This is a genomic window from Sphingomonas yabuuchiae (genome assembly GCF_014199595.1).
In the GTDB taxonomy this organism is placed as follows: domain Bacteria; phylum Pseudomonadota; class Alphaproteobacteria; order Sphingomonadales; family Sphingomonadaceae; genus Sphingomonas; species Sphingomonas yabuuchiae.
The window spans coordinates 56,798-113,419 of sequence record NZ_JACHNX010000005.1; the positions used below are offsets into that span (position 1 = coordinate 56,798).

At 66.9% G+C, this 56,622-nt stretch carries 50 protein-coding genes (2 of these 50 only partly in view); 37 read left to right on the forward strand and 13 right to left on the reverse strand.

What is annotated here, in order from left to right; all coding sequences use genetic code 11:
* Positions 1 to 105 carry the end of a phasin family protein gene (locus GGQ89_RS08130; RefSeq protein WP_056434363.1) on the forward strand. The gene continues 264 nt to the left of window position 1, outside the view, so only the last 105 of its 369 coding nucleotides appear in the window; its start codon lies off the left edge, out of view; its stop codon occupies positions 103 to 105.
* Positions 106 to 160: 55 nt separating this feature from the next.
* On the opposite strand, the gene GGQ89_RS08135 is transcribed toward GGQ89_RS08130, so the two are convergent.
* From GGQ89_RS08135 to GGQ89_RS08145, 3 genes are read right to left on the reverse strand one after another with little or no spacing between them, the layout of a single operon-like run.
* Positions 161 to 1,762 (reverse strand): efflux transporter outer membrane subunit, encoded by a 1,602-nt coding sequence (locus GGQ89_RS08135; RefSeq protein ID WP_184105397.1) that lies wholly within the window; start codon positions 1,760 to 1,762, stop codon positions 161 to 163.
* Positions 1,762 to 4,989, reverse strand: a complete 3,228-nt coding sequence (locus tag GGQ89_RS08140) for a multidrug efflux RND transporter permease subunit (RefSeq protein ID WP_184105398.1) — start codon at positions 4,987 to 4,989, stop codon at positions 1,762 to 1,764. The genes GGQ89_RS08135 and GGQ89_RS08140 overlap by 1 nt, the downstream gene beginning before the upstream one ends.
* A 7-nt stretch (positions 4,990 to 4,996) precedes the next feature.
* Positions 4,997 to 6,181 (reverse strand): efflux RND transporter periplasmic adaptor subunit, encoded by a 1,185-nt coding sequence (locus tag GGQ89_RS08145; protein ID WP_184105399.1) that lies wholly within the window; start codon positions 6,179 to 6,181, stop codon positions 4,997 to 4,999.
* 264 nt (positions 6,182 to 6,445) lie between these two features.
* Here GGQ89_RS08145 and rpiA point away from each other — a divergent pair, with 264 nt between their 5' ends.
* The 7 genes from rpiA to GGQ89_RS08180 all read left to right on the forward strand — a co-directional run bounded on the left by rpiA (position 6,446) and on the right by GGQ89_RS08180 (position 13,533).
* Positions 6,446 to 7,117 carry a ribose-5-phosphate isomerase RpiA gene (gene rpiA, locus GGQ89_RS08150; protein ID WP_184105400.1) on the forward strand — a complete coding sequence of 224 codons (672 nt, stop codon included), beginning with the start codon at positions 6,446 to 6,448 and terminating at the stop codon, positions 7,115 to 7,117.
* A 72-nt stretch (positions 7,118 to 7,189) separates the two neighbouring features.
* Entirely contained in the window at positions 7,190 to 9,277 is a 2,088-nt protein-coding gene (gene tkt / locus GGQ89_RS08155) for a transketolase (protein WP_184105401.1), read from the forward strand.
* Positions 9,277 to 10,398, forward strand: coding sequence for a transaldolase (gene tal / locus GGQ89_RS08160; protein ID WP_184105402.1), 1,122 nt, complete (start codon positions 9,277 to 9,279; stop codon positions 10,396 to 10,398). The genes tkt and tal overlap by 1 nt, the downstream gene beginning before the upstream one ends.
* A 72-nt stretch (positions 10,399 to 10,470) precedes the next feature.
* The gene (gene gnd / locus GGQ89_RS08165) at positions 10,471 to 11,454 is read left to right on the forward strand and encodes a phosphogluconate dehydrogenase (NAD(+)-dependent, decarboxylating) (RefSeq protein WP_184105403.1); all 984 of its coding nucleotides are present in this window, start codon (positions 10,471 to 10,473) and stop codon (positions 11,452 to 11,454) included.
* Entirely contained in the window at positions 11,451 to 12,284 is an 834-nt protein-coding gene (locus tag GGQ89_RS08170) for a Cof-type HAD-IIB family hydrolase (RefSeq protein WP_184105404.1), read from the forward strand. Before gnd ends, GGQ89_RS08170 begins: the two co-directional genes overlap by 4 nt.
* Positions 12,281 to 13,027 carry an HAD-IIB family hydrolase gene (locus tag GGQ89_RS08175; RefSeq protein ID WP_184105405.1) on the forward strand — a complete coding sequence of 249 codons (747 nt, stop codon included), beginning with the start codon at positions 12,281 to 12,283 and terminating at the stop codon, positions 13,025 to 13,027. Before GGQ89_RS08170 ends, GGQ89_RS08175 begins: the two co-directional genes overlap by 4 nt.
* Positions 13,028 to 13,080: 53 nt before the next feature.
* Entirely contained in the window at positions 13,081 to 13,533 is a 453-nt protein-coding gene (locus GGQ89_RS08180; RefSeq protein ID WP_338112418.1) for a biliverdin-producing heme oxygenase, read from the forward strand.
* A gap of 62 nt (positions 13,534 to 13,595) precedes the next feature.
* Here the strand turns inward: GGQ89_RS08180 and GGQ89_RS08185 are convergent, their stop codons facing one another.
* Positions 13,596 to 15,752 carry a histidine kinase dimerization/phosphoacceptor domain -containing protein gene (locus tag GGQ89_RS08185; protein ID WP_184105406.1) on the reverse strand — a complete coding sequence of 719 codons (2,157 nt, stop codon included), beginning with the start codon at positions 15,750 to 15,752 and terminating at the stop codon, positions 13,596 to 13,598.
* 192 nt (positions 15,753 to 15,944) lie between these two features.
* Between GGQ89_RS08185 and GGQ89_RS08190 the strand changes: the two genes are divergently transcribed.
* From GGQ89_RS08190 to GGQ89_RS08210, 5 genes are read left to right on the forward strand one after another with little or no spacing between them, the layout of a single operon-like run.
* Positions 15,945 to 17,111: an acyl-CoA dehydrogenase family protein gene (locus tag GGQ89_RS08190; protein ID WP_184105407.1), complete on the forward strand. Its 1,167-nt coding sequence runs from the start codon at positions 15,945 to 15,947 to the stop codon at positions 17,109 to 17,111.
* A 16-nt stretch (positions 17,112 to 17,127) separates the two neighbouring features.
* Positions 17,128 to 18,726, forward strand: a complete 1,599-nt coding sequence (locus GGQ89_RS08195) for a carboxyl transferase domain-containing protein (protein ID WP_221238897.1) — start codon at positions 17,128 to 17,130, stop codon at positions 18,724 to 18,726.
* Positions 18,726 to 19,004 carry a barstar family protein gene (locus GGQ89_RS08200; protein ID WP_056434332.1) on the forward strand — a complete coding sequence of 93 codons (279 nt, stop codon included), beginning with the start codon at positions 18,726 to 18,728 and terminating at the stop codon, positions 19,002 to 19,004. Before GGQ89_RS08195 ends, GGQ89_RS08200 begins: the two co-directional genes overlap by 1 nt.
* Positions 19,004 to 20,857, forward strand: a complete 1,854-nt coding sequence (locus GGQ89_RS08205) for an acetyl/propionyl/methylcrotonyl-CoA carboxylase subunit alpha (protein ID WP_184105409.1) — start codon at positions 19,004 to 19,006, stop codon at positions 20,855 to 20,857. The genes GGQ89_RS08200 and GGQ89_RS08205 overlap by 1 nt, the downstream gene beginning before the upstream one ends.
* Positions 20,854 to 21,303, forward strand: coding sequence for a MaoC family dehydratase (locus GGQ89_RS08210; RefSeq protein ID WP_184105410.1), 450 nt, complete (start codon positions 20,854 to 20,856; stop codon positions 21,301 to 21,303). The genes GGQ89_RS08205 and GGQ89_RS08210 overlap by 4 nt, the downstream gene beginning before the upstream one ends.
* Before the next feature lie 81 nt (positions 21,304 to 21,384).
* Here GGQ89_RS08210 and GGQ89_RS08215 read toward each other — a convergent pair whose 3' ends face one another.
* Positions 21,385 to 23,448 (reverse strand): TonB-dependent receptor, encoded by a 2,064-nt coding sequence (locus tag GGQ89_RS08215; protein WP_184105411.1) that lies wholly within the window; start codon positions 23,446 to 23,448, stop codon positions 21,385 to 21,387.
* A gap of 259 nt (positions 23,449 to 23,707) precedes the next feature.
* Here GGQ89_RS08215 and ccmC point away from each other — a divergent pair, with 259 nt between their 5' ends.
* The 6 genes from ccmC (at position 23,708) to GGQ89_RS08245 (ending at position 28,432) form a co-directional block, all read left to right on the forward strand.
* The gene (gene ccmC, locus GGQ89_RS08220; RefSeq protein ID WP_076717058.1) at positions 23,708 to 24,433 is read left to right on the forward strand and encodes a heme ABC transporter permease CcmC; all 726 of its coding nucleotides are present in this window, start codon (positions 23,708 to 23,710) and stop codon (positions 24,431 to 24,433) included.
* Positions 24,434 to 24,530: 97 nt separating this feature from the next.
* Positions 24,531 to 24,965 (forward strand): cytochrome c maturation protein CcmE, encoded by a 435-nt coding sequence (ccmE, locus tag GGQ89_RS08225; RefSeq protein WP_056434323.1) that lies wholly within the window; start codon positions 24,531 to 24,533, stop codon positions 24,963 to 24,965.
* A complete protein-coding gene (locus tag GGQ89_RS08230) occupies positions 24,962 to 26,896 on the forward strand; it encodes a heme lyase NrfEFG subunit NrfE (protein WP_184105412.1) in 1,935 nt (644 codons plus the stop codon). The genes ccmE and GGQ89_RS08230 overlap by 4 nt, the downstream gene beginning before the upstream one ends.
* Positions 26,893 to 27,432, forward strand: coding sequence for a redoxin family protein (locus tag GGQ89_RS08235; RefSeq protein WP_184105413.1), 540 nt, complete (start codon positions 26,893 to 26,895; stop codon positions 27,430 to 27,432). Before GGQ89_RS08230 ends, GGQ89_RS08235 begins: the two co-directional genes overlap by 4 nt.
* Complete coding sequence (locus GGQ89_RS08240; protein ID WP_056434315.1) at positions 27,429 to 27,806, forward strand: cytochrome c-type biogenesis protein; 378 nt, start codon at positions 27,429 to 27,431, stop codon at positions 27,804 to 27,806. The genes GGQ89_RS08235 and GGQ89_RS08240 overlap by 4 nt, the downstream gene beginning before the upstream one ends.
* The gene (locus GGQ89_RS08245) at positions 27,770 to 28,432 is read left to right on the forward strand and encodes a tetratricopeptide repeat protein (protein ID WP_184105414.1); all 663 of its coding nucleotides are present in this window, start codon (positions 27,770 to 27,772) and stop codon (positions 28,430 to 28,432) included. Before GGQ89_RS08240 ends, GGQ89_RS08245 begins: the two co-directional genes overlap by 37 nt.
* A gap of 4 nt (positions 28,433 to 28,436) precedes the next feature.
* Here GGQ89_RS08245 and GGQ89_RS08250 read toward each other — a convergent pair whose 3' ends face one another.
* Positions 28,437 to 28,649, reverse strand: coding sequence for a DUF3072 domain-containing protein (locus GGQ89_RS08250; protein WP_184105415.1), 213 nt, complete (start codon positions 28,647 to 28,649; stop codon positions 28,437 to 28,439).
* A 379-nt stretch (positions 28,650 to 29,028) separates the two neighbouring features.
* A complete protein-coding gene (ald, locus tag GGQ89_RS08255) occupies positions 29,029 to 30,135 on the reverse strand; it encodes an alanine dehydrogenase (RefSeq protein WP_184105416.1) in 1,107 nt (368 codons plus the stop codon).
* Positions 30,136 to 30,264: 129 nt separating this feature from the next.
* Between ald and GGQ89_RS08260 the strand changes: the two genes are divergently transcribed.
* The 3 genes from GGQ89_RS08260 to GGQ89_RS08270 all read left to right on the forward strand — a co-directional run bounded on the left by GGQ89_RS08260 (position 30,265) and on the right by GGQ89_RS08270 (position 33,631).
* On the forward strand, positions 30,265 to 30,708 hold the full coding sequence (locus GGQ89_RS08260) for an Lrp/AsnC family transcriptional regulator (RefSeq protein ID WP_042484883.1): 444 nt from the start codon (positions 30,265 to 30,267) through the stop codon (positions 30,706 to 30,708).
* Between the two features lie 88 nt (positions 30,709 to 30,796).
* Positions 30,797 to 32,470 (forward strand): amidohydrolase, encoded by a 1,674-nt coding sequence (locus GGQ89_RS08265; protein ID WP_184105417.1) that lies wholly within the window; start codon positions 30,797 to 30,799, stop codon positions 32,468 to 32,470.
* Between the two features lie 99 nt (positions 32,471 to 32,569).
* Complete coding sequence (locus tag GGQ89_RS08270) at positions 32,570 to 33,631, forward strand: choice-of-anchor A family protein (RefSeq protein WP_184105418.1); 1,062 nt, start codon at positions 32,570 to 32,572, stop codon at positions 33,629 to 33,631.
* 88 nt (positions 33,632 to 33,719) lie between these two features.
* Here the strand turns inward: GGQ89_RS08270 and ctrA are convergent, their stop codons facing one another.
* The 3 genes from ctrA to GGQ89_RS08285 all read right to left on the reverse strand — a co-directional run bounded on the left by ctrA (position 33,720) and on the right by GGQ89_RS08285 (position 36,536).
* Positions 33,720 to 34,421, reverse strand: a complete 702-nt coding sequence (gene ctrA, locus GGQ89_RS08275; RefSeq protein WP_042484892.1) for a response regulator transcription factor CtrA — start codon at positions 34,419 to 34,421, stop codon at positions 33,720 to 33,722.
* 100 nt (positions 34,422 to 34,521) lie between these two features.
* The gene (locus GGQ89_RS08280; protein ID WP_184105419.1) at positions 34,522 to 35,616 is read right to left on the reverse strand and encodes an AI-2E family transporter; all 1,095 of its coding nucleotides are present in this window, start codon (positions 35,614 to 35,616) and stop codon (positions 34,522 to 34,524) included.
* On the reverse strand, positions 35,613 to 36,536 hold the full coding sequence (locus GGQ89_RS08285) for a LysR family transcriptional regulator (RefSeq protein WP_184105420.1): 924 nt from the start codon (positions 36,534 to 36,536) through the stop codon (positions 35,613 to 35,615). The genes GGQ89_RS08280 and GGQ89_RS08285 overlap by 4 nt, the downstream gene beginning before the upstream one ends.
* Positions 36,537 to 36,677: 141 nt before the next feature.
* Here GGQ89_RS08285 and GGQ89_RS08290 point away from each other — a divergent pair, with 141 nt between their 5' ends.
* A complete protein-coding gene (locus GGQ89_RS08290) occupies positions 36,678 to 37,400 on the forward strand; it encodes a pirin family protein (protein WP_184105421.1) in 723 nt (240 codons plus the stop codon).
* Positions 37,401 to 37,429: 29 nt separating this feature from the next.
* Positions 37,430 to 38,032: an NAD(P)H:quinone oxidoreductase gene (wrbA, locus tag GGQ89_RS08295; protein ID WP_184105422.1), complete on the forward strand. Its 603-nt coding sequence runs from the start codon at positions 37,430 to 37,432 to the stop codon at positions 38,030 to 38,032.
* Positions 38,033 to 38,188: 156 nt separating this feature from the next.
* Here wrbA and GGQ89_RS08300 read toward each other — a convergent pair whose 3' ends face one another.
* Positions 38,189 to 38,971 (reverse strand): M15 family metallopeptidase, encoded by a 783-nt coding sequence (locus tag GGQ89_RS08300; RefSeq protein ID WP_184105423.1) that lies wholly within the window; start codon positions 38,969 to 38,971, stop codon positions 38,189 to 38,191.
* Positions 38,972 to 39,020: 49 nt separating this feature from the next.
* Between GGQ89_RS08300 and GGQ89_RS08305 the strand changes: the two genes are divergently transcribed.
* Entirely contained in the window at positions 39,021 to 39,662 is a 642-nt protein-coding gene (locus GGQ89_RS08305) for an RluA family pseudouridine synthase (RefSeq protein ID WP_184105424.1), read from the forward strand.
* Positions 39,663 to 39,673: 11 nt separating this feature from the next.
* Complete coding sequence (arfB, locus tag GGQ89_RS08310) at positions 39,674 to 40,099, forward strand: alternative ribosome rescue aminoacyl-tRNA hydrolase ArfB (protein WP_042484906.1); 426 nt, start codon at positions 39,674 to 39,676, stop codon at positions 40,097 to 40,099.
* A 186-nt stretch (positions 40,100 to 40,285) separates the two neighbouring features.
* Here the strand turns inward: arfB and GGQ89_RS08315 are convergent, their stop codons facing one another.
* Positions 40,286 to 40,663: a hypothetical protein gene (locus tag GGQ89_RS08315; protein WP_056434616.1), complete on the reverse strand. Its 378-nt coding sequence runs from the start codon at positions 40,661 to 40,663 to the stop codon at positions 40,286 to 40,288.
* 125 nt (positions 40,664 to 40,788) lie between these two features.
* Here GGQ89_RS08315 and GGQ89_RS08320 point away from each other — a divergent pair, with 125 nt between their 5' ends.
* The 7 genes from GGQ89_RS08320 (at position 40,789) to GGQ89_RS08350 (ending at position 49,478) form a co-directional block, all read left to right on the forward strand.
* Complete coding sequence (locus tag GGQ89_RS08320) at positions 40,789 to 41,751, forward strand: ArsR/SmtB family transcription factor (RefSeq protein WP_184105426.1); 963 nt, start codon at positions 40,789 to 40,791, stop codon at positions 41,749 to 41,751.
* Positions 41,748 to 42,689, forward strand: coding sequence for a methylenetetrahydrofolate reductase (gene metF, locus GGQ89_RS08325; RefSeq protein WP_056434294.1), 942 nt, complete (start codon positions 41,748 to 41,750; stop codon positions 42,687 to 42,689). The genes GGQ89_RS08320 and metF overlap by 4 nt, the downstream gene beginning before the upstream one ends.
* 268 nt (positions 42,690 to 42,957) lie before the next feature.
* On the forward strand, positions 42,958 to 44,004 hold the full coding sequence (locus tag GGQ89_RS08330) for a homocysteine S-methyltransferase family protein (RefSeq protein ID WP_184105427.1): 1,047 nt from the start codon (positions 42,958 to 42,960) through the stop codon (positions 44,002 to 44,004).
* 128 nt (positions 44,005 to 44,132) lie between these two features.
* Complete coding sequence (metH, locus tag GGQ89_RS08335) at positions 44,133 to 46,727, forward strand: methionine synthase (RefSeq protein ID WP_184105428.1); 2,595 nt, start codon at positions 44,133 to 44,135, stop codon at positions 46,725 to 46,727.
* A gap of 161 nt (positions 46,728 to 46,888) precedes the next feature.
* Positions 46,889 to 48,046: an EAL domain-containing protein gene (locus GGQ89_RS20330; RefSeq protein ID WP_184105429.1), complete on the forward strand. Its 1,158-nt coding sequence runs from the start codon at positions 46,889 to 46,891 to the stop codon at positions 48,044 to 48,046.
* Between the two features lie 119 nt (positions 48,047 to 48,165).
* The gene (gene gntA / locus GGQ89_RS08345; RefSeq protein ID WP_184105430.1) at positions 48,166 to 48,885 is read left to right on the forward strand and encodes a guanitoxin biosynthesis heme-dependent pre-guanitoxin N-hydroxylase GntA; all 720 of its coding nucleotides are present in this window, start codon (positions 48,166 to 48,168) and stop codon (positions 48,883 to 48,885) included.
* Entirely contained in the window at positions 48,882 to 49,478 is a 597-nt protein-coding gene (locus GGQ89_RS08350; RefSeq protein ID WP_184105431.1) for a DUF1989 domain-containing protein, read from the forward strand. The genes gntA and GGQ89_RS08350 overlap by 4 nt, the downstream gene beginning before the upstream one ends.
* Before the next feature lie 34 nt (positions 49,479 to 49,512).
* On the opposite strand, the gene GGQ89_RS08355 is transcribed toward GGQ89_RS08350, so the two are convergent.
* Positions 49,513 to 51,222 carry an alkaline phosphatase family protein gene (locus tag GGQ89_RS08355; RefSeq protein WP_184105432.1) on the reverse strand — a complete coding sequence of 570 codons (1,710 nt, stop codon included), beginning with the start codon at positions 51,220 to 51,222 and terminating at the stop codon, positions 49,513 to 49,515.
* A gap of 67 nt (positions 51,223 to 51,289) precedes the next feature.
* On the opposite strand from GGQ89_RS08355, the gene GGQ89_RS08360 reads away from it, so the two are divergent.
* The 4 genes from GGQ89_RS08360 to GGQ89_RS08375 all read left to right on the forward strand — a co-directional run.
* Positions 51,290 to 53,311 (forward strand): protein-disulfide reductase DsbD family protein, encoded by a 2,022-nt coding sequence (locus GGQ89_RS08360; RefSeq protein WP_184105433.1) that lies wholly within the window; start codon positions 51,290 to 51,292, stop codon positions 53,309 to 53,311.
* A 204-nt stretch (positions 53,312 to 53,515) separates the two neighbouring features.
* On the forward strand, positions 53,516 to 55,009 hold the full coding sequence (locus GGQ89_RS08365; protein WP_076717025.1) for a circularly permuted type 2 ATP-grasp protein: 1,494 nt from the start codon (positions 53,516 to 53,518) through the stop codon (positions 55,007 to 55,009).
* Positions 55,009 to 55,944, forward strand: a complete 936-nt coding sequence (locus tag GGQ89_RS08370; protein WP_056434280.1) for an alpha-E domain-containing protein — start codon at positions 55,009 to 55,011, stop codon at positions 55,942 to 55,944. The genes GGQ89_RS08365 and GGQ89_RS08370 overlap by 1 nt, the downstream gene beginning before the upstream one ends.
* Positions 55,944 to 56,622, forward strand: the 5' portion of a protein-coding gene (locus tag GGQ89_RS08375; RefSeq protein WP_184105434.1) for a transglutaminase family protein. Its footprint extends 101 nt past the window's final position; the window shows 679 of its 780 coding nt (coding positions 1-679); the start codon lies at positions 55,944 to 55,946; its stop codon lies off the right edge, out of view. The genes GGQ89_RS08370 and GGQ89_RS08375 overlap by 1 nt, the downstream gene beginning before the upstream one ends.

Here is a 56,622-nt window from a genome sequence, read left to right on the forward strand (position 1 = left end):
GAGCAGGGCAACCGCTCCATGTCGCAGGCGCGTGAGATTGGCGAGATGATCGTCCAGTTCGGTCGCGACGCGGTCGGCGCGGCGCGCGGGCCGAAGCAGGACTGAACGCAAAACCCTCACCCTTCCGGGCAAGTGGGAAGGGTGGGGGTCGCTGTGTAACTTAATTGCCGGGGCTGAGCGCCACCGGTCCATTGGCGGTGGCCTCCAGCGGCGAGTCCCCGCCGAGCACCCGGTACAGCGTCACCCGGTTGCTTGCCGCGGTCAGCTGCGTCGCGATCACCGTCCGCTGCGCCGAATAGAGCGAGCGCTGTGCATCCAGCGTATTCAGGAACGGCGTCACCCCGCCGCGATAGCTTGCTTCGGTCAGGCGATAGGTGTCGCTCGCGGCGTTCAGGAAGCGACGATTGGCGCCCAGCTGATCGTCGATCGTCCCCTGCCGCGCCAGCGCATCGGCGGTTTCCTGAAAAGCGGTCTGGATCGCCTTTTCATAGGTCGCGAGCGCGGCATCGCGCTGGGCCTGCGAATATTGGACGTTCGCCACGCCCGCGCCCGCCTGGAAGATCGGGTAGCTGACCGAAGGCGCGACCGAATAGTTGAAGCTGCCGCCCGAGAAGAGCGAGGTCAGGGCGGTGCTGGCAAAACCGACCAGCCCGGTCAGTGAGATACGCGGGAACAGGGCCGCCCGCGCCGCGCCGATCTGGCCATTGGTGGCGCGCAGCAGATATTCGGCCTGCACCACGTCCGGACGGCGCAGCAGGATGCCCGAGTCCAGTCCGGCGGGCAGCGTCGCGACGGTCGGCGCGGCTTCTTCGATCGAGCGGGGCAGGAGCGCGGTGTCGATCGGTGCGCCGACCAGCAGTTGCAGCGCGTTGACGTCCTGCGCCACGGCGGTCTTCTGGAGCGCAAGGTCCGCCTGGGCGGTCGCCAGCACCTGTTCGGCCTGGCGCAGGTCGGTGCGTGGCGAGATGCCGCCCTGAAGCCGGGCACGGGTCAGGGTGACGCTGCGCTCGGCGCTGGCGGCGGTCTGCTGTGCGATGGCGAGCAGGCTCTGGTCCGCGCCGTAATTCAGCCAGGCATCGGCAATGTCTCCGACCAGCGTCAGCCGGGTCGCGCGTGCCGCCGCCTCGGTCGCGAAATAACGGTCGAGCGCGGCGCCGGTCAGCGAGCGGATGCGTCCGAACAGATCGAGTTCGAAGGCGTTGACGCCCAGATTCACCGACCAGGCACTACCGCTGCCATTCGCGCCGGTGACGATGCCGCCGGTCCCGCCCGTATCGACGCCGCCATTGCCGACGCCGGTCCCCGTGCCGCCATCGACGGTGCCGTTGCCGGTCCCGGTGCCCGTTCCTCCGGTGTTGCCGGTACCGCCACCCGTGCTGCCGCCGCCGACCGCGCTCGATCCCGCGCCGCCCGACCCGCGATCCGTATAGCTGTATCGGCCCGTCGCGCTGACGGCGGGGAACAGGCTGCCGCGCTGGATGCGGTATTGCGCACGGGTCGAGGCGATGTTCGCCGCCGCCACGCGCAGGTCGCGATTATTGGCCAGCGCCTGGGCGATCAACTGCTGCAACCGCGCGTCACGGAAGATGTCGCTGTAGCGCACCGTGGGCAAAGCTGCTTCCGACTGGCGGAGATAGGCATCGCCGACCGGCCAGGAAGGCGGCACCGGCGTCGCGGGCCGCTCATATTTCGGGGCCAGCGAGCAGCCCGACAGCGCGGTGGCGGCGAGCAGCAGGGCAGGCAGGGGGGACAGGATACGCATCAGGCCTTCTCCGCTCCGCCTTCGGGGGCGGGACGATGCCCCGCGCCATGCTCGCTCATCGGCTTGCCCCGCAACCGGGCCAGACCGTTGCGGACCGACCGGCGGACCAGCACGAAGAACAACGGGATGTAGAAGATCGCCAGCACCGTCGCGGTCAGCATGCCCCCGATCACGGCGGTGCCGATGGCGATCCGGCTGTTCGCGCCCGCGCCGGTCGAGATGGCGAGCGGCAGCACGCCGAAGATGAAGGCGAAGCTGGTCATCAGGATCGGCCGCAGACGGATCTTGGCGGCTTCCAGCGCGGCGTCGATGACGCGCTTGCCCTGTTTCTCCGCCTGCTCGGCAAACTCGATCATCAGGATCGCGTTCTTCGCCGCCAGCCCCATGGTCGTCAGCAGACCGATCTGGAGATAGACGTCGTTGGTCAGCCCGCGCAGGGTCACGAAGGCCACCGCGCCGATCAGGCCCAGCGGAATGACCAGCAACACCGCGAACGGGATCGACCAGCTTTCATAGAGCGCGGCCAGGCACAGGAAGACGACCAGGATCGACAGCCCGTACAGGATCGGCGCCTGTCCACCCGACAGCCGTTCCTGATAGGACAGGCCCGCCCAGGCGATCGACGTGCCGGGGATTTCCGCCGCCAGCTCGGTCATCCGCTTCATCGCGTCGCCCGAGCTATAGCCGGGTGCGGCCGAGCCCTGGAATTCATAGGACGGGATGCCGTTGAATCGCGACAGGGTGGTCGGCGCCACGCCCCAGTTGATCGTCGAGAAGGACGAGAAGGGCGCCATCTGGCCGCTCGATCCGCGCACGAACCACTGCTTCAGGTCTTCCGGCTCGGAGCGATAGGGCGCGTCGCCCTGGACGAAGACGCGCTTCACGCGGCCACGATCGATGAAGTCGTTCACATATTGCCCGCCCCAGGCGGTCGACAGGGTCGAGTTCACCTGCTGCTGCGTCAGGCCCAGTGTGGACAGCTTCTGCTGGTCCAGATCGACGCGCAACGTGGCGATGTCGGGAAGCTCGGTCAGGCGGACCGAAGCCAGCATCGGGTCGGCATTGGCCTTGGCGAGCAGCTGGTCGCGCACCGCCTCGAACTTCTCCAGCGGCATGCCGGAGATATTCTGCAGCTCCATGGTGAAGCCGTCCGACTGGCCGAGGCCGCGAATAGCGGGGGGAACGAGGGCGAATACCTGCGCGTCGCGAAGCCCGCGGAATGCGGCGGAGGCGCGGCCGGTAATGGCGTCGGCGCTGTTCTCCTTGCCCTTGCGGTCGGCCCAGTCGACGAAGTTGATGAAGCCCTGGCCGGTATTCTGACCGCTGGTGCCGCCTCCGCCGCCACCCGCGACCGAGAACAGGACCTTGACGTTCTTGCCCTCATGCTGGGCGAAATAATGCTCGACCTGCCGCTGCACCTCCATGGTGCGGCCCTGGGTCGCACCGGCGGGCAGGCGGAACTGGACGATGGCCGATCCCTGGTCCTCGGTCGGCAGGAAGCCGGTCGGCAGGCGCAGGAACAGCACCGCCAGCAGCGCGACGACGCCCGCATAGATCAGCAGGAACAGCCATTTGCGGTCGACGACGGTGCGCACGCCCGAGACATATTTGCCGACCATCCAATCGAAGCGGGTGTTGAACCCGTCCTTCGCCCGCTGGAGGACATGCGCCACGCGGGGCGCCTTTCGCTCCAGCCACGCGCCGTCCTCATGCTCCTTGGCCTTTTGCTTGAGCAGGCTGGCGGTGAGGGCGGGGGACAGGATGATCGCGACCGCGACCGACAGGATCATCGCCGAGACGATGGTGATCGAGAACTGGCGATAGATGACGCCGGTCGACCCGCCGAAGAACGCCATCGGCAGGAACACCGCCGACAGGACGAGCGCGATGGCGACGAGCGCGACGGTGATCTCGTTCATCGACTCGATCGTCGCCTCGCGCGGGGTCATGTCGGGATTTTCCTCGAGCAGGCGCTCGACATTCTCCACGACCACGATCGCATCGTCGACCAGCAGGCCGATCGCGAGCACCAGCCCGAACAGGGTCAGCGTGTTGATCGAGAATCCGGCCAGATAGAAGATGGCGAAGGTGCCCAGCAGCACGACCGGCACCGCGATGGTCGGGATCAGCGTCGCGCGCCAGCTTTGCAGGAAGACGAACATGACGATCACGACCAGGATGATCGCCTCGATCAGCGTCTTGACCACCTCGTCGATCGACAGCTTGATGAAGGCGGTCGTGTCGTTGGCGTAGGCGATCTTCAACCCTTGCGGAAAGCCCTTGGCGACGCGGGTGATCTCGGCCTTGACCAGCTCGGCGGTCTTCAGCGCGTCGGCGCCCGGTGCCATCAGGACGGCGATACCGGCACCCGGATGCTGGTTGATCCGGCTGACCGCGGCATAGCTTTCGGCGCCCAGCTCGATACGGGCCACGTCAGACAGCTTGACGGTCGCGCCGTTGTTCAGCGTCTTGACGATGATCTCGCGGAACTGCTCGGGCGTCTGGAGCCGCGACTGCGAGGTCACGGTGGCGTTCAGCATCTGGGTCGTTGCCGAGGGCGTACCGCCGACTTCGCCCGCCGCGACCTCGGTATTCTGGTTCTGGATCGCGGTCGTCACGTCCGAGGGCATCAGCTGGTAAGAGGCCAGCTTTTGCGGGTTCAGCCAGATACGCATCGCATATTGCGAACCGAACACGTTGGTGTCGCCGACGCCCTGGATGCGGCCCAGCGGGTCCTGGAGATTGGAGACGAGGTAATCGGCGACGTCCTGGTTCGTCATCCGGTTCGTCTCGTCATAGACGCCCGCGATCAACAGGAAGTCGGGGTTCGACTTGCGGACGACCAAACCCTGTTGCTGCACCTGCTGCGGCAGTCGCGCGACCGATTGCTGGACCTGATTCTGAACCTGCACCTGCGCGATGTCGGGGTCGGTGCCCTTGGCGAAGGTGGCGGTGATCGTCACCGAGCCACGGCTGGACGAGGATGACTGGAAATAGAGCAGCCCGTCGATGCCGGTCAGCTGCTGTTCGATGACCTGGGTGACCGAGTTCTGCAGCGTCTGGGCGGAGGCACCGGGGAAGGTGGCGCGGATCGACACCTGGGGCGGCGCGACGTCGGGATATTGCGCGATGGGCAGGCCCATGATCGCGCCGACGCCCGCCAGCATGACGATGATGGCAAGGACCCAGGCGAAGATGGGACGATCGATAAATACGCGGCTGAGCATGGTCCGGTCAGCCCGCCTTGCCCTTGGCGGCCTGCATCTTCTTCAACTGTTCGGGCGAGGGGGGCTGGACCTTTTGCGGGCTGTTGGCGGGCACCGCGCGCACGCTCTGGTTGGGGCGCAGATTATTCAGGCCCTGGGTCACGATCTTGTCACCGGGCTTCAGGCCGTCGGTGACCACCCAATAGGCCCCTTGCGTCCGCTCGGCCTTGACCGTCTTCTGCTGCACCTTGTCATTCGGGCCGACGACGAACAGCGTCGCATTGCCCTTCGGATCACGCGCGATCGCCTGTTGCGGGACCAGGAAGGCGCTGGTGTCGATCGCCTGGGCAAAGCGGGCACGGACGAACATGCCGGGCAGCAGCAAGCCTTGCGGATTCGGGAAGCGCGCGCGCAGCGTCACGGTGCCGGTCTGCTGGTCGACGACGGCTTCGGCGAACTCCACCCGGCCGGTCTGGCCGTAATCGGTGCCGTCCTCCAGCCGCAGCGTCACATTGGCACTGGCGGGGATCAGGCCATCGCGTGCCGACAGGCTGCGGCGCAGCGACAACAGGTCGGTCGCCGACTGCTGGATATCGACGAAGATCGGGTCGAGCCGCTGGATCTGTGCCAGCGGATCGGTCTGGCCCGCGCTGACCAGTGCGCCGACGGTGAACAGCGATCGGCCGATGCGTCCCGTAATGGGGGCGGGGACGGTGGTGAATTGCAGGTTCACGCGCGCCGTCTCCAGCGCGGCACGGGTCTGCGCCACCTGCGCGGCGGCCTGGCGGGCGCTGGCCTGGGCGTTTGTATAGTCCTGCTTCGAGATCGCTTCGATCTGCGCCAGCGGGCGATAGCGTTCGGCGAGCGTCCGCGTCGCCTCGGCATTGGCCTGCGCGCTTTGCAGATTGGCGGCGGCCTGGTTGACCGAGGCGCGATACAGGCGGGGATCGATTTCGTAGAGCGGCTGGCCGCGCTTCACCAGCGTGCCTTCGGTGAAGAAGCGGCGGCGGATCACGCCGGTCACCTGGGGCCGCACGTCCGAGCTTTCAAAGGCGGTGGTACGCGCGGCGAGTTCGGTCACGATCGGCGCGTCGGTCGGCTGGACGGTCACGTAACCGACGGTCGGGGTCTGCTGCTGTCCGCCGGCTCCGCCCTTTGCCTTGCCCTTGTCTCCGCCGCCACAGGCCGACAAACTGACCAGCGCGAGAGCCATGGCCGTCCCGGCAAGCGCCGGGCGACCGCGAAAACCTGCAAAGTTCAATTCGTTCACCTGCCTGAATTGTGCCGCGGAGCCGGCCCGCGCCTTAATGCGCGAGACGGCGGAACGTTGCTGACCTGTGTCAAATTGCACGAACGGGGTTCGAAAAGGCAAGTGATCATGGCCTAAACCGTCCGTCTTAATTGTCGCAATTTGTCGCGGTGCGGCAAAAGCGCGGGCGGCGGGAGCCTTTGGGTTTCCGAAGCATTTTCAACGTACATGACCGATCGTGATGCCGATAAGCGCCTGGCCGCCGCCGCCGCGGTGGATGAGGTATGCGACAATATGCTCGTCGGGCTGGGCACCGGGTCGACGGCCGCCCATGTCATCGCGCTGCTCGCCGAACGGGGCCTGACCATCGAGACGGTCGCTACCTCCCGGGCCAGCGCGGCGCTGGCCGAGCGATTGGGGCTGAAGGTCCGGCCATTCGACGCGGTGGCGCGGGTCCACCTGGCGATCGACGGTGCGGACGCCATCGACGCCGACTTGTCCGCCGTGAAGGGCGCTGGCGGGGCCATGCTGCGGGAAAAGATCGTCGCGGCCGCCGCCGACCGGATGATCGTCATTGCCGACGGCTCCAAGCGGGTCGAGCGTCTGCACGACACCAAGCTGCCGATCGAAATCCTGCCTTTCGCCCGCGCTTTTGCGGTGGAACGGCTTTCCGGGCTTTTTGAGCAGCTTGACGAACGAACCGGTTATCTGACCGACAATGGCAACATCGTGGTCGATGGCCATGGCTGGAACGATGCCGACCTGCCGGGGCTAGCAGAGGCGCTGGCGGCAATTCCGGGCGTCGTCGGGCACGGCCTGTTCCTATCCGAGATCGACGCCGCCTATATCGCCGACAATGGGGTCGTTACCCGGCTGGAACGGGGACGGAACCCGCGCTAAGGCGACCCTGCATGGCAACCAGAGCGAGCGCGGAGGCGTTCGATCGCACATAAAGAGGATGAGGCCAGTTTCATGACCGATGCCACCACCACCGCCGTGGCCGACAGCCATCTCCACGAGGACGGGTCGATCGAGCGCCTGACCATCGACACCATCCGCACCCTGTCGATGGATGCGGTGCAGCAGGCCAATTCGGGCCACCCCGGCACGCCCATGGCGCTCGCCCCGGTCGGTCACACCATCTGGTCCAAGTTCCTCCGCTACGATCCCGCCCATGCCGATTGGCCCAACCGCGACCGCTTCGTGCTGTCGGTCGGCCACGCCTCGATGCTGCTCTACTCGCTGATCCACCTGGCGGGCATCGAAGAGATCGACGCGGACGGCAACAAGTCGGGCAACCCTGCGCTGAGCCTGGAGGACCTGAAGGGCTTCCGCCAGCTGAACTCCAAGACGCCGGGCCACCCCGAATATCGCCACACCACCGGCGTCGAGACGACGACCGGTCCGCTGGGCGCGGGTTGCGGCAACTCGGTCGGCATGGCGATCGCCGAGCGCTGGCTGGCCGCGCATTTCAACCGCGAGGGTTTCCCTATCTTCGACCATGACGTCTATGTCGTGTGCGGCGATGGCGACATGATGGAGGGCGTCGCGTCCGAGGCCGCCTCGACCGCCGGACACCTCAAGCTGTCGAACCTGTGCTGGATCTACGACTCGAACCAGATTTCGATCGAGGGCGGCACCGACATCGCGTTCGACGAAGACGTCGCCAAGCGGTTCGAGGCCTATGGCTGGAACGTCCTGCACGTCGACGACGCCAATGACGTCGGCGCACTGACCGCCGCGCTCGACAATTTTAAGGCGACGACCGACAAGCCGACCTTCATCGTCGTGAAGTCGGTCATCGGCTATGGCAGCCCCAAGGCGGGCAGCGAAAAGGCGCATGGCGAACCGCTGGGCGACGACGCGATCCGCGCCACCAAGAAGGCCTATGGCTGGCCCGAGGATGCCAAGTTCCTGGTGCCCGACGGCGTGCGCGAAGCCTTCCAGGGTGCCATCGAAGCGCGCGGCAAGCCGCTGCGCGACGAATGGGTCGCGATGGTCAACAAGTATCGTGCCGAATATCCCGAGCTCGCCGCCGAGCTGGATGCGATGCTGGCGGACAAGCTGCCCGAGGGCTGGGATGCCGATATCCCGGTGTTCGAGGCGGATGCCAAGGGCGTCGCCAGCCGCGACTCGGGCGGCAAGGTGCAGAACGCCATCGCCGCCAAGGTGCCGTGGCTGATCGGCGGCTCGGCCGACCTCGCGCCCTCGACCAAGACGCTGATCAAGGACGGCGGCTCGTTCCAGGCGGGCAGCTATGAAGGCCGCAACATGCACTTCGGCGTGCGTGAGCATTCGATGGGCGCGATCGTCGACGGCATGGCGCTGTCGCACCTGCGCTCTTACGGCGCGACCTTCCTGGTCTTCTCCGACTATATGCGCGCGCCGATCCGCCTCGCCGCGATCATGGAACTGGGCGCGACCTTCGTCTTCACGCACGACTCGATCGGCGTCGGCGAGGACGGCCCGACCCACCAGCCGATCGAGCATCTGGCGACGCTGCGCGCGATCCCCGGCCTCGACACCATCCGCCCCGGTGATGCGAACGAAGTGGCCGAGGCTTGGCGCTGCGCCGTCGAGTCGGCCAGTCACCCGACCGCGCTGATCTTCTCGCGTCAGGCGCTGCCGACGCTGGATCGGAGCAAGTACGCACCGGCCTCGGGCGTGAAGAAGGGCGGCTATGTCCTTGCGGATTGCGACGGCACACCCGACATCATCCTCATCGCAACGGGGTCGGAACTGTCGCTCGTGGCGGACGCCTATGAAACGTTGAAGGCCGAGGGCATCAAGGTGCGCGTCGTCTCGCTGCCCAGCTGGTATCGTTTCGAACTGCAGGATGCGGCGTATAAGGACAGCGTGCTGCCGAAGACCGTCACCAAGCGTCTGGCGGTCGAGCAGGCCGGGTCGATCGGCTGGGACCGCTATGTCGGCTTCGACGGTCGCACGATCACCATGTCGACCTTCGGGGCCTCCGCGCCGCTCGCCAAGTTGCAGGACAAGTATGGCTTCACCCACGACAATGTCGTGAAGGTGGCCCGCGAAATGCTGGAGACCAAGTGATGAGCAAGCTGTCGGAACTGGGCGCCAAGGGCTGCGCCCCCTGGCTCGATTTCGTCGATCGCAAGTTCCTGGAGGCGAAGGGGCTGGAAAAGCTCGTCGCCGAGGACGGGCTGACCGGCGTCACCTCCAACCCGTCGATCTTCGAAAAGGCGATGGGGCATGGCGACGCCTATGACGCCACGCTCGCCGCCTTCGACAAGGAAAATCCCGGCGCGGCGACCATCGACCGTTACGAGCATCTGGCGATCCAGGACATCAAGGCGGCGGCGGAAACGCTGAAGCCGGTCTATGACAAGCTCGATGCCAAGGACGGCTATGTCAGCCTGGAGGTGTCGCCCTATATCGCCGACGACACCGACGCGACCATCGCCGAGGCCGAAAAGCTGTGGCACGCGGTCGACCGTCCGAACCTGATGATCAAGATTCCGGGCACCGATGCGGGCGCCCCGGCGATCTCGGCAACCATCGCCAAGGGGATCAACGTCAATGTGACGCTGCTCTTCTCGCTCGACGCCTATATCAAGGTGGCCGAGGCTTATGCGGCGGGTCTGGAAGAGCGGGTGAAGGCCGGGCAGCCGATCGACCGGATCGCCAGCGTCGCCAGCTTCTTCATCAGCCGCATCGACTCGGCGATCGACAAGAAGATCGACGAGCGCGTCGCCGCCGGTGATGCGGAAGCCGACGCGCTGAAGGCCGTGCGCGGCAAGGTCGCCATCGCCAACGCCAAGATGGCCTATCAATGGTATCTGGACTTCCTGAAGTCCGACCGCTGGCAGGCGCTGGCCGCCAAGGGCGCGCAGCCGCAGCGTCTACTCTGGGCGTCGACGGGGACCAAGGACCCGTCCTTCCCCGACACGCTCTATATCGACACGCTGATCGGGCCGGACACGGTCAACACCATGCCGCCCAAGACCATGGACGCCTTCCGCGACCATGGCACGGTGGCCGAGACGCTGACCGCCGATATCGACGAAGCCAAGCATGTCCTGGCCGAGGCCGAGCGGCTGGGCCTGGACCTGAACGGCGTGACCGACACGCTGGTGGCCGAGGGGGTCGCCTCCTTCGTCACGGCGTTCGACGATCTGCTCGGCGCGATCGGGCAAAAGCAGCCGGCGGCCTGAGGCCCCGGCGGCCCCCTCCCCCAGCGGGGAGGGGGCCTTTTCATTTCTCATGTCAGTTAATGGAGTTCCCGCATGAAGATCGGTCTGGTCGGCCTAGGCCGCATGGGTGGCAATATCGCACGCCGCCTGATGCAGGCTGGGCATCAGGTGGTGGCCTGGGATCGCAGCGACGAGGCGGTGCAGACGCTCGCCAAGGACGGCGCGGAGGCGGCCACCGGGCTGGCGGACATGGCGGCCAAGCTCGCCGATAAGGCGATCTGGTGGGTCATGCTGCCCGCTGGTGGCCCGACCGAGGACACGATCGCGGAGATCGCCAAGCTCGGCAAGGACGGCGACGTCATCATCGACGGCGGTAACAGCTTCTACAAGGACGACATTCGCCGCGCCAAGATGCTGGCCGAACAGGGCATCCATTATGTCGATGTCGGCACCTCGGGCGGCGTCTGGGGCCTGGAGCGCGGCTATTGCATGATGATCGGCGGCGATACGGAAACCGTCGACCATCTCGATCCGATCTTCGACGCGTTGGCACCGGGGCTGGGCGACATCGTCCGCACGCCGGGCCGTATCGCCGACAAGGTCGATCAGCGCGCCGAGAAGGGCTATATCCATGCCGGGCCTGCGGGCGCGGGGCACTTCGTCAAGATGATCCACAACGGCATCGAATATGGCCTGATGCAGGCCTATGCCGAAGGCTTCGATATCCTGAAGTCGAAGAACAGCGACAAGCTGCCCGAGGACGAGCGCTTCGACCTGAACCTGACCGACATCGCCGAAGTGTGGCGTCGCGGCAGCGTGATCTCGTCCTGGCTGCTCGACCTAACCGCCATCGCGCTGGCCAAGGACGAGATGCTCGAGCAGTTCTCGGGCCATGTCGCCGATTCGGGCGAGGGCCAGTGGACGATCGACGCGGCGATGGAGGAGAAGGTCCCGGCCAACGTCCTGACCGCCTCGCTCTTCGCGCGCTATCGCAGCCGGGTTGAGCATACCTATGGCGACAAGGTGCTGTCGGCGATGCGCTTCGGCTTTGGCGGCCACACCGAAATCCCGCAATGAGCGATCCGGTTTCGGGGCCGATCCGGCTTGTCGTGTCGGACGTCGACGGCACGCTCGTCGACCCCGACAAGACGCTGCGCGCCGCCACCATCGCCGCCGTCAAGCGGCTGGAGGCGGCGGGCGTCGGCTTCACCATCATCAGCGCCCGGCCGCGTTCGGGGCTGGGCTGGCTGGCGGATGAGCTGTCCATCGACGCGCCGATCGGGGCGTTCAACGGCGGGACCGTGTTCCGCCGCGACGGCTCGGTCGATGCGCAATTCCGCGTGCCGGTCGATGTCGTGAACGCCGTGCTGGCGATGGCGGCGGACAACCCCGTCGCCATCTGGGTCTTCGCCGACGACCGCTGGTACGCCAGCAGCGGTGAGGGCACCCATGTCGATCACGAGCGCAAGGCCTCCGCACAGGAGCCGGTGGTAACGCAGGACTTCGCCGCGCTGGTGGAAAAGGTCGACAAGATCACCTTGGTCAGCGACGATGCCAATCTGCTGCGCGGTCTGCACGACAAGGCGAATGCGGCGCATGGGGAAGCGGCGACCATCGCCCAGTCGCAAACCTATTATCTCGACGTGACCGCTTTGAAGGCCAACAAGGGCGACGGCGTGGCGACCCTGGCCAAGGCGTTCGGCGTCTCGCTGGAGGAAGTGGCGGTGCTGGGCGACCAGGCCAACGACCTTCCCATGCTGACACGCGCCGGGCTGCCGATCGTGATGGCGAATGCGCCGGACGCGGTTAGGGAACAGATCTCGGTACACACCCGTTCCAATGCCGAGGATGGCGTAGCCTATGCCATCGACACGATCATCTTTCCCCGCATTGGAGTGCCCAAATGAAGCAACTGGTTGCGTTCGACCTCGACGGTACGCTGGCCGAAAGCAAGCAGCCCCTGGGCGAGCCGATGGGGGAGGCGCTGGCCGACCTGCTCGACGTCGCGCATGTCGCAGTGATCTCGGGCGGTGACTGGCCGCAATTCGACAAGCAGGTCGCCAGCCGCCTGCCCGAGCGTGCCGACCGCACCAAGCTGTGGCTGATGCCGACCACCGGCACCAAGCTCTACACCTATCAGGACGGCAGCTGGACCCCGGTCTATGCCGAGCTGTTCGACGATGCGACCAAGGCCAAGATCCTGGAGGCGTTCGACGCCTCGCTGGAGGCGACCGGCTTCGTGCCCGAGCAGACCTGGGGCGAGCGGATCGAGGATCGCGGCAGCCAGATCACCTTTTCCGCGCTCGGCCAGCAGGCGCCGATCGACGCCAAGGAACATTGGGACCCCAAGTTCGAGAAGCGCAAGGTGATCCAGGCCGATCTCAAGCAGCGCCTGCCGGGTCTGTCGATCAACATGGGCGGCGCGACCTCGATCGACATCACCCGCGAGGGTGTCGACAAAGCATACGGCCTGAAGAAGCTGCGCGACGCCAGCGGCATCCCGCTCGACGCGATGATGTTCATCGGCGACGCGATCTTCCCGGGCGGCAACGACTATCCCGCCAAGGAGCTGGGCCTCGACACGGTGCGCGTGCGCGATCCCGAAGAGACGCTGGCGGTCATCGCCGGGATCGTCGCCTGCCTGAAGTAAGCGACAGCGCGTCCGGCGCCCTGCGGGCCCGCACGGGTCCGGCGCATGAGGCGGTGGATGCGGCTTATGGAGCCTATCGGCTGGACGATCGGGAAAGCTATACGGCGTTCCTGATCGCCCATGCCCGCGCACTGCCCGCGGTCGAGGTCTGGCTGGAAGGGCGGAGCATCGCTTTTCCGTGGCGGTCGCGACGCGCGGCGCTGGCGGCGGATCTGGCCGCTCTCGGGCGAGAGATTCCCGAGCCCTTGCCGTTCGATCCGGCCGATGACGAGGCGGCGCGCTGGGGCGCGCTCTACGTGACCGAGGGCTCGCGACTGGGCGGCGTGATGCTGGCCCGGCAGGTGGGGGAGGGGCTTCCCCGCGCCTATCTGGAATCCGGTTTCGGGGCGGGGGAGTGGCGGGATTTTCGCCATGCGCTTGATGCTGCGGCTGGCGATGCAGCATGGGTCGACCGCGCTGTCGTGGCGGCTGAGCAAGTCTTTGGACTATATCGTAGGGCCGTTTAGAGCAGGGTGACATGCAAGCCCCCCCTCCAGGGGGGGCATTTCAGGTCATCAGAGTCCAGCCCTCAATCCGCGATCGGTGCGACCACGATGGCACGCAGGCCCGGCTGATTGTCGTCATATTCGATCGAGCCAGACAGTCGCTGCATCATCGCTGCCATCATGCGGCTGCCGAACCCGCGACCCTGACCGGGCTCTTCGTCGCCCTTGCCGCGGCCCTGATCCGCGACGATCAGGCGCAGGCGGTTGCCATATTGCTCCAGCGTGATCGTCACCGGGCCCACCGCGCCGCCATAGGCATATTTGGTGGCGTTGATGATCAACTCCGTCGTCACCAGCCCCAGATTGATCGCCCGGTCGGTCGGCATCAGCACCGGCGCCAGATCCAGCCGCATCATCGCCGCCCAGTCCTGACCCAGCGACTGTTTCATGTCACCGACCAGATCCTCCAGATAGCGCGCCAGATCGACCGTCTGAATCTGATCGTCGCGGTACAGGCGGCGATGGACCAGCGCGACGGCCGACAGCCGGGCCTGCGCCTCGGCCAGTTGCTCGCGCACGCGGGGGTCGTCCGCCGCCTTGGCCTGGAGCGACAGGAAGGACGAGACGAGCTGAAGACTGTTCTGGACCCGGTGGTCCACCTCCTTCATCAGGACGTCCTTCTGCAGGAGCAGCGCCTCCTTGTCGTCGAGCGTGCGCTGCAACGCGGTGTTCAGCCCGCGCAGCCGGTAATTCTGCGCGGCATCGTGCAGCGCCCGGCGCAGGCGGTGCCCCGCCTCGACCTCTTCCATCGTCCAGCGGCGCGAGCGGCCGCGCACCGTCTCGCGCCAGCTTTCGAACGAGGTGCGCGGGTTGAGCGTCGCATCGGGCGTCAGCGCGACCGACTTGTGCGGATTGCCCGCCCATTCGACCTCTTCGACATGCTCGGCCCGGAACCAGAGCAGGGTGACGCCACCATCGACCAGCGGCAGCGCCAGCACACCCGCCGCCGTCGTCGCTAGCGGTGCGGCATCGGGCATCTGAGCGGGCAATTCATGGGTGAAGAACACGTCGCCCGCGCCCCGGATCAAGGCCCAGTCGGCGATATCGGGGATCGCCAGATCATGCGGGCAGGTGCCGTGGCGATACACCTTGCCTTGGTCGACGACGGCGAAGCCGGTCGCGCCCATCATCGCCATCATCTCGGGCATCAGGCGGCGCATGGCGGGGACCAGGTCGCCCATGCCGATGATGCGCGGCAACAGGCTGTCCTCCGCAGCGCGCAGGCGCAGGCGCTCGCGATACAGCTCGGCCTCTTCCTTCGCCCGGATCTGCCGCGCCAGCGCGCTGGCCAGCCCGGCGGCGGCCGCGCGCAGGTCGGGCGACAGGCGACGGGGCGTATAATGGTGGCAGGCGATCATGCCCCACAGCACGCCGTCCTTGACGATCGAGATCGACGCCGAGGCCGCCACGCCCATATTCTTCAGATAGCGGACATGGATCGGCGACACGCTGCGCAGGCCGACATCGCTGAGGTCCAGCGTCTCGAAACCCTCGGGCCGGATCGGGGCGGGGACGTAATCGACATCCGGGATGCTGCGCGTCCGATTTCGGACATAGAGCGCGCGCGCCTGTTTCGGGATGTCGGAGGCCGGGAAATGATGATGGAGGAAGGATTGCAGTCCGGCCGACCGCGCCTCGGCAACGACGCGGCCCGCATCCTCGTCCAGAAAGCGATAGAGCATGACCCGATTGAACCCGGTCAGCATCTGGAAGGTGGTAGCGGCCCGTTCGAACAACATGGGCAGGTCGGCGGTCCGCTCGAAACTGGTGACGGCGGCGTCGAGCCAGTTGAGCGGGCTACCCTTGCCCCAGGGTGCGTCGATGCTGCCGGCTTCGAGCTCGATCAGCACACGCTCGCCCGCGACGCGGTGCGCGGTCACCGAAAAGCGTTCCGAGATACCCTCGACCGGCACGGCGGCGACCGTCGTGCCGGGGCCGATCGGCATGTCGGAGACCATCTGCGCAACCTCGTCGCCCAGCAAGGCGGCCAAGGGTCGGCCCAGCCAGTCGGCGGCCAATCGCTCCTCGATCGGCCCGGCGCCCGCGATCACCTCCAGCGTCGTTGCGTCGACCACCAGCAACAGCCCATGCGGCTGAACGGCGCCGGGAATATGGATAGGCTCCCGATCGCAAGCGGTAATGTCCAGGTTGGGATCAGTGGCGACGGGGCGAGTGGCCATCGGGCAAAAAATTCCTCTCAATCCGTCACATGGCGCGTTTCATACGGGGTTGCAAATCCCTGAACCCTGCAATCGATCCGATATGGGATCGACGGCAAAGGGGTAATTTGAAGGGACGGAACGAAGATTGCGCGTTTGGGTAATATACGGTTAAAGCGAGCCGACGGACTCAAAGAGCCGCTTGGAGAGGACATGATCGACGATTTCGACTTCGCGCTCGGCGAAAGTGCGGACATGATCCGTGAGGCGACGCGCCGTTTCGCGACCGACCGGATCGCGCCGCTCGCCGTACGAATGGATGCGGAAGACTGGTTTCCCCGTGACATTTGGCCCGAAATGGGTGCGCTGGGCCTGCACGGCATCACCGTCGCCGAGGCCGATGGTGGCCTGGGGCTCGGCTATCTGGAACATGTCGTCGCGATCGAGGAAGTGTCGCGGGCTTCGGCCTCGCTGGGCCTGTCCTATGGCGCGCATTCCAACCTCTGCGTCAATCAGATCAGCCGCTGGGGCAATGCGGAACAGAAGGCGAAATATCTGCCCGGCCTGATCTCCGGCGAGCATGTCGGCAGCCTGGCCATGTCGGAGGTGTCGGCGGGCTCTGACGTGGTGTCGATGAAGCTGCGCGCGGTGAAGGCGGACGGCGGCTGGGTGCTGAACGGCACGAAATTCTGGATCACCAATGCGGCCTATGCCGAGACGCTCGTCGTCTATGCCAAGACGGGCGAGGGGAGCCGGGGCATCACCGCCTTCTTGATCGAGAAGGACATGGCGGGCTTCGCCGTCGGCCAGAAGATCGACAAGATGGGCATGCGCGGCAGCCCGACCGCCGAGTTGGTGTTCAACGACTGCTTCGTCGGCGACGCGCAGGTGATGGGGCCGGTGAATGGCGGTGTCGGCGTGCTGATGAGCGGGCTCGATTATGAGCGTGCGGTGCTGGCGGGTATCCAGCTGGGGATCATGCAGGCGTGCCTCGACGTGGTCGTGCCCTATGTCCGCGAGCGGCGGCAGTTCGGCCGCCCGATCGGCGAGTTCCAGCTGATCCAGGCCAAGATCGCCGACATGTATGTCGCGCTCAACTCCGCCCGGGCATACGTTTATGCGGTGGCGCGTTCCTGTGACGCAGGCCGTACGACCCGGTTCGACGCCGCAGGCGCGATCCTGCTGGCTAGCGAGAATGCGGTGAAGGTCTCGCTGGAGGCGATCCAAGCGCTGGGCGGGGCGGGCTATACGAAGGACTGGCCGGTCGAACGTTTCGCGCGCGACGCCAAGCTGCTCGACATCGGGGCGGGGACCAACGAGATTCGCCGGATGCTGATCGGCCGCGAATTGATCGGCAAGCTCGAAAAGGTGGCGCAATGAGCCTCGGGGTGAAGTGATGGGTGCGGTGATTTCCTCCCGGATCGCGCGCGATGACGCCACGTTTCGGACCAACGCTAATCACAACCGGGCGCTGGCCGAGCGGCTGCGCGCCGATGTCGCCAAGGCCGGGCTCGGCGGTAACGAGGCTTCGCGCGAGCGCCATGTGTCGCGCGGCAAGCTGCTCCCCCGCGACCGGGTGGAACAGCTGCTGGACGCCGGCGCGTCCTTTCTGGAGATTGGTCAGCTCGCCGCCAACGGCCTGTATGACGATGCCGTGCCGGGTGCCGGGGTGATCGCGGGGATCGGCCGTGTGCATGGTCGTCAGGTGATGATCGTCGCCAATGACGCGACGGTGAAGGGCGGCACCTATTACCCGCTGACCGTCAAGAAGCACCTCCGCGCGCAGGAGATCGCGCTCGAAAACCGGCTGCCCTGCATCTATCTGGTCGACAGCGGCGGCGCGAACCTGCCGCATCAGGCGGAGGTGTTTCCCGACCGCGATCATTTCGGCCGCATCTTCTTCAACCAGGCGCAGATGTCGGCGGCGGGCATTCCGCAGATCGCCTGCGTGATGGGCAGCTGCACGGCGGGCGGCGCTTACGTCCCCGCCATGTCCGACGAGACGGTGATCGTGCGCGGGCAGGGGACGATCTTTCTCGCCGGACCGCCGCTGGTAAAGGCCGCGACGGGCGAGGTCATCTCGGCCGAGGAACTGGGCGGCGCGGATACGCATGGCCGCAAGTCCGGTGTGGTCGATCATGTCGCGCAGGATGACGATCACGCGCTGTCGATCGTCTGCGATATCGTCGAAACCCTGCCGCCGCAGGCCATGCCCGATGTCAACCTCGCCGAGGCGGACGAACCGCTCTATCCGGCGGAGGAACTCTATGGCCTGATCCCGCAGGACGTGCGCGCGCCCTATGACGTGCATGAGGTGATCGCCCGGCTGGTCGACGGATCGCGCTTCCATGAATTCAAGGCGCTGTACGGTGCGTCGCTCGTCTGCGGCTTCGCATATATCCATGGCAAGCCGGTCGCGATCCTGGCGAACAACGGCGTGTTGTTCTCGGAGAGCGCACAAAAGGGTGCGCACTTCATCGAACTGGCCTGCCAGCGGCGTATCCCGCTGCTGTTCCTCCAGAATATTTCCGGCTTCATGGTCGGCGGCCGCTATGAGGCCGAGGGGATTGCCAAGCACGGCGCCAAGCTGGTGACGGCGGTGGCGACGGCGCAGGTGCCCAAGATCACCGTGCTGATCGGCGGCAGCTTCGGCGCGGGCAATTACGGCATGTGCGGGCGCGCCTATAGTCCTCGCTTCCTGTTCACCTGGCCCAATGCGCGGATCAGTGTGATGGGCGGCGAGCAGGCGGCGAGCGTGCTGGCGACCGTCCACCGCGACGCCGATAGCTGGACGCCGGACGAAGCGGAGGCGTTTAAGGCCCCCATCCGCCAGCGTTACGAAGATGAAGGCAATCCTTGGTACGCCACCGCGCGGCTGTGGGACGACGGCATCGTTGATCCGGCGCAGACGCGGGATGTTCTGGGGCTGGCGCTGGATGCTTGTCTGAATGCGCCTATAGCGGAGGCGCCCCGGTTCGGGGTGTTCCGCATGTAATGGCGATGGACCTGACCATCGACGGTGCAACCGTCGCGGACGAGGCCGATTTCCATGCCCGTATCCGCGAAGCCTCTGGCGTCGAATGGTATGGCGGTAGTCTGGATGCGCTGTTCGACCTGCTGATTGCGGTCGTCGAGCCGCCCATCATGCTGACCCTCACCAATGCTGCCGCTGCGCGCAAGGTGATCGGCGAGCGGTTCGACCGCATCCTGACCGTGATCTTCGATGCCATCGCCGAACGACCGGGTGCCATCACGTTGAAGCTGGAATCCTGATGATGAAGAGCCTCCTCATCGCCAATCGCGGCGAGATTGCCTGCCGCATCATCCGCACCGCGCGGGAGATGGGCCTGCGTACGATCGCGGTCTATTCCGAAGCCGACGCGCAGGCGCTGCATGTGCGGCTTGCGGACGAGGCCATGCTGATCGGCCCGGCCCCGGCGCGTGAAAGCTATCTGGACGCCAAGCGCATCCTCGCGGCCGCGCACGAAAGCGGAGCGGAGGCGATCCATCCCGGCTATGGTTTCCTGTCCGAAAATGCCGAGTTCGCGGAAAGCGTGATCGCCGCCGGGCTGGTCTGGGTCGGCCCCGACCCCGACAGCATCCGCGCCATGGGGCTGAAGGATGCCGCCAAGGCGCGGATGATTGCCGCCGGTGTGCCCGTCACGCCCGGCTATCTGGGCGAGGACCAGTCGCCCGACCGCCTTGCCGCAGAAGCCGATGCGGTCGGCTATCCCGTGCTGATCAAGGCGGTGGCGGGCGGCGGCGGCAAGGGGATGCGCCGTGTCGACGAGCCCGCCGCCTTTGCCGAGGCGCTGGCATCCTGTCGTCGCGAGGCGGCGGCGTCGTTCGGCGACGACCGGGTGCTGATCGAAAAATACATCCTTTCGCCCCGCCATATCGAGGTGCAGGTCTTCGGCGACCGCCATGGGCAGGTCGTCCATCTCTTCGAGCGCGACTGTTCGCTGCAACGCCGCCACCAAAAGGTGATCGAGGAAGCCCCCGCGCCCGGCATGGACGATGCGACGCGGGAAGCGGTCTGCGGTGCGGCGGTCCGTGCGGCGCAGGCGGTGGACTATGTCGGCGCGGGGACCATTGAGTTCATCGCCGACGCCTCCGAAGGACTTCGTGCCGACCGCGTCTGGTTCATGGAGATGAACACAAGGCTCCAGGTCGAGCATCCCGTCACCGAGGCGATCACTGGCGTCGATCTGGTCGAGTGGCAGCTGCGCGTCGCTGCGGGCGAGCCCTTGCCGATGGCGCAAGGAGAGCTCGCCATCCAAGGCCACGCCATTGAGGCGCGCCTCTATGCCGAGGACCCGGCCAAGGGTTTCCTGCCCGCGATCGGCACGCTGGAGGTGTTCGACCTTGGCGACGATCCCGCAATCCGCATCGACACCGGGGTTGAGGAAGGGGCGGAGATCACCCCCTGGTACGACCCGATGATCGCGAAGGTCATCGCGCATGGCGACACCCGCGACGAAGCGCGCGAGGCGTTGGCGGATGCGCTGGACGAGGCGGTGATCTGGCCGGTGCGCACCAATGCGGGCTTTCTGGTGCAGGCGCTAGACCATCCCGATTTCGCGAGCGGCCAGGTCGATACCGGTCTGATCGCGCGCGAGGGCGAGGCGCTGATGCCGCCGACCGAGCCGTCCGAAGAGGCCCTGGCCGAGGCCGCCGCCGCGCTGATCGGGCAGGACGCGCTGTCGGGCTTCCGCTTGAACGCAGCGCCCCGGCGTACCGCGCGCTTCCTGCTCGATGGGCGGCCGATCACCGTCGATTTTGCGCACGCGGGCGATGTCCCCCCGGCGCCGACCGACGAGGTGCTGATTTCGGAGGGCGGGCAGAGCTGGTCCTTCACCCGCTGGCGCGCCGATGGGCTGGCGGCGGGCGGGGCGGGGGACGGCGCGATCCTGTCGCCCATGCCCGGCCGGATCATCGCCGTCGCCGTGACCGAGGGACAAGCGGTGAACGCAGGCCAGCCGCTCGTCACGCTGGAGGCGATGAAGATGGAGCATGTCCTGACCGCGCCGTTCGACGGCGTGGTGACCGACCTGGAGGCCGAGACGGGCGGTCAGGTGGCCGAGGGCGTCGCGCTGGTCCGTATCGTTGCGGAGGACGCGGCATGAGCGGGCGCTTCTTTGATGACTGGACCATCGGCGACCGGATCGAACATCCCATCCGCCGCACCGTGACCGAGACGGACAACCTCCTGTTCTCGACCATGACCCACAACCCGCAGCCGCTGCACATCGATGCCGAAGCGGCGAAGGCGAGCGAGTTCGGCCAGATCCTCGTCAACGGCACCTTCACCTTTTCGTTGATGGTCGGGCTGTCGGTGGGGGAGACGACGCTGGGGACGCTGGTGGCCAATCTCGGTTACGACGAACTGGTGATGCCCGCGCCGGTCTTCCTGGGCGACACGCTGCGCGCGACGAGCGAGGTGACGGGCCTGCGCGAGAGCAAGTCGCGGCCGGGGGCGGGGTTGGTGACGTTCCGGCATGAGGCGCTGAACCAGCGTGACGAGGTGGTGTGCCGATGCCTGCGAACGGCGTTGGTGAAGAAGCGAGGGTAGCGCGCCCTTCGACTTCGCTCAGTGCGAACGGGGTCCAGTACCCGGTTCCGTTCAGCCCGAGCGAAGTCGAAGACCAAGGGATTACAACCGCGTCCGAACCCCGATCCAAAGCGTCCGGGGTGTCGCCCGCTCGATCAGCCCCGCGCCGCTATACGCCGCCTCGACCCGCGCATCGGCGAGGTTCTCGGCCCGCGCTTCGATCAGCCAGCCGCGCACCACCGGCACCGCCGCATAGGCATCGACCGTCGTCGCGGGGGCAAGCGAGCGGATATTCTGGTCGTCCTCATACTGTCGCCCGACATGGCGCAGAGTCCCGCTCAACACCGCCCCGCGCCGCTCGACCGCCAGGGTCCCCGAAAACTGGTCGCGTGGTGTCTGGGCCGGGCGCAGGCCGTCGAGCGGGGCGGCAGTGCCCGATGCTTCCATCCGCGCATCGACATGCGACCAGGACCCACGCCCGCTGAGCGGGCCATAGGTCCAGTTCGCCTCCAGCTCGAACCCCTGAGAGCGGATCGCGTCGAGATTCTGCCGCATCCGGTACACGCCGTTCGCCGCGACGAAGCCGACGCCCGGAAATGTCCCCGGCCCGCGCCCCAGGGTCACATTGGCGATCGCATCGGTCAGCCGGTTGAGGAAATAGGTGCCCGACAGCCGTAAGCCCGCCGCCGGGGTCAGGTCGAACCCGCCCTCGATACCCTCGACATGTTCGGGGTTCAGCGCGGCGTTGGCGGCGGTGGCGTCTGCCCCGGCGCGGAACGGCCGGTAAAGTTCGTTGAGCGTCGGCAGTCGCCACCCGCGATAGGCCGCCGCGCGCAGGGTCAAGGGCTGCACGATCCGCATCGCCGCCCCCAGCCGCCCGGTGAATTCCTGCCCCGAGCGATCGGGGAAATCGGTATCGGTCAACACGGCGCCGGTCGCCAGCACGCCCTCGTCCAGCCGTCCGTTGCGGATGCGCCAGTCATCCACCCGCGCGGCGGCGGTGACGGTCAGCGCGCCCGCCTCGACGCTGCCATCGGCGAACAGCCCCATGGTCCGCGTCGCGCCGCCCGCCTCGCGCCGTCGCGTGGGAAGTCCCGCGACATAGGTATAGCGTTCCTGCGTCCGTCCGCTGGTATCGCGAATGTCGCCGCCCAGCCGCAGCTTCACCGTATCGCCCAGCGGCGGCGACACCTCGACCCGTCCACCCAGTCCGGTGGCCGGGACATTATACTGGTCGAGCGTCAGCGTGGCCGCCGTTCGCGCCGCATTCACGCTGGCATAGCGCGACGCGAATTGCCGCGTTTGGACATAGGCCAGCGCCGACCAGCCCCAGGCTCCTCGCCCGACCAGCCGGACGCTGGCATCCGCGCCGTCCGACCGATTGTCGGTAAAGTCGGTCCCCCGGTCGCGCGCGTCGTGAAAGGCGGCGAGGGTCAGCTGCAACTCGGTGGCGGGCGCGATCCCGACGACCCCGCGCGCCGCGCCCGAATATTGTTCGTAAGGCGCAGGCCGATCGGCGGGTCCTCGCTGGCCCTCGACGACCGGAATGAAGCCGTCGCCGCGCGCATAGGCGCCGGACACGGTCAGGAAGCCGCCATCCCGCACCAGCGAGGCCGACCCCTGCGCATCCACCGAATCGCGGCTGCCATAGGACAAGGCGAGGTCGAGCGGGGACAGCTGGTCGGGCGTCGCACTGTCCATCTCGATCGTGCCTGCCAGCGCGCCCGGCCCCCAGAAACCCGATCCGCCGCCGCGCGTCACCCGGATGCGCCCCAGCCGTCCGGTCGCATAGGCGGGAAAGACGACCCAGCCGCCGAACGGATCGGCCTGCGGCACGCCGTCGAGCACCAGCAGCGCGCGGCTCGACGCATTGCCGCCCAGCCCGCGCAGGGTGATTCCCTGCGACGTCGGATGCGCCGAGCGGCTGTCCGAGCGGCGGAACTGCTGGAGCCCCGCGACATCGGCGAGGACGTTTTCCAGCCGTTGCGAGGCGTTCTGCGTGATACGGTCGCGGTCGATGGTCACGACGTCCAGCGCGCTGTCGCCCGGCTGATCGCCCAGGCCCCGGCCGGTGACGATAACGGTTTCGGGCTCGGTGGTTTGTGCGGAAAGCGTGGCAGGCGCGAGCGCGAGGGCGAGCAGAGGCAGGCGGTGAAGTGCAGGCATGATGATGTGATGGTCCCCTTTGCTCCCCTGATAGGGATGTCAGGAGGTGAAGACGAATCAGGATATGAACAGGTCCCGCCCTTAATGGATTTCACGCCCCTCCCGCGGGCGGGATGGGATGGGGGAGGGCAGGCCACAGGCGATGGTCTCGGTGAGACATCCTGCCCTCCCCAAACCCCTCCCGCCTGCGGGAGGGGCTTAAAGAAGCAGGGAGAAGGCGGATGACGCGGCCCCAAAACCGCCTTACAGTCCTGTCATCGTGGCCAGTCTACACATCCTTGCGAACCCCGCGCGTTTCCTGAAGATCGCTCGTCCGCTGACCGGGATTTTCCTGGGTCTAGGCATCGTGCTGATCGCGGTCGCGGTCTGGGCGGGGCTGGTGATGACGCCGCCCGATTATCTTCAGGGCGAGACGGTGCGCATCCTCTATATCCATGTCCCCGCCGCCTGGCTGGGCATGGGGGGATGGAGCGGCATCGCCATCGCCAGCCTGTCGCTGATCGTGTGGCGGCATCCGCTGGCGCAGGTCGCGGGCCGCGCCATTGCCTGGCCGGGGGCGGTGTTTACCGCACTTTGCCTCGCCACCGGATCGATCTGGGGACGGCCGACCTGGGGGACATGGTGGCAGTGGGATGGGCGGCTGACCTCGATGCTGCTGCTGCTGTTCGTCTATCTGGGCTATATCGCGCTCGCCCGTGCCGATGCGGATCGCGGCGGGGACGGGCGGATCCCGGCGCTGTACGGGCTGGCGGGCACGGCGTTGCTGCCGGTCATCCGTTACTCGGTAGTGTGGTGGAACACGCTGCATCAGGGCCAGTCGATCGGACTGACCGGTTCCAGCATCGACACATCCCTGCTCTGGCCTTTGCCCATCGCGCTGGGCGGCTTCACTTTCCTGTTCGCGGCCATCGTGCTGATGCGGATGCGCACCCTGTTGGCGCAGGCCAAGGCCGAGGCGCGGATGCGACGGATGGCGCGCGCATGAACCAGATGAGTTTCGTGGCGGCGGCCTATGCGGTGATGCTGGGGGGCGCGGGCGCGTTGACCCTCATCAGCTATCTGGCGATGAAGCGCGCCGAGAAATGACGCCCAAATCCCAACGTCTGACGCTGGCGCTGCTGGCGCTGGCCGCGATCGTCGCGGCGGTCCTGCTCGCCATGTCGGCGATGAAGGACCAGGCGGCGTTCTTCTACACGCCGTCCGATGCAAAAGCGCAGGGCCTGCCGCTGGGCAAGGCGGTGCGGCTGGGCGGAATGGTCGAGGCCGGATCGGTCCACCGCGCGCCCGACGGGGTGACGGTGCGCTTCGTCGTCACCGACGGCAAGGCGACGACGCCCGTGACCTTTGCCGGGATCACCCCCGACCTGTTCCGCGAGAAATCGGGCGTGGTGGCCGAGGGGCAGTTCCAGCCCGATGGCCGCTTCGTCGCGACCAACCTGCTCGCCAAGCATGACGAGAAATATATGCCCCCCGAAATGGCGGGCAATATGCACGAGAGCCGGAGCCTGGAGCCGTGATCGCCGAAGCGGGCTTGGCCGCTCTTTGGTTCGCCGCGATGCTGGCGGGGTTGCAACTGCTGCTCGGCGTTCTGGCGCTCCGGCGCAAGGATGTGGCGGGCGAGCAGGCGATGGCGGCGATCGGGCCGGTCGCGATTCTACAGGGCGCGCTGGTCGCCATCGCCATGGGTGCGCTGATCGCGGTGTTCCTGAACACCGACCTGTCGGTCAAGCTTGTCGCCGAGAACAGCCATTCGGCCAAGCCCTGGATCTACAAATTCGCCGGAGCCTGGGGCAATCACGAAGGCTCGATGCTGCTCTGGGTCACGATCCTGGGCGCGGGCGGCGCGCTGGTCGCGTGGAAGGAGCGCACGCTCGACCGGGCGACCCATGTCGCGACGCTGGCCGCCCAGGGTGCGATCGCACTGGGATTCTATGCCTTCCTGCTGTTCGCCTCCAACCCGTTCGCGCGGCTGAACCCCGCGCCGATCGAAGGGCAGGGCCTGAACCCGTTGTTGCAGGACCCTGGCTTGGCCTTCCACCCGCCGACGCTTTACGCGGGCTATGTGGGGCTGTCGGTCGCCTTTTCCTTCGCGGTCGGTGCGCTGGTGACGGGGCAGGTCGGCCCGGCCTTTGCGCGGGCGATGCGGCCCTGGGTGCTGGGCGCCTGGGTGCTGCTGACCATCGGCATCACGGCGGGGTCCTATTGGGCCTATTATGAGCTGGGCTGGGGCGGCTGGTGGTTCTGGGACCCGGTCGAGAATGCCTCGCTGATGCCGTGGCTGGCGGCGACGGCGCTGCTCCATTCGGTCAATGTGCTGGCGGCGCGGGACGGCTTGCGGGCGTGGACCGTGATGCTGGCGGTGGTCGCTTTCTCCATGTCGATGATCGGCACCTTCCTGGTGCGGTCGGGCATTTTGACCAGCGTCCATGCCTTTGCCGTCGATCCCCGGCGCGGGGCGTTCATCCTGGCGTTGCTGGGTATCTATATTGGTGGCGCGCTCGCGCTGTTCGGCTCCCGGATCGGGCAGGTGCGGGCGGGGCGCAGCTTCGCCTTCGTCAGCCGCGAGGGCGGGCTGGTCGTCAACAATCTGCTGCTGTCGGTGATTCTCGGCATCGTGCTGATCGGCACGCTCTATCCGTTGGTCGCCGCCGGGTTCGGCGTGCGGCTGTCGGTCGGGCCGCCTTTCTTCCACGCCGCCGCGGGGCCGATCGCGCTGGCGCTGGTCGCGGTGATGGCGGTCGGGCCCGCCCTGCGCTGGCGGAGCGATGACGCGGAGGCGGTGCTGATCCGCATGCTGTGGCCGATGGTCGCGGCGGCGGGGACCTTTGCGCTGATGCTGACCCTGACCGGGGGCATGGGCGTGTTGTCGCTGCTCGGCCTGTCTTTCGGCGTGGGGCTGATCGTCGCCAGCGTCATGCCGATCACCCGGCGCAATTGGCGGCGCACGCCCTTGCCCATCTGGGGCATGGTCGTCGCGCATGTCGGGCTGGGCGTCAGCATGATCGGCATGGCCTGCGACAGCGCCTTCACCGCCGAACGGCTGGTCGCGCTCTATCCGGGGCAGGCGACCATCGTCGGCCCGTGGCGGGTGGAGCTGAATCGCATCTATCCCAATATCGGCGCGAACTGGTCGGCGCTGGAGGCGCGGCTGACCGCGACCCGCGAGGGCGACGGGGCCACCCTGCGTCCGCAGCAGCGCTTCTTCACCGATCCGCCGACCACGACCAGCGAGAGCGCCATCGCGACCCGCTGGGATGGACAGCTTTATACCGTTCTGGGGCAGCAGGATGCCGCGACCGGCCGCTGGCAGTTGCGACTGTGGTGGAAGCCGTTCGTGACCTTGATCTGGCTGGGCGGTGCGCTGATCGCCTTGGGCGGCGTGCTGGCGCTGGTCGGGCGGTGGTTCAAGGCATGGCAGCAACGACGGCGGGAGGCTCTGTGGGGATGAAGCGCGCGCTGATCTGGTTGCCGCTGGGGCTGTTCGGGGTGTTCTTCGCGGTAGTCGCGGCAGGGCTGATGCGCCCCGCCGACACGACGGTGCGTTCGACCCTGGTCGACAAGCCGCTGCCGGTCTTCAAGCTGGAGCCGATGGTGCCGGGCAAGCCGGGGCTGGCGAGCGGCGACTTCAAGGGCGGCAAGCCGCGCCTGCTCAACGTCTTTGCCAGCTGGTGCATCCCCTGCATCGCCGAAGCGCCGCAGCTGATGGCGCTGAAGGCGCGCGGCGTGCCGATCGACGCCATTGCGATCCATGACAAGGGCCCCGCCATCGCCGCCTTCCTGCGCCGCAACGGCGACCCTTATGCCGCGATCGGCGATGACAGCCGCAGCCGTGTGCAGATGGCGCTCGGCTCGTCGGGCGTGCCGGAGACCTTCCTGATCGACGGGCGCGGGCGGATCGTGCGGCAATATATCGGCGACATCCGCGCCGATCAGGTCGACCAGATCGTCCGCGACGTAGCCGCTGCGGGGGCCGCCGCGCGATGAGCCTGTCGCTCGCCCTGTTGCTGGCGGTCGCCACGACCACGCCTGATTACGGCAACACCCAACTGCCCGACCGTCAGGCCGAGGCGCAGGCGCGCGCCCTGATGGGCGAGTTGCGCTGCGTCGTGTGCCAGGGCCAGTCGATTGCGGACAGCGATGCCGACATGGCCGCCGATATGCGCGCCCTGGTCCGCCAGCGGATCGCCCGCGGCGAAAGCCCGGAGGCGATCCGCGCCTGGCTGATCGAGCGGTACGGCGATTATGTCAGCTATGACCCGCCCTTGTCCGGTGCCACGGCGTTGCTCTGGGCGACGCCGATCCTGTTGCTGGCGGTCGGGGCATGGATCGCGCGATCCAGCTTTCGAAAGCGCCGCTGATGGGCTGGCTGATCCTGCTGCTGATCGCCGCCGGAGCCTTGGGCGCGGCGCTGTGGCTGCGGTTTCCGCGACCGCTCTGGACGATGCTCGGGGCCGCACTCGCACTGGGGGGCGTGGGCTATGCGTGGCAGGGGCGGCCGACCCTGGCGGCCAGCGCGCCTGCGCCGCGCCCCGATGCGCTGCTCGACAATGACGCGATTTCCGAGCTGCGCGGGCAGCTGATCGGGCGTTATGGTGGCGAGGCGGCGATGTTCACCGCCGCCGATGCCCTGTCGCGCTCGGGCAACAAGCGCACGGCGGTGCAGATCATGCTGGGCGCGGTCGGCGGCGACCGGACCAGCGTTCCCTATTGGACCGAGCTGGGCAACGTCCTGTTCGCGCATGACGGCTATCAGATGTCACCCGCCGCCCGCTTCGCCTTTCGTCGCGCGCGGACGCTGGGGCCTCGCGACCCGGCGCCGTTCTTCTTCGAGGGGCTGGCCTGGATGCGGGCGGGCGACTTCCGCAAGGCGCGGGTGTTTTGGAACCGTGCCCTGGCGCTGTCGCCCGCCAATGCGCCCTATCGTCCGGCTATCGAGCAGCGGGTGATGCTGCTCGATCAGGCCATTCGGATGATGGGGGAGTAGGGGCCTACTGGCCCCGGCCGGTCTTTTCCTGAAGCGCGTCGATCCGCTTCGAGGCGTCGGCCTTGGTCAGCGTATCGTCGAACGGCTCGCCCGCCTCTTCGGACAGGGTCTTCAGATAACTGGCCTGTGCGCCGGTCATCTTTTCGTCGCCGGTGGTCCAGTCATCGGGGTCCTTCTCGGCGTTGGAGAAGGGTTCGGTCTTGGGGGTGTCGGTCATCGGATGATCCTTTCGGGGGAATCAACGGCGATGTTCCAGTTTTGTTTCTTTGTTTGGTTCGCGCGGAGACGCGGAGGCGCAAAGAGGTTCGGGATGGGGTCGGCGGTGCGAGTCCGTTCCGCCGGAGGCTTTGCCGCACCTTTGAGATGGCAGGCCAGCCTGGCGGCTGGATACGCCATCTCCGCGCCTCCGCGTCTCCGCGCGAACCTGCTCGGGCCCTCGTGGCGTAGGGCAGGGCGTGCGCTTCGACTTCGCTCAGCGTGAACGGAAGGTGGGGTAAACCCACAACGCCGTTCAGCCTGAGCGAAGTCGAAGGCCACGGGCAGCCTTGCGGCCATGGCCCGGATCGACTTCGCTCAGTGCGAACGGCAGGAGCGATTTAGCCCGCCCAGGCCTCGAACGGCAGGTCGAGCGCTTCGGCGACCGCCGCGTGGCGGATCTTGCCGCCCGAGACGTTCAGGCCGTTCGCCAGATGCGCGTCGGCCTTCATCGCGGCCTCGGCGCCCATGTTCGCCAGCTTCACCGCGAAGGGCAGCGTCGCGTTGTTCAGCGCGAAGGTCGAGGTGCGGGCGACCGCGCCGGGCATGTTGGCGACGCAGTAATGGATCACGCCGTCGACCTCGAACACCGGGTCCTGGTGGGTGGTGGCGTGGCTGGTCTCGAAGCAGCCGCCCTGGTCGATCGCGATGTCGACCATCACCGAGCCGCGCTTCATCGTCTTCAGCATGTCGCGGGTGACCAGCTTCGGCGCCGCCGCGCCGGGGACCAGCACCGCGCCGATGACGAGGTGCGCGTTCTTCACCGCCGCCGCGATCGCCGCCTTCGACGCATAGGCGGTCTTGATCTGGCTGGAGAAGAACATGTCCAGCTCGGCCAGACGATCGTTGTTGATGTCATAGATGGTGACATCGGCGCGCAGACCCACGGCCATCTGCGCCGCGTTCACGCCCGAGACGCCGCCGCCCAGGATCGCGACCTTGGCCGGTGCCACGCCCGGCACGCCGCCGAGCAGGATGCCACGGCCGCCCTGCTGCTTTTCCAGATAGTGCGCGCCGACCTGCACCGCCATGCGGCCCGCGACTTCCGACATCGGCTTCAGGAGGGGCACGCCGCCGCGGGGGCTGGTGACGGTCTCATAGGCGATGCAGGTCGCGCCCGACTTCATCAGGCCCTCGGCCTGCGGCTTGTCGGCGGCGAGGTGGAGATAGGTGAACAGCACATGGTGCGGGCGCAGCATCGCGACCTCGACCGCCTGCGGCTCCTTGACCTTCACGATCATCTCGGCCTGCTCGAACACCTCGGCGGCGGTGGCGACGATGCGCGCGCCCGCATCGACATAGTCCTGGTCCTCGAAATCGATGCCGGTGCCGGCCTTGGTCTCGACGATCACCTCGTGACCGGCGGCGACCAGCTCGGCGACCGACGGCGGGGTCAGGCCGACGCGATATTCGTGGTTCTTGATTTCCTTGGGAACACCGACGCGCATGATGAACTCTCCTGAAAAAGCGTTGCCCCGATAATAGCGCCGATGGGGTGGGAGAGGTGTGCAAAGCGGTCCCGTCGCATCGTATAATTTGGGATATTCGTGCGTCTTTGGCCGGTGTATCGGGATGAAATGTCCGACGCGATCGACCGCCGCATCCTGGCCCAGCTGGCCCGCGATTCCGACCTGACCAGCGCCGCGCTGGGCGAGAAGGTCGGCCTGTCCGCCAGTGCCGCGCATCGCCGCGTGGCGCAGCTTCGCGAAAGCGGGGTCATCGCCGGATATCGCGCGATCCTGAGCCATGAGGCGCGCGGGCGGCCCTCGACCGTGATGGTCAACGTCACGCTGAAGGACCAGAGGCAGGATACCATGGCGGCGTTCGAGCGCGAAATCCTGCGCTGTCCCGAGATCGTCGAATGCTTTCTGATGAGCGGCGAGGCGGACTATATGATCCAGGTCGAGGTCCGCCGCGACGACAGTTACGAGCGTATCCACCGCGAAACGCTGGCGCGCCTGCCGGGGGTGACTCGGCTGGCGTCGCATTTCGTGATTCGCGAGGTGGTACGGCGGTCGTGAAGGATGGAGAAACTTCCTCCCCTGGCAGGGGAGGAAAGATGACGGCCTCCGCTTCCCACCTTCGCCTTCACCCGATAGGGATCGGCCCATGGTAAAGCAGGCTTCCCCCTCCCGCATCCTCCGTGCCACACTGACCGCGCTGGCGATCGCGCTGACCCCGGCTGCGGCCTTCGCCGATGCGCTGGTCGACAATGTCACGGGCCTGACGCTCGACAAGGACGGCAAGGTCGTGCGCTTCACCGGCCTGTTGCTGACCCCGGACGGCAAGGTCGTGAAGCTGCTGGGCGCCAAGGACAAGCGCCCCGAAAAACTCGACTGGCGGGCGGATATGAAGGGGCGGGTGATGCTGCCCGGCTTCGTCGATTCGCATGGGCATGTCATGGCGCTGGGCTTCCGCCAGATCGAGCTGGACCTGGCGACCACCAAGTCGCTGGACGAGGCGAAGGCGCGGATCGCCGCCTATGTCGCCGCCAACCCCGAGCGGAAATGGATATTGGGCGGCGGCTGGAACCAGGAAAGCTGGGCCTTGGGTCGCTTCCCCACCGCCGCCGATATGGACACCGCCGTCGCCGACCGTCCCGTCGTGATGGAGCGCGCCGATGGCCATGCGCTCTGGGCCAACAGCGCGGCGATGAAGGCGGCGGGGATCACCGCCAAGACCGTCTCGCCCGCCGGTGGCCGGATCGAGAAGGTCGGCGGCCAGCCTTCGGGCGTATTCGTCGATGCCGCCATGGCGCTGATCCAGAAGGCCATTCCGCAGCCGCTGGCCAAGGATCGCAACGCCGCCTTTCTGAAGGCGCAGAACGACTTGCTGAGCCACGGCATCACCGCGACCGCCGATATGGGCACGACGCTGGACGAGTGGATGACCTATCGCCGGATGGGCGATGCCGGAAACCTGCGGGTGCGGATCATGAGCTATGGCGGCGGCGTCGACGATACGGTGCGGATCGGCGGCACCGGGCCGACGCCGTGGCTGTACAACAACAAGCTGCGGCTAGTCGGCGTGAAGCTGTACGGCGACGGCGCACTGGGATCGCGCGGCGCGTGGCTGAAGCAGCCCTATGCCGATGCGCCGGGCCAGACCGGGCTGGGCTTCATGTCGGACGACGTGATCCGCAACCTCATGAGCCGCGCGGCGATGGACAAGTACCAGATCGCCGTCCACGCGATCGGCGACCGCACCAATGCGCAGGTGCTCGACGCGATCGACGAACTGGCCGAGACCTATAAGGGCGATCGGCGCTGGCGGATCGAACATGCGCAGATCGTCGATCCGGCGGACCTGCCGCGCTTCGGCAAGCATGGCATCGTCGCCTCGATGCAGCCGGTGCACGAAACCAGCGACCGCCAGATGGCCGAGGCGCGGCTGGGCCCGGCACGACTGACGGGCGCCTATGCCTGGAACACCATGCTGAAGAACGGTGCGACCCTGGTGTTCGGTTCGGACTATCCGGTCGAGCGGCCCGACCCCTTTGCGGGCTGGGCGGCGGCGATCACCCGGCAAGGCCCGGACGGCCAGCCCTATGGCGGGTGGCAGCCGCAGGAGATCGTCGGGCGCGAGGCGGCATGGCGCGCCTTCACCATGGACGGCGCCTATGCCGGGTTTGCCGAAGACCTGTTCGGGCGACTGGGGCAGGGGCAGCAGGCGGACTTCATCATCGTCGACCGCAACCCGCTGGACATCAACCCCAGCGAATTGCGCGCCACCCAGGTCGAGGAAACCTGGATCGGCGGGCAAAAGGTGTGGGAGCGCCGCTGACGCAGGTGTCCAGATCGGCCGTAAAAACCCTCCGAATCGGATGACCCGGCGGCCGAGAAGCTAATAATTTGGCAGGACTTGCCCCCGTAATCTGGGAACATGAACAACCGTCTCCTCGCCATCGGCCTGATCGCGGCCGCCATCCCTTCGCTGGCCGTCGCGTCGCCCGTGGCCGGCATAGACGCTCTCAAGGAATGGAACCTCATCGTGCTGGGGGACCTGACCTCCAGTTCGGAGGTGGAGGGGCGGACCTTTGTCGGCGGTAATCTGAGCGGCAACTCATCCAATTACCAGATCGCTTCGGTGTCCAGTTCGGCCTATGCGGTGCCCGGCTTGACCGTGGTCGGGAATGTCTTGGGCGGCACGAAGAACCTCAACAACGGTTCGGGCGCACTGATCGGCGGTAACGTGGCGAGCGGGTTCAACCTGAACGGCGGGATCCAGACGGTGAAGGTCGGCGGTCTGCTGTCCAACACCAACATCAATCAGAATATCGTCCTGTCGGGTCTGGGCGTTAGCGATCCCGGCTTCGTCACGGGGCTGAACCAGCAAAAGTCGCTGCTGACCAGCAGCATGACCGACCTGTCGAACAGCTATGCCGCCCTGTCCGCCACGGCGCAGGTATCGATCAGCGGCAACCGCGCGACGTTCAACACCGTGGCGGGGGCGAACGGCGTCGGCGTGTTCAACCTGAACGCGGCCGACCTGACGCGGTTCGGCGAGATCGCATTCAATCCGAACGGTGCCGATACGGTCATCGTCAATGTGCATGGCAGCACGGTGCGGCTGGACGACAATTTCCTGAATGGCGCGACCGGCCTGGGTCAGCATGTCATCTGGAACTTCCCCGACGCGACCAGCCTGGAATTGACCACTGCCTGGAAGGGATCGATCCTCGCGCCCAAGGCGGCGGCGACCACCGGCAATTATATCGAGGGCTCGGCCGTGTTCGGCAGCCTGATCCAGAATGGCGAGTTCCATTTGGGGACCTATATCGGCACCTATGTGCCGGGCACGTCCAATCCGCCGAGCAGTTCGGGCGGGACCGGGAGCAGCGGAGGAAGCCCTGCGCCGGTGCCGGAACCGGCCAGCATGGCGTTGATGGCCGGGGGATTGGCGTTGCTCGTCCTGGCGCTTCGGCGGCGGCGAGCCCCAGTCTGATGGGGTAGGGAGGGACGCGGGAAACCCCCATAAAAAAGGCCGGTCCGCGCCTCTCGCGAACCGGCCTTCTTCATAACGGACAGGAAGATCAGGCGACCTCGGCCTGCTCCACATCGTCGGGCTCGCGCAGCACATAGCCGCGGCCCCACACCGTCTCGATATAATTCTCGCCGTCGCAGGCCAGACTGAGCTTCTTGCGCAGCTTGCAGATGAAGACGTCGATGATCTTCAGCTCCGGCTCGTCCATCCCGCCATAAAGGTGGTTGAGGAACATTTCCTTGGTCAGCGTGGTGCCCTTGCGGAGCGACAGCAGCTCCAGCATCGCATATTCCTTGCCGGTCAGGTGGACGCGGGCATTGTCGACCTCGACCGTCTTGGCGTCGAGATTGACGGCCAGCTTGCCGGTGCGGATGATCGACTGCGAATGGCCCTTGGACCGGCGGACCACGGCATGGATGCGCGCGATCAGCTCTTCGCGGTGGAAGGGCTTGGTGACGTAATCATCGGCGCCGAAGCCGAAGCTGCGCACCTTCGAATCCATCTCGTTGATGCCCGACAGGATCAGCACCGGCGTCGAGACGCGCGCGACGCGCAAGCGCTTCAGCACGTCATAGCCATGCATGTCGGGCAGGTTCAGGTCGAGCAGGATGATGTCGTAATCATACAGCTTGCCGAGATCGAGGCCTTCCTCGCCCAGGTCGGTCGTATAGACGTTGAAACCTTCGCTGCCGAGCATCAGCTCGATCGCCTTGGCGGTCGTCGGTTCGTCTTCGATCAGCAATACGCGCATCGACAGTCCCCATTTGCGAGTGATCGCCCCCCTTGCCCCGGCGACCTGACGCTCCAATCATTAACCAACGTGGATGTGAACGTAAAAGGTTAATTCGTCCCTAACCTGCATTATCATTATCTCGTCTCACCCGGGCTCCGGGGCCAAGCAGGCTTTGATGCTCGACGGCCGGAATATTCTCGCCCAGAACTTCGCGCAGATACAGGCTGCGGATCAGCGTGAAGGCGACGATCAGCAGCGCGGCGGAAAAGAACAGCCCGAACAGCCCGAAGATGGTGCCGATGCCGATGATCGCGAACAGGGTGACGGCGGGCGGGATCGCGACGACCCGGCTGGTGACGAAGGGGGTGATCGCGTTGGTCTGGACCAGCCGGACGACCGCGAAGGTGATGAGCGTGCCGATGATCGCGCCATTGCCGCCCTGCGCCGCCAGCCCCAGGGCGGGCAGCATCGCGGCGATCGGTCCGATATAGGGCACGAACTCGCTGAGCCCCGTCAACAGCCCCAGCGCGGCGGCCGAGGGCACGCCCGCAATCGCCAGGCCGACGCCGACCAGCACGCCCATCGTCGTCATCTGGATCAGCTGCGCGCGCAACCACAGCCGCAGGGTCGAGCCCGTGTCGAACAGCGCATCCTCCATGGCGGGGCGCATCGAACGGGGAATCAGCAGCAGGAAACCGCGCTCATAGATTTTCGGATCGGCGGCGAAGAACAGCGCACCGACCAACAGCAACAGGCAGTTGAGCACGAACTCGCCCGCCCCGGAAACGAGCCCGCCGATGTCGCGCGCCACGCGGCTGCCCGCAAAGGCGGCACGCACCGCGTCGACCACCTTGGCACCGACCGGCGACTGCGACGCCCAGGCGGCAAGCTGGTCGATCAGCAGCGGCAATTGCGTGACCAGCGTGTTCAACTGCTGGCGAAAGGCGACGCCGAACAGCCAGGCGAGGAAACCCAGCACCGCCAGCACGGTCGCGATCGACAGGGTCAGCGACCGCTTGGGGCCGATCGGCAGGTGATCGGCATAGAGGTCGGCAATGGCATGGATGACGATCGCGCCCAGGATCGACCCAAAGGCCAGGATCAACAGGTCGCCCGCACGGAACAGCGCGGCGGTCACCGCCAGGATCAGCAGGGTCAGGACGATGCGGCGGATGAAGCGCGCATCGCCTTCGTCGGGACGCAGCCGGTTCATCGCACAGTCTCCGTTGCTTGCGCGGCGATGCAGGGATCGCGCACGCGGTCGGCCAGCCAGGCGATCAGTGCCTCGACCCGCGCGGGGCGCAAGGGGCTGGGCGGGGTGAGCAGGTGGAGCCCGATCGGCGGCGGCGTCCACTCCTCCAAGATTGCGACCGCACGGCCCGAGGCGAGATGCGGCCCGATGATGAAGCCCGGCAGCCGCGCGATGCCCAGCCCCGCCAGGACGGCGGGCACCAGCGCATCGCCGCTATTGGCGGTGAGCGGACCCTGCGGCCGCACCGACACTTCTGCGCCGCCGGGATGGCGGAAACGCCAGGGGCCGGTGATATTGGCATAGCCCAGCAACCGGTGCTCGCCCAGTTCGTTGGGATGGCTGGGCGTGCCATGCGCGGCCAGATAGGCGGGCGAAGCGATGACATGGGTGGAAATCCCGCAGAGCCGCCGCGCGCGCAGCGAGCTGTCGGGCAGGTCGGCGATGCGTAGCGCGATGTCATAGCCTTCGGCGACGATATCCACCCGCGCGTCGGACAGGCTGAGTTCGATTTCGATGCCGGGATGCGCGGCCAGAAAGTCGGCGATGACGGGCGCGATATTGGTGACGCCGAACGACATGGGCGCGGCCAAGCGGATGCGGCCTGCGGGCGCGCTGGCGGCGTCGCGCGCGGCTTCCTCGGCGGCGCGGGCCTCGGCCAGGATGCGTGCGGCATGCTCGGCGAGCGGCTTTCCCGCCTCGGTCAAGGCCAGGCGGCGCGAAGTGCGGTGGAACAGCGACTGGTTGAGCTGCGCCTCCAGCCGGGTGATCGCCTTGGACACGGTGGCCTTGGACAGGCCGATCGCATCGGCGGCGGCGCTGAACGATCGATGCTCGACCACGGCGGCAAAGATCGCCCAGGCTTCCAGATCCGGCAGACGCATCGACACCCCTCATGCCTCTCGCGCGACCCGGCAATGGCTCGGCTTCGCGCTACAATGAACGTGGAAACGATCGGTTTCCAGCGTTTCCGTTTACGCGATCATAATCGGCCCTATCTTGTGGGCAACCAAGGGAGAAATTCCATGACTGCCATTACTATTGAGAAGGGCATCGACCGCCGCAGCTTCGAAAGCCTGGGCCATGCGAACCATGGCTGGCTGGACGCGCGGCACCATTTCTCGTTCGCCAATTACTATGATCCCGCCCGCATGGGCTGGGGCGCGATCCGGGTGTGGAACGACGACGTCATCGCCCCCAATGCGGGCTTTCCGCCGCATCCCCATGCCGACATGGAGATCATCACCTATGTCCGCACGGGTGCGATCACGCACCAGGACTCGATGGGCAATGTCGGCCGCACCGTGGCGGGCGACGTGCAGGTGATGAGCGCGGGCTCGGGCGTGCGCCATGCCGAATACAACCTCGAGTCCGAGCCGACGACGCTGTTCCAGATCTGGATCGAGCCGCGCAGCCGGGGCGGCCAGCCGAGCTGGGGCGCGAAGCCGTTCCCGAAGGGCGAGCGTTCGGGCAAGTTCGTGACGCTGGCCAGCGGGTTCGACGAGGATGGCGATACGCTGCGCATCCGGGCCGATGCCCGCGTGCTGGGCGCGACGCTGCGTGCCGGGGAGAGCCTGGAGCACAGCGTGGGCGAGGGGCGTCACGCCTATCTCGTGCCCGCCACCGGGCGGATCGAAATCGACGGTGTGCCGTTCGCGGCTCGGGACGGTGCGGCCCTTTTGGGTGGCCGGACCGTGACGATCACCGCGATCGAGGATGCCGAGATCGTTCTGGTCGATTCGGAATAAGTTCGTTTTTTGCGAAGGGAGTTACTGACATGGCCAAGGTTCTGGTCCTTTATTATTCGTCTTACGGCCATATCGAGCAGATGGCCGACGCCATCGCCGAGGGCGCGCGTGCCGGTGGTGCCGAGGTGGACATCCGCCGCGTCGCCGAAACCGCGCCCGCCGAGGTGGTCGCCGCCGCGCACTTCAAGATCGACACCGCGCATCCCGAGATCGAGGGCCCCGACGCGCTGACCCAGTATGACGCGATCATCGTCGGCACCCCGACCCGCTATGGCCGGATGGCGAGCCAGATGGCGGCCTTCTGGGACACCACCGGTGGCGTCTGGATGAAGGGTGGTCTGGTCGGCAAGGTCGGCGGCGCCTTCACCTCGACCGCCAGCCAGCATGGCGGGCAGGAAACCACCCTGTTCTCGGTCCTGACCAACCTGATCCATCACGGCATGACCATTGTCGGGTTGGATTACGGCTTCCAGGGCCAGATGGGCGTCAAGGAAGTCCATGGCGGTACGCCCTATGGCGCATCGACGCTGGCCGATGGCGACGGCAGCCGCCAGCCGAGCCAGGTCGACCTGGACGGTGCCCGCTATCAGGGCAAGCGCATCGCCGAGACGGCCGCCAAGCTGTTCGGGTGATTGGAGGACGGGGGTGCCGATGGGCGCCCCCGTTTTTCCTATTTGGCGGGGTGCGGAGCGTGGCCTTCGACTTCGCTCAGGCTGAACGGCGTTTGGGGATTGGGATCGCACCCAACAGCCGTTCAGCCTGAGCGAAGTCGAAGGCCAAGGGAAACCCTATCGCCGCCGCCCCTTCTTCCTCACCGGCGCAGGGGGCGCTGCTACCGGAACCATCGGCACCGGCGGCTGGCTTTTCACCACGACCTTCAACGGATCGCGTATCCCCGGATCGGCCGGAAACTGCGCCCGCGCTTTGGCGAAGACCGCCCGCGCCTGCGTTGCGCCCGGCTCACCGGGGCCGGTCCCGACCCAGCGCCAATGCCACGGCTCCCACTTCACCCGCTGCCTGTTGCCCGCCGGAAAGCTCATCTCGAAGCCGAAGCGCCGCGCATTGGCGATCAGCCAGCGCGCCGCCGGAGAGGCGGCCATGCACGCCTCCGCATCCGGACAGCCACGGGCTGGCCGCACCGCGAAGTCGATCGCATAGCCGGTCGCATGTTCGCTATAACCCGCCGGTGCGACCGAGATGGCGCGCTCGGCGGCGGACATGCTGCGGTCGCGGCAGAAGACGTTGCGCTGGCGGGCGACCTCGCGGTGGCAGGACAGACCGCGCAATTCGCCGCCGACCGCCGGATCGGCCCTGGCCGCATCGAGCAGCCGTTGCAGGTCCGCCAGCATCGCATGGTGGACCTTGCAATAGGGCTTCAACCCGAACCCGGCGGGGGCGGGCACGATGTCCTGTGCCGATGCGTCGCCATAGGGGAAATGCCCCGCAACCCGCCCGTCAGGTCCCGGCGGCGGCAGCGTGCCGTCGCAGGATTGCGCCTGCACCGCGACGGGCAGCGCGGCGAAGATCAGCAGCGCCAGAAAACGCAGGAAAGCGGCAGGAGCGGTCGGCATGACGCGCGCGGCTCTGGCATGTCGGCGCGCACGGTGGCAAGGGAGCGCGATGCACGGAGATCGCGTTCTTTTCATCGACGGCGAAGCGCTGGTAATCGACAAACCGGCGGGCTTGCCCGTGGATCGGCCCCGCAACGGGTCGATCAGCCTCGAAAACCATCTGGAATCGCTGAAGTTCGGCTTCAAGCGCTGGCCCCATGCGGTCCATCGCCTGGACCGCGACACCAGCGGCTGCCTGCTCCTGTCGCGCAACCCCAAGGCGCATGCCCGTTTCCAACAGGCGTTCGAGGGCGGTCTGGTCGAGAAGCGCTACCTCGCGGTGCTGAACGGCCTGGTCGAGGGGGAAGGGATGATCGACCTTCCGCTCGCCAAGGTGTCGACCATGGAAGAAGGCTGGCGGATGGTCGGCGACCCGTCGGGCAAGTCCGCGCGGACCGGCTGGCGCGCGCTGCGTCATGAGGATGGCCGCACGCTGGTCGAGTTCCGGCCCGAGACCGGTCGCACGCACCAGATTCGCGTCCATGCCGCTACCGGCCTGGGTGCGCCGGTCGTCGGCGATCCGGTCTATGGCGCGGGCGAGCCGGGGGGCATGCTGCTGCACGCCGCCAGCCTGACCGTGCCGCGCGGCGAGAAGGATCCGATCATCGCCGAGGCGCCGATCCCGGAACGCTTCGGCATCTTCCAGAACTAGGCGGACATGCGATGGCGCTGATCCCCGTCACCCGCGCCATCGCGATCGACGAGCGCGAGATCGCCGAAAGCTTTACCCGCGCCTCCGGGCCGGGCGGGCAGCATGTCAACACGACCGACAGTGCGGTGCTGCTGCGTTTCGACGTGGGCGGCTCGCCCAGCCTGCCCGAGGCGGTGAAGATGCGCCTTGCCGTGCTGGCCGGGCAGCGGCTGAGCAAGGACGGCGTCCTGACCCTGCGGGCCGATGCCAGCCGCTCGCAGGAAATGAACCGGCGCGAGGTGCGCGAACGGCTGATCGAACTGATCCGCGAGGCGACAATCGTGCCGAAGAAGCGACGGCCGACCAAGCCGACGCGGGCGTCGCAGACGCGGCGGGTGGATGCCAAGAAGGGGCGGGCCCAGGTCAAGGCGGGCAGGGGGAAGGTCCGGTTCGACTGACCTTTGGGGCGCCGGGCGTGGCCTTCGACTACGCTCAGGCTGAACGGAGGTTGGGATATGGGGCCACAAGCTCCTCAATCCGTTCAGCCTGAGCGAAGTCGAAGGCCAAGGGAAAACCGCTCGCCAACAAAAAACGGGCCGACGATCCCTCGCCGACCCGCTTCCATACCCCGAAGGATAAAGCCCTTAGCGGCGGACGTCCTCGCCCGCACGGACCAGCGCGTTGCCGGTCGCCTGGCGGGCATTGGCCGCACCGTTCTCGATCTTGTCGCCAGCGCGGTCCAGCCCACGGTCGATATTGTCACCCGCACGATCGGCCTGCGCGGCGGCGCGGTCTCCGGCGCGGTCCAGCTTGTCGCCCGCCTTGTCCATGGCGTTCTCGGCCGAGTTCAGCGCCTTGGCGGTCGCGGCCTCGACATCGTCGGACGCGTTCTGCGTCGTCGCCTTGACGTCCGAACCGATCGCGTCGGCGGCCTGCTTGGTCTGCTGCTGGCTGTTTTCGCTGCACGCGGCCAGCGACATCGCGGCGGCACCGGTCAGGGCGAGGATAAGGGCCTTCTTCATGGCAAACACTCCCGTTTCGAACACATGATCGGCGTGCCAACGCAGATCAACCGTTTCGGGTCCGAGCTGTTCTTCATGAATTCGCTCCGTTGACCGCATATAAAGATATCTTTATATCGTGATCCATGGCCAACGCGCTCGAAATCTTTCGCGCCCTTAGCGATCCGACGCGGCTGCGCATCTTGGCGCTGCTCCGCTCGATGGAGCTGTCGGTGGGCGAACTGGCGCAGGTGCTGGGGCAGAGCCAGCCGCGCGTCAGCCGCCATGTGAAGATCCTGGTCGATGCCGAACTGGCCGAGCGGCGCAAGGAAGGCAGCTGGGTCTTCGTCGCGCTGGGCGATCGGGAGGCGGTGGAGCCGATGACCGCGGCGCTCGATCGCTGGACGGCCGATGAGCCCGACCCCTGGATGGTGGCGGACATTGCGCGACTGGCGGCGGTGCGCGCCGACCGGGCGGCGAGCGCGGCGGCCTGGTTCGAGGATCATGCGGGCGAGTGGGACGCGATCCGTTCGCTCCATGTCGCGGACAGCGAGATCGAAGAGGCGATGGCGGGCCTGATCGGCCAGGGCGATCTGGGCGCGCTGATTGACATCGGCACCGGCACCGGGCGAATGCTCGAGCTGTTCGGCGACCGGGCCGAGAGCGCGCTGGGCATCGACCGCTCGTCGGAGATGCTGCGGCTGGCCCGCGCCAAGCTGCACGGCCGCGCCAATACCGAGCTGCGGCAGGCGGACCTTTATGCGCTCCCCATGGGCGACGGCGCGGCGGACATCGCGATCCTGCACCATGTCCTCCACTTCGCCCAGCAGCCGGGCGCGGCGATTGCCGAGGCGGCGCGGGTGCTGGGGCCGGGCGGGCGGTTGCTGATCGCGGACTTCGCGCCGCACGACCGCGAGGAATTGCGGCAAAAGGCGGCGCATAGCCGCCTGGGCTTTGCCGACGAACAGATGGCCAGCTGGTTCGGCCCCGCCGGGCTGACACTGGCCGAGACGAGGACGCTGGAGGGCGGCGAACTGACCGTCAAGCTCTGGCTGGGTGTGAAGAAGGGGCTTCGGCCCGTCGAGACGAATAGGGTGAAGGCGGCATGACGAACACGATCCTGACCCAGGCCGAAGCGGCGCTGGCGCATGACGAACCGCTGTTCGCCGATGTCGGCGGCGATATTGCGGTCAGCTTCGAATTCTTCCCGCCCAAGACGGAGAAGATGGATGCGCAGCTCTGGGACGCGATCCGCACGCTGGAGCCGCTGGACCCGCGCTTCGTCTCGGTGACCTATGGTGCGGGCGGCTCGACCCGCGAACGTACCCATGCGACCGTCGCGCGCATCCAGCGCGAGACGACGATGGACGCCGCCGCGCACCTCACCTGCGTCGAGGCGACCCGCGAGGAGATCGATCAGGTCGCGCAGGAATATTGGGCGGCGGGCGTGCGGCATATCGTGGCGCTGCGCGGCGATCCGCCCGCTGAGGGGGCGCGTTTCGTCAGCCATCCGGGCGGCTATGAGAATGCGGCCGATCTGGTCGCGGGCCTCAAGAAGCTGCACCCGTTCGAGATTTCGGTCGCGGCCTATCCCGAATGCCACCCGGACTCGGTGGACAAGCAGGCCGATATCGACAATCTGAAGCGCAAGATCGATGCGGGCGCGACCCGCGCGATCACCCAGTTCTTCTTCTCGCCCGAAGCCTATTTCCGCTTCCGCGATGCGGCGGCGGCGGCGGGGATCACGGCCGAGATCGTGCCGGGTATCCTGCCGGTGTCGAACGTGGCCCAGACCCGCAAGTTCGCGGCCATGTGCGGGGCGTGCATTCCCGACTGGATGGACCGGCTGTTCGAAGGGCTGGACGACCATCCCGCCGCGCGTCAACTGGTCGCCGCGACCATCTCGGCCGAAATGTGCCGCCGCCTCTATGCGGGCGGGGTGAAGGGGTTCCACTTCTACACCTTGAACCGCGCCGAACTCGCCTATGCGATCAGCCATTTGCTGGGCGTGCGGGGGAAGAAGGCCGAGGCGGTCGCGGCGGCGTGACGATGAGCCCCCTCCCGCAGGCGGGAGGGGGTTGGGGGAGGGGCGTTCCACGGGCTGTATCGCTTGCGGCTTTCCCTCCCCCGGCCCCTCCCGCCTGCGGGAGGGGAGAGATGAATTCGAGGGTCGGGGTCTGCGACAGCGCATAACCCACGATCCAGGCACGCCCCTCCCGCAGGCGGGAGGGGATGGGGGAGGGCAGGCCACGGGCGAACCGACCGAGGCTCACCACCCGGATGAAAAGAACGCTCGCCAGAGCAGGAGCAAGACGATGACGACCCGCGACACCTTCCTGGCCGAAGCCGCCAAGCGCATCCTGATCACCGATGGCGCGTTCGGTACCGAGATCCAGAACTGGAAGCTGGACGAGGCGGCCTATGCGGGCACGCTGGGCCTGACCCATGACCAGAAGGGCAATAACGACATCCTGGCGCTGACCAAGCCGGAGGTGCCCGAGGCGATCCACCGCGCCTATTTCGAGGCGGGGGCGGATATCGCCGAGACCAACACCTTCTCCGCCAACCGGATCAGCCAGGCTGATTACGGCGCCGAACATCTGGTGCGCGAGATCAATGTCGAGAGCGCGAAGCTCGCTCGCCGTCTGGCCGACGAATATCAGGCCAGGGATGGCCGCCCCCGCTTCGTCGCGGGCGCGATCGGGCCGACCAACAAGACGTTGTCGCTGTCGCCGGACGTCAACGATCCGGGTTACCGCGAAATAGACTTCGATTACCTCAAGGACGTCTACCGCGAACAGATTGATGCGCTGGTCGAGGGCGGCGCGGACTTCATCCTGATCGAGACGGTGTTCGATACGCTGAACGCCAAGGCCGGGATCATGGCGGTGATCGAGGCGGGCGAGGCGCTGGGCCGAGAAATCCCCATCATGCTGTCGATGACGCTGACCGATCTGTCGGGTCGCAACCTGTCGGGCCATACGGTCGAGGCCTTCTGGCACGCGGTGCGCCATGCCCGGCCGGTGACGATCGGGCTGAACTGCTCGTTCGGCGCGGAGCAGCTGCGCCCGCATGTGAAGACGCTGAGCGAAATCTGCGACACGCTGATCATGATCTACCCCAATGCCGGGCTGCCCAACGAACTGGGCGCCTATGACGAAGCGCCCGTCACCACCGCCGGACTGGTCGGCGAATGGGCGGTCGAGGGGCAGGTCAATGTGCTGGGCGGCTGCTGCGGCTCGACGCCTGCGCATATCAAGGCGATCGCCGACAAGGTGCGCGGCATGAAGCCCCGCAGCATCCCGACCCCGCCGGTCGTCACCCGCCTGGCCGGGCTGGAGCCGTTCACCATGGCGGCATGACCTGCAAAGCCCCTCCCCTTCAGGGGAGGGGTTGGGGGTGGGGCGTCGCCTGCATCCCGGACCTTTGACTGCCTGGACAGGCCCCACCCCAACCCCTCCCCTGAAGGGGAGGGGCTAGGAACAAGACGATGACCAACACCTCCACCAATTTCGTCAATGTCGGCGAGCGGACCAACGTCACCGGCTCGGCGGCGTTCAAGAAGATGATCCTGGCGGGCGACTATACCCGCGCGGTGGAGGTGGCGCGCAGCCAGGTCGAGAATGGCGCGCAGGTGGTCGACGTCAACATGGACGAAGGGCTGCTCGACGCCGAATACGCCATGACCACCTTCCTCAAGCTGATCGCCGCCGAGCCCGACATCGCGCGCGTGCCGATCATGATCGACAGCTCGAAATGGAGCGTGATCGAGGCGGGGCTGAAGTGCGTGTCCGGCAAGCCGATCGTCAACTCGATCAGCATGAAGGAAGGCGAGGAGGCGTTCCTTCATTATGCCCGCCGCTGCATGGCGTACGGCGCGGCGGTGGTCGTCATGGCGTTCGACGAGGTCGGCCAGGCCGACACCAAAGACCGCAAGGTCGAGATTTGCGCGCGCGCCTATGACCTGCTGATGGGGATCGGCTTCCCGCCCGAGGACATCATCTTCGACCCCAATGTCTTCGCGGTCGCGACCGGCATCGAAGAGCATAACAATTACGGCGTCGACTTCATCGAGGCGTGCCGCGAGATCAAGGCGCGCTGCCCGCACGTCCATATCTCGGGCGGCCTGTCGAACCTGTCGTTCAGCTTCCGCGGCAACGAGCCGGTCCGCCGCGCGATGCACTCGGTGTTCCTCTACCACGCCATCCCGGCGGGCATGGACATGGCGATCGTCAATGCGGGTCAGCTCGACGTGTACGACACGATCGATCCCGAGCTGCGCACGGCCTGCGAGGATGTCGTGCTCAACCGCGATCCCGAAGCCGGTGAACGGCTGGTCGCGCTGGCCGAACGCTATCGCGGCACCGATGCGGTGGCGGAGAAGCAGGCCGCCGAATGGCGCAGCCTGCCCGTCACCAAGCGGCTGGAATATGCGCTGGTCAAGGGCATCGACGCGCATGTCGTCGACGATACCGAGGAGTGCCGGCAAGCGTTCGCACGGCCCATCGAGGTGATCGAAGGCCCGCTGATGGACGGCATGAACGTCGTCGGCGACCTGTTCGGCTCGGGCAAGATGTTCCTACCGCAGGTGGTGAAGTCGGCCCGCGTCATGAAGAAGGCGGTGGCGCACCTGCTGCCCTTCATCGAGGCGGCGAAGGAACCCGGCGCCAAGGGCAAGGGCAAGATCGTGCTCGCGACCGTGAAGGGCGACGTGCATGATATCGGCAAGAACATCGTCGGCGTCGTGCTCCAGTGCAACGGCTTCGAGGTGGTCGATCTGGGCGTCATGGTGCCGTGGTCGAAGATCATCGCCTCGGCGGTCGAGCATGATGCCGACATGATCGGCCTGTCGGGCCTGATCACCCCGTCGCTCGACGAGATGGTGACGGTCGGTGAGGAGATGCAGCGCGCGGGCATGACCATGCCGCTGCTGATCGGCGGCGCGACGACCTCGAAGGTGCACACCGCGCTGCGCATCGCGCCCGCCTATTCGGGGCCGGTGGTCCATGTCCTCGACGCCAGCCGCGCGGTCGGCGTAGCGACGACACTCGTGTCCGATACCCAGCGCGATCCTTATGTCGCGCAGGTTGCCGCCGATTACGAAGCCGTCCGCAAGGCACGCGAGGGCAAGGGGGCCAATGCCCTCCTGCCGCTGGAGGAAGCCCGTGCGCGCGGCTTCGTCGCGGACATGGCGTTGAAGGCGGGCGAGCCCCAGCAGCCGGGCGTGCATGTCTATCAGGACTGGGACCTGTCCGACCTGCGCGACTATATCGACTGGACGCCGTTCTTCCGCGCCTGGGAACTGGCGGGCAATTTTCCCGCCATCCTGACCGACGAAGTGGTCGGCGAGAGCGCCAGCGGGCTGTATGCCGATGCGCAAGCCATGCTCGACACGATCATTGCCGAAAAGTGGCTGACCGCGCGCGGCGTGGCCGCGCTGTGGCCGTGCCGCCGCGATGGCGACGACGTGATCCTGACCGCAGGGGGGGAGGAAACCCGCATCCCGTTCCTCCGCCAGCAGATCGCAAAGCGCGAAGGCCGCGCCAATATGTGCCTGACCGACTTCATCGATCCGGCGGGCGACTGGATCGGCGGCTTTGCGGTGGGCATCCACGGCATCGACGCGCATATCGAACGCTTCCGCAGCGGGCATGACGATTATAACGACATCCTGCTCAAGGCACTGGCCGACCGTCTGGCCGAGGCCTTTGCCGAGCGCCTCCATGCGCATGTCCGCACCGACCTGTGGGGCTATGCTGCGGGCGAGCAGCTGACCAACGAGGCGCTGATTCGTGAGCAGTATCGCGGCATCCGCCCCGCGCCGGGCTATCCCGCCTGCCCCGAACACAGCATCAAGCGGACGCTGTTCGACCTGCTGGGCGCGGAACAGGCGGTCGGGTTGGAGCTGACCGACAGCTTCGCGATGCTGCCGACGGCGGCGGTCAGCGGCTTCTATTTCGGGCACGCCCAGGCGGAATATTTCGGCGTGGCGCGGATCGGTGAGGATCAGGTGGCGGACTATGCCGTGCGGCGCGGCGTCGATGTGGCGCAGGCCACACGTTGGTTACGCCCTAATCTGGATTGATAATCTTTGCTTTTATTGCGTCTAACTTCCTAACAAATCGCCATTTCATGGCTGATCGAACTGTTCTGTACGCTTGCAAGTGTAGGCATGCTCGCTACCCTTGACGCTTGACCGGGAGTGTCGCCAAGGCGGCGTTCCCGTTGGCGGGGGACGGGGGTTAGGTGCCGAGCAGGGCGTTTGAGATCGAGATCAGCAATTTCGAGTTGATTGCGGCATGTTGGGGGCCGGGTGTGGCGGACCATGTCGCACACCGCATCGCGACCCGGCTGTGCGAATTCGGGTTGCGGATCGAGCAGGATACGGCGCGCCGGCGCTTTCGAGTCTTGGGCGACGTCGCGCATGACGGGCCTGTGCCTGAGGACCGACTGGCCGATCTGTCCTATCGCCTGACCGCCGAACCGATCGATATCGAGGCGATGACCGGCGAACCCGGTGCGGGTGTCCATGCGGTGATGACCTGGCAGAATGACGAGCCGCCCCGGTATCGCGGGCCGCGCGACGTGCGGCGCGATCATGGCGACGACGGATTGTCGCTCTACAGGAACGACATGCACCTGATCGCCCGGGCCTTTCGCTGCGCGGCCGAGGGGCGGATGGCGGCGCATTGGCAGCCGGTCCGTCATCATGCCGACCCGTCGCGCATCCTCTATCATGAGGGGCTGGTCCGCTTCGACGACCCCGGCGCGGGGCTGTCCCCATCGACGCTCTTTCCCGCGCTGGAGCGGACGGGGATCGCCTCGACCTTCGACCGGGTGATGGTGCGCCATGTGCTGGATGAACTGCGGGCGCATCCCGACGCAGTGCTGGCTGTCAATATTTCGGCCAACTCGGCACATCTGAACGGCTGGTGGCGCGGTGTCCTGACCATGCTGGCCGCGCAGCCCGACCTTGCCGCACGGCTGGTCGTCGAGATCACCGAAACCGAGCCGATCACGCATATCCATGACGCGATCGCCTTCGCCCGCGCGCTGCGCGCGACGGGGGCGACGCTGGCACTCGACGATTTCGGGGCGGGCTTCACCTCGATCCGCCAGTTGATGGATCTGGTGCCCGCGCTGGTGAAGGTCGACGGCCTGTTCCTGCAACGGGCGATGCGCGATCGCGAACCCTGTCACAGCCTGCCGCATCTGGTCGGCCTGATCCGCGAACTGGGGGGCACGGTGATCGTCGAGGGTGTCGAAACCCAGACCATGGCCGACCTCGCCTATGTCAGCGGCGCGGTGTGGCAGCAGGGTTATCATCACGGCCGCCCTTCCGCCGCCCGACGCGGCACCGAACAGGCCGAGCCGGTGGCGCGCATCGTGGCTGGCAGAGGTTGAGCAACCTCGATCAACTATGCGATTGATCCCTATCAATATCACTGAGGAATGATCTGCAATTTATTGGGATTGCGTCACCTTTCGGAACGTCCCGTTTCAGCGCGGCGTTGGGTCATCCCATGTCAGATACGATCAGCAGCCTCTTTCCCGCTCAAGACCCCAGCGAGCCGGAATCCTCCGCCATGCTTCGCGCCCATATTGCGCAGGCCGATTTTCCGTGCGTCGGCGCAAAGGCGGCGATGGCGCGCGGGACACTGGAAATCCTGGGCGCGCGCGACATCGCCAGCGCCTGGGACGATCTGCGTATTCACGATTGCCTGCGCCGTTTCGCCGAGCGTTACCGGGCCGAGCCGCAGCTCTTCCGCAGCCTTGCCGTGGTCTTTGGCGGGCCGGAGACGCTCGACGAAGCCGCGTTCGAGCGGGCGGTCTGGTCGCGTATCCAGTCGCTGTCGGACAAGGATGTCTGGCTGGGCCAGGATTGGGACAGGCGAGTCAGCGCCGATCCCGACGATCCGCATTTCTCGCTGTCCTTTGGAGGCGAGGCGTTTTTCGTCGTGGGACTACACCCGAATGCCAGCCGCCCCGCGCGCCGCTTCCCGCGCCCGGCCATGATCTTCAACCTGCACGACCAGTTCGAAATCCTGCGCGCGCAGGGGAAGTACGAGACGATGCGCGAGAAGATCCTGATGCGCGACGAGGCACTGGCGGGTTCGCGCAATCCGATGCTCGCCCGCCATGGCGAATTGAGCGAAGCGCGCCAGTATAGTGGCCGCGTGGTCGAGGAGGGCTGGCGCTGTCCCTTCCATTATGCGGGCGGTGCGAGCGAGGCCAAGCCATGAGCGGCCGGACCGTGGAAATCCCCCCGCGCAGCGGCGACGCGTTCCGCATGGCGAAGGGTGATAGCCTGACCGTGATCGATCCACGCGGGCGGCAGGTGGCCGATCTGCTCGCCTTCAATGCCGATGACCTGGATGAGGTGATTTCGTCAGGTCGTACGCTCGACTATGCCGAGACGATCCGGCTGACGACGGGGCACAAGCTCTATTCCAACCGGTCGCGGGTGATGCTGGAGATCGTCGAGGATCAGGTCGGGATGCACGACTTCCTGCTGACGCCCTGCTCGGTCGATACGTTCGACCATTTCTATCCCGACCTGCCGCGCCATCGCGGGTGCTTCGGCAATCTGGCGGCCGCGCTGGAGCCTTACGGCGTCACGCCGGACCGGATCCCGGTGGCCTTCAACTGCTTCATGAACGTGCCGATCGATGGGACGACCGGCAAGCTGGAGGTGCTGCCCCCGTTGAGCAAGGCGGGGGACCATATCCGCTTCGTGGCGCATATGGACCTGGTGATCGGGCTGACGGCATGCTCGGCGCCCGCGTCCAATGGGGGAAGCTTCAAGCCGATCGAGTATAGGGTCGAGCGCGGCTAACGAATTCCTCCCCTGCAAGGGGAGGAATAGATACTTACCGCTTACACGTATCCGTCGCGCCCGGATCGAGGTCCAGGCAACGTCCGTCCACGCCCGGCATCGGCAACCCGATCGTCGCCGCCAGGGTCGGGGCGATATCGACCGTCTCCACCGACAAGGGCTGTTCGAACCCGGCCATGCCCTTGCGCCAGAAGAGGATCGGCACGCGGCGGTCATAGTCCCAGGGTGAGCCATGCGTCTCGACATAGCCGGGGGCCGGTTCTTCGATCGTGGTAACACGGGGGCGCAGCAGGATCAGCAGGTCGCCCGAGCGGGTCGGGTCATAGGAGGAACGCGCCTTTTCCTTCAGCGTCCAGGTCTCCGGCGGTGTGGTCGGCCAGGGCGTCGCCGCGATCTCGTCGCGGGTCAGCGCGGCGGCGACCTGCGGCAGCGCTTCGTAGCGGCGCTTGGCCTCCGCCAGCACCTTCGCACGGGTCGCAGCGGGCAGGGCGGCGTTGATATAGATGTCGCCCTCGGCGCTCATCATGAGCGGCGGATCATTGGGCAGGCCCATCGCCTTGGCGATCGCGGCCGACATCGCCTTGGTCTTGGCCTCGGGCGCGATATGGCTTTCCATCGGCATGGCGCGGATCTGCTGGCGCTCGGTCATGTCGTGCGCGCCGTGATCGGCGGTCAGCATCACCTCATAATCCACGCCGGTCGCGTCGAGCACGTCGAAGAAGCCCGCCAGCGAACGGTCCAGCTCGGCCATCTGAATGCACATCTCGGCGCCCTGGGTGCCCAGCGCGTGGCCGATATAGTCGGTCGCCGACAGGCCGACCGACAGGATGTCGGTCTGCGGACCCTGGCCCAACTTCATGTCCTGGACGAAGCCCGCCGCCATCGCCAGCACCGCCGCATCGGCGGCGGGCGAGACGCGGAAAGCCTTCAGGTCGCCCGCCGCGCGCTGGAACCGGCCGGTGCCCAGCGTCTGGCTGCCGACGGTGATCGGCCGGTCGAGCGGCTTGCAGAAACCGGGCAGCGGCATGGCGTCCTGCGGCCGGGCGATCAGGTCGGCCACCGCCTTGCGGGTGCGTTCGATGACCGGCGGTACGGCGCGTCCGGCATAGGAGACATAGGTCTTGCCGTCCCACCACCAGATCTCGTCCATCTTGTGGCCACCCATCATCACGGCGGCGCGGTCCTTCCCCGCGACCGAGACGGTGCGCACGCGGGGATCGGCGGTCTTCATCCGCTCGCCAAGGGTGGGGACCTTCAGATGCTTGTCCGAGACGATGTAATTGTTGTGGTCCATGCCCGCGACGCTTTCGTCCTCCGAGCAATAGACGATCTTGTCCGGGCGGTTCACCGACTGGTCGACCCAGTTGTTGGCGATGATCCCGGTGTGCGCGGGACGATAGCCGGTCAGGATGGTCGAGTGGCCGGGGCAGGTCTCGGTCGCGGCATGGCTCTGATAGCCCGAGGGGAAGACTGCGCCGGTCAGCAGGCGCGCCATGCCGCCGGTGAAGTGGTTGCGATATTGCTGGAACAAGTCGGCCGAGAACTGGTCGACCGAGATCGCCACGATCAGCTTGGGCGGCGTCGCGGGAAAGGGTGGCTGCGGCGTGCCCGGCAGCGTGACGACCGGCGCAGGCGCGGCACCGGGGGCGGGGCTGGCGGTCTGGGCATGGGCGGCGGGCGCGGCGAACGCTGAGCTGGAAATCAGGGCGGCGGAGGCCAGGAGCGCGGCAGTCAGGGAGTTCATGGGCAACCTTGGTGCAAAGCAGGGACAGGGGCGCTATGGAACGCGAAAGCGGGTTAGGGCAAGGTCGATGCGCGGTTGGTTTTACATCCTGATGACGGCTCTGTTCATGCTGGTGGCGACAGGCCCCGGCATGGCGGAGAGCGCGCCTGCGCCCGGTGCCATCCACTTGGCGATGCGGCTGGTCGCCGAAAGCGAAACCCCGGCGGCGGGCGGTCGCACCACGCTGGCCATCGTCGCGACGCCGGACAGGGGCTGGCACGGCTATTGGAAGAATGGCGGCGATGCGGGCCTGCCGACCGAGGCGCACTGGACGCTGCCCGGCGGCGCGAGCGCGGGGGAGTTGCGCTATCCGGTGCCCGGACGGCTGAAGATCGCCGGGTTGATGAACTATGTCTATGAGCGGCCCTTCACGCTGCTCGTCGATCTGTCGGTCCCCGCCGGGGTGGCGAAGGGTACGCCGCTGCCGATCACGGTGAAGCTCGACTATCTGGTCTGCACCGACACCATCTGCGTGCCGGAGAGCCAGACTCTGTCGACGAAGCTGACGGTCGGTGACGGCGCGATCGACCCCGCCACGCGCACCGAGTTCGACCGGTGGCGCGCCGCCCTGCCCAAGCCGCTTGGCGGCGACGGGGTGATCGAGACGCAAGGCAAGCAGGTGCGGATCGCGGTGCCCTTGCCTGCGTCGGTCGCGGTCAAGGACGCCTATTTCTACCCTGAGCGCAGCGGCATCATCGACCATGCCGCGCCGCAGGTGATGACGCGCAACGGCGACCAGTTGATCCTGACCATGCCCGTCGCCGCCGTGCCGACGCCGGGCCCGGTGTCGGGCGTGCTATCCATTGGCGAAGGGCAGGGGCTGTCCTTTGCCGCCAAGCCGGGCACTATCGCGGGGGCAAGCAGAGGGACGGATCGCGGTTTCGGCGCAATTGCGCTGGCGTTTCTGGGCGCGGTGCTGGGCGGACTGTTGCTCAACATCATGCCCTGCGTCTTCCCGATCCTGAGCCTGAAGGCGCTGAGCCTCGCCAAGGGCGGCGGGGACGAGCGCCACGCCCGGACCGAGGCGCTGGCCTATACGGCGGGCGTCGTGCTGGTGTGCGTCGGCTTGGGCGTCGTGCTGCTGGCGTTGCGCGCGGGCGGGCAGAGCGCGGGCTGGGCATTCCAGCTTCAGGACCCGCGTGTGATCGGCATCCTGCTGCTGCTGGTCGCGGGCATCGCGTTTAACCTGGCAGGGCTGTTCGAACTGCCGACCCCTGCTTTCGCCGGACGCTCGGGGGCGATGGGATCGTTTGCGACCGGCGCGCTGGCGGCGTTCGTGGCGACACCCTGTTCGGGGCCGTTCATGGCTGGGGCGTTGGGGGCGGCGCTGGTCCTGCCCGCCGCCGCCGCGCTGGCGGTGTTTGCGGGGCTGGGCATCGGCATCGCCTTGCCCTTCCTCGCGATCGGCTTCGTCCCGGCCCTGCGGCGACGTCTGCCCAAGCCGGGCATGTGGATGGTGCGGCTTCGTCATATCCTGTCGGTGCCGATGTTCCTGACCGCGCTCGCGCTGGCGTGGATCCTGGGGCAGGAGGCGGGGGTGACCGGCATGACGCTGGGCCTTGCCGCCGCACTGATCGCCTCGCTGGGCTTCTGGTGGACGGGCCTTCGCCAGCATGGCGGCAAGGGACGGGCGGGCTGGCCCGCTGTCGTCACCCTGGTGCTGGCGGTGGCGATCGTCGTGACGGTCAAGCCCGCCGCTGCGGTGGCCAAGACAAGCGCCGACACCGCCTTCACCGAGGCGAAGCTCGAGGATCTGCGCAAACAGAACCGCCCGGTCTTCGCCTATTTCACCGCCGATTGGTGCCTGAGCTGCAAGGTCAATGAGGCCGCCGCGATCGAGCGGTCCTCGGTGCGCGACGCGTTCGAACGCAACAAGGTGGCGGTGCTGGTCGGCGACTGGACCGACGGCGATCCGGTATTGGGACGCTTTATCGAGCGTCATAACCGCGCCGGGGTGCCGCTATACCTCTATTACGCGCCGGGGGCGAAAGCGCCGCAGGTCCTGCCGCAGGTGCTGACCCCGTCGATGCTGGAGAAGCTGGGGGCGTAAAATCCTCCCCGGCACGGGGAGGGGGACCAGCGAAGCTGGTGGAGGGGCCTATCCACACAGCGAGTCATGCGTGGCAATCCCCCTCCACCCCCGCTTCGCGGCGGTCCCCTTCCCCGTGCCGGGGAGGATCGTGTTTCCCCCTTGCGCACCCCCTTCCTGCGGTGCAGCATGGAACCGGAACACTGGGGGGAGCGTAACGACCGGATGGGGACTATTGCCGCGTTCGACGAAATCATGGGGGCCGCTGGCAAGGATATGCCACGCCCCGAATTATCCGCGCTTCAACGTTGGCTCGATCACACCCCCGATAGCGAACTCCGCCGCCGCCAGCAGTCGGCCGAGGCGACCTTTCGTCAGCTGGGCATCACCTTTGCCGTCTATGGCGAAAGCGACGCGGCCGAGCGGATCATTCCGTTCGATATTGTACCGCGCGTCTTTTTGCCCGACGAATGGGCGCGCCTGTCCGAAGGGCTGGTGCAGCGGGTCGAGGCGATCAACGCCTTCCTCGACGATATTTACGGCGAGCGGAAGATCCTGCGCGACGGCATCCTGCCGCCCGACCTGATCTTCGGCAATCCGCAGTTCCGGCCTGAAATCGCGGGGATGCGACCCCCGCATGGCGTGTGGGCGCATATCTGCGGCATCGATCTGGTGCGCACCGGCCCGGACGATTTCTTCGTGCTGGAGGACAATGCCCGCACCCCCTCGGGCGTCAGCTATATGTTGGAGAACCGCGAGGCGATGCTGCGCCTCTGCCCCGAGCTGTTCCGACAGTTCCGGGTGGCGGCGGTCGACAGCTATCCCGACCGGCTGCTCGCCACGATGAAGTCGGTCGCGCCGCATGGCGTGGCCGAGCCGACCTGCGTCGTCCTGACGCCGGGTCATTTCAACTCGGCCTATTACGAACACAGCTTCCTGGCCGATTCGATGGGGATTGAACTGGTCGAGGCGGCCGATCTGGTGGTCGACGACGACATCGTCTGGATGCGGACCATCGCGGGCCGGGTGAAGGTCGATGTCATCTATCGCCGGGTCGATGACGATTTCCTCGATCCTTTGGTCTTCCGCCCCGATTCGATGCTGGGCGTGCCCGGCCTGATCGCGGCCTATGCGGCGGGCAATGTCGCCATCCTCAACGCGCCGGGAAATGGCATCGCCGACGACAAGGCGATCTACAGCTATATGCCCGATATCGTCCGTTATTATTCGGGTGCCGAACCCAAGCTGAAGAATGTCGAGACCTGGCGCTGCCGCGAGCCCGAGGCGCTGGCCTATGTGCTCGACCATCTGGACGAACTGGTGGTCAAGCTGGTCGACGGGTCCGGGGGCTATGGCATGCTGGTCGGCCCCACCGCGACCAAGGCGCAGATCGAGCATTTTCGCGCCGCGCTGATCGCCGAGCCGCATCGCTACATCGCCCAGCCGACACTGGCTTTGTCCACCGTGCCGACCCTGGTCGAAAGCGGCGTGGCGCCGCGCCACGTCGATTTCCGCCCCTTCGTCCTTACGGGCCGCAACGGTGTGGAGGTGACACCGGGCGGCCTGACCCGCGTCGCGCTGCGTGAGGGCTCGCTGGTCGTCAATTCCAGCCAGGGTGGCGGCACCAAGGACAGTTTCGTCCTGCTTCATCCCGAACCCGAAAGCTGGGTGCAGGTGCAGGGCCAACAGTCTCAGATCCAGACGCAGGGAGTACGCTGATGCTCTCGCGGACTGCATCCTCGCTCTATTGGCTGGGCCGCTATTTCGAGCGGGCCGACTTCATCGCCCGGCTGGTCGAGGCGACCGTTCGGCTCGACGTGCTGTCGCCGCGCTCGGCGGGGCTGGCCGCCTGGGGCTCGGCTCTCGCCGTCACCGATACCGCCAGCGCCTTTGCCGAGGGCGGGCGCGAGTTGCGCCGTCGCGAGGTCGCGCGCTTCCTGACGGTCGAGACCTGCCACCCCGGCTCGATCGTGCGCTGCGTCGACATGGCGCGGACCAATGCACGGGCGGTGCGCACCGCGCTGACCCGCGAGGCGTGGAGCGCGATCAACCGCGCCTGGCTGCATTTCGAGGCCAAACCCGCCGCCGACGATCCGACCGCTGTCCTGGGCCTGGTCGAGGCGGTGAAGAACGAGACACGGGGTTTCGAGGGCGCCGTCCACCGGATGCTGCGCAACCAGACGACCTGGTTCATCCGGCTGGGCCAGGCGGTCGAGCGCGCGGACAATACCGCGCGGCTGCTCGACGTGAAATATCACATCCTGCTGCCCGCGGGCGAGCGGATCGGCGGCGTCGTCGATCGCGACCAGTGGACGACGATCCTCCAGACCGTGTCCGCCGTCACCGCCTATCGCTGGCTCTATTCCGACGGGCTGAAGCCCGCCAACGTCATCGACCTGCTGATCGCGCGCACCGAATTGCCGCGCAGTCTGGCGGCGTCGGTCGAGGAAACGGTGGACGTGCTGGGGCAGCTTGCTCGGCGAACGGGGCAGCATGGGGAGGCGGATCGCATGGCGAGATTGCGGGCAAACCGGATGACGAAGACGCGGTCGGGGGATGTGATCGCAGGCGGGCTTCACCAGTTCCTCGAAGCCTTTATCCAGGAGAATGCCCAGCTGCACGGCGCCATCGGCCGTCAGTTCAAGTTCGCCTGATGCGCATCGCGATCGAGCACCAGATCGTCCACCGCCCGAAGCCGGGTCGGCCGACGATGGTCCAGATGCTGCGCCTGACGCCGGAAAATTACGACGATCAGACGGTGGCCAACTGGCATATTGATGTGGACTGCGACGCGCGGCTGCGGCGCGGGCAGGACGGGTTCGGCAACGCCGTCACCATGCTCTACATCCAGGACGCGCCCGAAACGGTGACGATCACCGCGACCGGCGAAGTGCTGACCAGCGACGCGCATGGCCTGGTGCGCGGGACCACCGAGACGTTGCCGCCCGCGCTCTTCCTGCGCGCGACCCCGGCGACGCCCGCCGATGCGGCGATCGCGGCCTTTGCCGAAGAGGCGATAAGCGGCGCGGACAGCAGCCTGGCGGCGCTCCATGCGGTGAATGCCGCGCTCCACCGCCGTTTTGCCAGTGACGCGCGAAGCTCCGCAACGGACGCGGCGGCGGCTTTTGCTTCGAAGGCGGTGGGCGCGTGCGATCTCGCGCATATTTTCTGCGTGGCGGCGCGGTCGCTGGGCGTCCCTGCGCGGTTCGTCTCGGGCTTTGCGGCGCTGCATGATGCGGCGACCGCCACGGCGCATTGCTGGGCAGAGGCCTATGTCGAGGGGCTGGGCTGGATCGGTTTCGATCCCAGCATCGGCCTCAGCCCACAGGAGC

Bases quoted from the DNA above. Each gene is read 5' to 3' on its own strand.
- GGQ89_RS08170 (WP_184105404.1), top strand. From the start codon at position 11,451: ATGAGCGATCCGGTTTCGGGGCCGATCCGGCTTGTCGTGTCGGACGTC.
- ald (WP_184105416.1), bottom strand. From the start codon at position 30,135: ATGCGCGTCGGTGTTCCCAAGGAAATCAAGAACCACGAATATCGCGTC.
- rpiA (WP_184105400.1), top strand. From the start codon at position 6,446: ATGACCGATCGTGATGCCGATAAGCGCCTGGCCGCCGCCGCCGCGGTG.
- GGQ89_RS08250 (WP_184105415.1), bottom strand. From the start codon at position 28,649: ATGACCGACACCCCCAAGACCGAACCCTTCTCCAACGCCGAGAAGGAC.
- GGQ89_RS08245 (WP_184105414.1), top strand. From the start codon at position 27,770: ATGGATCGCGCGATCCAGCTTTCGAAAGCGCCGCTGATGGGCTGGCTG.
- GGQ89_RS08240 (WP_056434315.1), top strand. From the start codon at position 27,429: ATGAGCCTGTCGCTCGCCCTGTTGCTGGCGGTCGCCACGACCACGCCT.
- GGQ89_RS08215 (WP_184105411.1), bottom strand. From the start codon at position 23,448: ATGCCTGCACTTCACCGCCTGCCTCTGCTCGCCCTCGCGCTCGCGCCT.
- GGQ89_RS08290 (WP_184105421.1), top strand. From the start codon at position 36,678: ATGACTGCCATTACTATTGAGAAGGGCATCGACCGCCGCAGCTTCGAA.
- GGQ89_RS08315 (WP_056434616.1), bottom strand. From the start codon at position 40,663: ATGAAGAAGGCCCTTATCCTCGCCCTGACCGGTGCCGCCGCGATGTCG.
- GGQ89_RS08235 (WP_184105413.1), top strand. From the start codon at position 26,893: ATGAAGCGCGCGCTGATCTGGTTGCCGCTGGGGCTGTTCGGGGTGTTC.
- GGQ89_RS08140 (WP_184105398.1), bottom strand. From the start codon at position 4,989: ATGCTCAGCCGCGTATTTATCGATCGTCCCATCTTCGCCTGGGTCCTT.
- GGQ89_RS08205 (WP_184105409.1), top strand. From the start codon at position 19,004: ATGATGAAGAGCCTCCTCATCGCCAATCGCGGCGAGATTGCCTGCCGC.
- GGQ89_RS08300 (WP_184105423.1), bottom strand. From the start codon at position 38,971: ATGCCGACCGCTCCTGCCGCTTTCCTGCGTTTTCTGGCGCTGCTGATC.
- metF (WP_056434294.1), top strand. From the start codon at position 41,748: ATGACGAACACGATCCTGACCCAGGCCGAAGCGGCGCTGGCGCATGAC.
- ccmE (WP_056434323.1), top strand. From the start codon at position 24,531: ATGACGCCCAAATCCCAACGTCTGACGCTGGCGCTGCTGGCGCTGGCC.
- gnd (WP_184105403.1), top strand. From the start codon at position 10,471: ATGAAGATCGGTCTGGTCGGCCTAGGCCGCATGGGTGGCAATATCGCA.
- ctrA (WP_042484892.1), bottom strand. From the start codon at position 34,421: ATGCGCGTATTGCTGATCGAAGACGAACCGACGACCGCCAAGGCGATC.
- GGQ89_RS08200 (WP_056434332.1), top strand. From the start codon at position 18,726: ATGGCGATGGACCTGACCATCGACGGTGCAACCGTCGCGGACGAGGCC.
- tal (WP_184105402.1), top strand. From the start codon at position 9,277: ATGAGCAAGCTGTCGGAACTGGGCGCCAAGGGCTGCGCCCCCTGGCTC.
- tkt (WP_184105401.1), top strand. From the start codon at position 7,190: ATGACCGATGCCACCACCACCGCCGTGGCCGACAGCCATCTCCACGAG.
- GGQ89_RS08280 (WP_184105419.1), bottom strand. From the start codon at position 35,616: ATGAACCGGCTGCGTCCCGACGAAGGCGATGCGCGCTTCATCCGCCGC.
- GGQ89_RS08370 (WP_056434280.1), top strand. From the start codon at position 55,009: ATGCTCTCGCGGACTGCATCCTCGCTCTATTGGCTGGGCCGCTATTTC.
- GGQ89_RS08350 (WP_184105431.1), top strand. From the start codon at position 48,882: ATGAGCGGCCGGACCGTGGAAATCCCCCCGCGCAGCGGCGACGCGTTC.
- GGQ89_RS08190 (WP_184105407.1), top strand. From the start codon at position 15,945: ATGATCGACGATTTCGACTTCGCGCTCGGCGAAAGTGCGGACATGATC.
- GGQ89_RS08330 (WP_184105427.1), top strand. From the start codon at position 42,958: ATGACGACCCGCGACACCTTCCTGGCCGAAGCCGCCAAGCGCATCCTG.
- metH (WP_184105428.1), top strand. From the start codon at position 44,133: ATGACCAACACCTCCACCAATTTCGTCAATGTCGGCGAGCGGACCAAC.
- GGQ89_RS08145 (WP_184105399.1), bottom strand. From the start codon at position 6,181: ATGGCTCTCGCGCTGGTCAGTTTGTCGGCCTGTGGCGGCGGAGACAAG.
- GGQ89_RS08360 (WP_184105433.1), top strand. From the start codon at position 51,290: ATGCGCGGTTGGTTTTACATCCTGATGACGGCTCTGTTCATGCTGGTG.
- GGQ89_RS08265 (WP_184105417.1), top strand. From the start codon at position 30,797: ATGGTAAAGCAGGCTTCCCCCTCCCGCATCCTCCGTGCCACACTGACC.
- GGQ89_RS08305 (WP_184105424.1), top strand. From the start codon at position 39,021: ATGCACGGAGATCGCGTTCTTTTCATCGACGGCGAAGCGCTGGTAATC.
- GGQ89_RS08175 (WP_184105405.1), top strand. From the start codon at position 12,281: ATGAAGCAACTGGTTGCGTTCGACCTCGACGGTACGCTGGCCGAAAGC.
- GGQ89_RS08185 (WP_184105406.1), bottom strand. From the start codon at position 15,752: ATGGCCACTCGCCCCGTCGCCACTGATCCCAACCTGGACATTACCGCT.
- GGQ89_RS08135 (WP_184105397.1), bottom strand. From the start codon at position 1,762: ATGCGTATCCTGTCCCCCCTGCCTGCCCTGCTGCTCGCCGCCACCGCG.
- GGQ89_RS08210 (WP_184105410.1), top strand. From the start codon at position 20,854: ATGAGCGGGCGCTTCTTTGATGACTGGACCATCGGCGACCGGATCGAA.
- GGQ89_RS08260 (WP_042484883.1), top strand. From the start codon at position 30,265: ATGTCCGACGCGATCGACCGCCGCATCCTGGCCCAGCTGGCCCGCGAT.
- GGQ89_RS08365 (WP_076717025.1), top strand. From the start codon at position 53,516: ATGGGGACTATTGCCGCGTTCGACGAAATCATGGGGGCCGCTGGCAAG.
- gntA (WP_184105430.1), top strand. From the start codon at position 48,166: ATGTCAGATACGATCAGCAGCCTCTTTCCCGCTCAAGACCCCAGCGAG.
- GGQ89_RS08195 (WP_221238897.1), top strand. From the start codon at position 17,128: ATGGGTGCGGTGATTTCCTCCCGGATCGCGCGCGATGACGCCACGTTT.
- GGQ89_RS08285 (WP_184105420.1), bottom strand. From the start codon at position 36,536: ATGCGTCTGCCGGATCTGGAAGCCTGGGCGATCTTTGCCGCCGTGGTC.
- arfB (WP_042484906.1), top strand. From the start codon at position 39,674: ATGGCGCTGATCCCCGTCACCCGCGCCATCGCGATCGACGAGCGCGAG.
- GGQ89_RS08355 (WP_184105432.1), bottom strand. From the start codon at position 51,222: ATGAACTCCCTGACTGCCGCGCTCCTGGCCTCCGCCGCCCTGATTTCC.
- GGQ89_RS08270 (WP_184105418.1), top strand. From the start codon at position 32,570: ATGAACAACCGTCTCCTCGCCATCGGCCTGATCGCGGCCGCCATCCCT.
- GGQ89_RS08320 (WP_184105426.1), top strand. From the start codon at position 40,789: ATGGCCAACGCGCTCGAAATCTTTCGCGCCCTTAGCGATCCGACGCGG.
- wrbA (WP_184105422.1), top strand. From the start codon at position 37,430: ATGGCCAAGGTTCTGGTCCTTTATTATTCGTCTTACGGCCATATCGAG.